Source organism: Vibrio jasicida CAIM 1864 = LMG 25398, assembly GCF_000400365.1.
GTDB classification, from domain to species: domain Bacteria; phylum Pseudomonadota; class Gammaproteobacteria; order Enterobacterales; family Vibrionaceae; genus Vibrio; species Vibrio jasicida.
This window is the reverse complement of record NZ_BAOG01000035.1, coordinates 1-57,671: the sequence shown is the minus strand read 5'-3', so window position 1 is coordinate 57,671 and position 57,671 is coordinate 1. Positions and strand designations below refer to the sequence as shown.

Genomic DNA, 57,671 nt, shown 5'->3' with positions numbered 1-57,671 from the left:
TGCCTGAGCATCAGCCTGCTGTTAAGCGTCAGTTTAACAACGCAAAAGCACACATTATCGCCAATACCGGACACTGGTTACATGCAGAGAAACCCGCTGAAGTAATGCGTGTGATCAGGAAATATATTTCGAGTTAACAAATTCGAAAAACAACGCCAGATTATTGAAATAACCCTTCTTGTTGTGCATTAACTTTACTGTTTAACAGTGGTATAGTGCGCCCAAGAATTTTTGGCATGAAGGACGACAATGCTATACGACTATATGGACATGCTCGAGTCGATTGGGCTCGATCTGCTTTTTGCTGCTATCTTCTTTTTCATCGGGATGGCAATAAAAGATGTGCTAAAACAAGGTAACGTACCTGTTTATGGTCGTCGTATTGTGTGGTTAGTCCTTTTCCTTGGCTGCGCTGGTTTCATCGCGAAAGGCCTGATTCAGCTCAGTTGGGAAGGCACAGGGCTTGGTTAAGCTCTTCTCCCCATCGCCAGTAACAAACAATGTAAAGGTATAGACTCTATGGCAAGTGTAGGTATCTTCTTCGGTAGCGACACAGGTAATACTGAAGCCGTTGCAAAGATGATTCAAAAGCAACTAGGTAAACAACTAGTTCACGTTCAAGACATCGCAAAAAGCAGCAAAGAAGACATTGATAACTTTGATCTTCTTCTTCTAGGTATCCCTACGTGGTACTACGGTGAAGCGCAATGTGATTGGGATGATTTCTTCCCTGAGCTTGAGCAAGTAGACTTCTCAACAAAGCTAGTCGCTATCTTTGGTTGTGGTGACCAAGAAGATTACGCAGAGTACTTCTGTGATGCGATGGGAACAGTTCGTGACATCGTTGAAGCAAAAGGCGGTACTATCCTTGGCCACACTTCAACTGAAAGTTACGAGTTTGAAGCGTCTAAAGCACTTGCAGAAGGCGACGATAGCCAGTTTGTTGGCCTATGTATCGACGAAGATCGTCAACCAGAATTGACTGATGAACGTGTCGAAAACTGGGTTAAGCAAATCTATGAAGAGATGTGCCTAGCTGAGCTTGAAGGCTAATACAGCACCTATTGAAAAAGACCTCCACCTTGGAGGTCTTTTTGTATCTCTCTATCAAGAAGCTTCCGTTGCGACCTCTTCTTCTCGATATTGAGGTTTCTTCCTCACATACAACTTCCGTTGCACTTCCGATACAACGTTACCTTCTTTGTCTTTCACATAGGTAATAAACTCTGGAAAGCACTTTTCACCGTTACGAGTCATTTGGTAAATGTCAGCTAGCATTCCTTCTGTTACTTCAAACTCGGCAAATAAATCACTCTGTCCCGGTTTGATGAAGTTGATACTCGCCTCTTTATCCCACACAAAATACTCTTCCCGTAAAATGCCCATCAACATCAGAGAATAAATTGGGTCCGTAAGCGAGAAGATACTACCGCCATACTGGGTACGATTTGCGTTTTTATTCCACCAACGGAGCTTCAAACGAACGTTAACCGTTCGAAAGTCTTCAGAAATATGTAAGATTTTGATACCTGAGCCCCAAAATGGCGGCCAAATATTAAGCGCAAACTTAACAATCCCTGGTTTATAAATCTTGGCAAGTCGCTTATTCATACCTATCCATAGCCTTTGCGATGCAATGTTACAAAAATGTAACTGGTCTGATCTGTAATATAATCGACCTGTTTCTAATTTACAAAAAGAATCTATTAACCCTTTGAAGTTCGTGGTTTAATGTTCAGTACGCTTCGCCTATAATGGTAGGAATATTGAATTCTGTTAAATCGCTGCAGATGATCCAACGGGAAAGTATATGTCAGATAATAATCAGGCGCTGAAGGATGCGGGTTTAAAAGTAACCCTTCCAAGGCTAAAAATTCTAGAAGTACTTCAGCAGCCAGACTGCCAGCACATCAGTGCTGAAGATTTGTACAAAAAGCTAATCGATCTAGGTGAAGAGATTGGTCTAGCAACCGTTTATCGTGTATTAAACCAATTTGATGATGCTGGTATTGTTACCCGCCACCATTTCGAAGGCGGTAAATCAGTATTTGAACTGTCAACTCAACATCACCACGATCACTTAGTATGTTTAGACTGTGGTGAAGTAATTGAGTTTTCAGATGACGTGATTGAAGAACGTCAAAAAGAAATCGCAGCTAAGTACAATGTTACGCTTACTAACCACAGCTTGTACCTATACGGTAAATGTAGCGATGGTTCTTGTAAGACGAATCCTGACGCGCACAAGCCTGCAAAATAAAAAGTAACGCTTTTTATTAATAAAGACTCTAAACGTCAGCTTCGGCTGGCGTTTTTTTATGGAGACAAGCGATGAAGAAAAGGAATTCTTGTGGCTTTACCTTACTCGAACTGATTATTGCAATTGTTATTCTTGGGATACTGGCTGTTGTAGTCGCACCGCGATTCTTAAACCTTCAAGACGATGCCTACCAAGCCAAGATGGAAGCCATCGCAGACCAATTTGAAACGGCAGTTAAGTTCACCCAAAGCCAGTGGTTAGTTAACGGGGGGACACCAGCAGCACAGCAAAATATAGATGGCTATGGTGGCGGAGAACTTGATGTCAATGAATTTGGCTACCCTTTAGGAACAAACAAAGGCAACGCCAGTGGGAATATTGGTAACCCATACAATATTGGCCAAGGGAACGCAGGATGTATTGCCGTATGGCAAGCTCTATTAGGTGATGAATACTCGCTATCGAATAATCGGAATGCAAACGATAGGTTTGATTTTATAACGCGCCGTATCAGAGACAATGACTCCCACCAATCCGTTTGCTATTACACGTATACAAAAAAAGGTTACGAACGAACTCCCGAGAACTCAAGCTTTGTCATATGGTACGACTCAAAAGCGGGTACAGTGACGACATCAAAGCCCTCTCGTCTACCATAGGACATAAAAAATGCCAGCAATTTGCTGGCATTTTTGTTAGCGAGGTATTGAGATTATTGGTTCTCGATTTTCGCCCAAGTATCACGTAGACCAACCGTACGGTTGAATACTAGGTTATCTGCTGAAGAATCTTTTGAATCTGCACAGAAGTAACCCATACGCTCAAACTGATAACCTGTTTCCGCTTCTGCCGTTGTTAGGCTTGGCTCAACAAAACCGTTTAGAACCACTAGTGATTCTGGGTTGATTGTCGCAGCAAAGTCATCCGCAGCCGCTGGATTTGGTACTGTGAACAAACGATCGTACATGCGGATTTCTGCAGGCAATGCTTTGTCTGCTGATACCCAGTGGATTACGCCTTTCACTTTACGGCCATCTGCCGGGTTCTTACCTAGCGTTTCAGCATCGTAAGTACAGAAGATTGTTGTGATGTTGCCTTCCGCGTCTTTCTCGATGCGTTCAGCCTTGATCACGTATGCGCCACGTAGACGTACTTCTTTACCTAGAACAAGGCGCTTGTACTTCTTGTTTGCTTCTTCACGGAAATCTTCGCGCTCAATCCAAACTTCACGAGTGAATGGCACTTCACGCTCGCCCATTTCAGGTTTGTTTGGATGGTTAGCAACCGTCAGAGTTTCTACCGCACCTTCTTCAAAGTTCTCGATAACGATCTTAACTGGATCTAGAACGGCCATCGCACGTGGTGCGTTTTCGTTTAGATCATCACGAATACAAGATTCTAGTGAACCGAACTCAATCATGTTCTCTTGTTTCGTTACACCGATACGCTTACAGAACTCACGAATAGATGCAGAAGTGAAGCCACGGCGACGCAGACCAGATACGGTTGGCATGCGTGGGTCATCCCAACCATCAACCAATTTCTCAGTCACTAGTTGGTTTAGCTTACGCTTAGACATCACTGTATATTCAAGGTTTAGGCGACTGAATTCGTACTGGTGTGGACGGCAATCAATCGTGATGTTGTCTAGAACCCAGTCGTACAGACGGCGGTTATCCATAAACTCAAGAGTACAGATAGAGTGCGTAATGCCTTCTAATGCATCAGAGATACAGTGTGTGAAGTCGTACATTGGGTAAATGCACCACTTATCACCAGTCTGGTGGTGAGTCGCAAAACGTACACGGTAGATAACTGGATCACGCATTACCATGAATGAAGAACCCATGTCGATCTTAGCGCGAAGACACGCTTTGCCTTCTTCGAACTCACCTGCACGCATTTTTTCAAATAGCGCTAGGTTTTCTTCGATTGGGCGATCACGGTATGGGCTTGGTTTACCCGGAGCCGTTAGCGTACCGCGGTATTCACGAATCTGCTCAGGACTTAGCTCATCAACATACGCTAAGCCTTTATTAATCAATTCAATTGCATATTCGTAAAGCTTGTCGAAGTAGTTTGATGAGTAACATACTTCACCATCCCACTCGAAGCCCAACCAGTTTACATCTTTCTTGATAGACTCAACGTATTCGATGTCTTCTTTTTCAGGGTTTGTATCGTCAAAACGCAAGTTACATTGACCCTGGTAGTCCTGAGCAATACCGAAGTTCAAACAGATAGACTTAGCATGACCGATATGCAGGTAACCGTTCGGCTCCGGCGGGAATCGAGTATGCACGCTAGTGTGTTTACCATCCGCTAGATCTTTATCAATAATCTGGCGAATAAAGTTTGATGGACGAGCATCAGCTTCACTCATCTATAGCACCTCAAAAATATTAGTATTGTCAGAGAAAACAGAACTCCACAACCAAGGTTGGATTTGCAGAGTGCATTGTTCCTAATGATCCACAATTCTTAGCGATTAGACAACAAGAACCGTCGTTAAAAAGGCAATATTTCTCTACTTAGGTGGAAACCAAAGCATATTGAAACGCTTGAAACAAAAAAAAGACCTCCCGAAGGAGGTCTTTTATAGAGAGTCTTTAAGATGTTACTAAGGAAGTTTTACATCTGATAGGTCTTCACCTGCACCGATTGCTTTCATTTCACCAGCAACGATTTCTGCAAGAGGACCAAGGATAACTTGTAGGTTGTTTTCACCTAGCTTAACCACACCCTTCGCACCAAGTTTCTTAAGAACAGCTTCGTCAGCGACTGAGCGGTCTTTAAGAGTAAGACGTAGACGAGTGATACATGCGTCAATTGAAGTTAGGTTGTCGTGACCACCTAGTGCTTTCAGGTATTGACGAGCTAGGTCACCTTTTGGTGCATCACCAGCTGGAGCAGCAGATGCATCTTCATCGTCATCTTCACGACCTGGCGATTTCAGGTTGAATGCGCGGATTGCGAAGCTGAATGTGAAGAAGTATAGAGCACCGAAGCTTAGACCTAGAGCAAGAAGCACTAGAGGCTTAGTAGCTAGACCGTAGTTCAGTACGAAGTCGATTAGACCCGCAGAGAAACCAAAGCCATGTAGCGTGCCAAGCATGTTTGCAAGTACTAGAGATAGACCAGTAAACACGGCGTGCATTGCGTATAGAGCAGGAGCAAGGAACACAAACATGAACTCTAGAGGCTCTGTAATACCTGTTAGGAATGAACAGAACGCTACTGAGAATAGTGCGCCACCAACTTGGCTGCGTTTCTCAACTGGTGCTGCTAGGTACATAGCTAGTGCCGCACCTGGTAGACCGAACATCATTACAGGGAAGAAGCCGTTCATGAATACACCAGCGCTCTTATCGCCGCCGAAGAAGCGGTGTAGGTCACCAGATTTAAGCGTTTCAGTTACTTCTTTAACTGTTGCTGTGATTTCTGGAGTTACAGAGTTAGCGAATTCGAATGTGTGAGTTTGACCAGCAACAAGAGTCTTAGCTAGAGCTGGGTCAACACAAAGCTGTTGTAGAGCAGGAAGTGCTTGACCAGCAGCAGTTGCGCCAGATACTAGAACTTCTTGACACGTACCCATACCGAACCAGAAGTACGAGTTTAGTACGTGGTGTAGACCTACAGGGATAAGTGCGCGGTTAAGCGTGCCGTAAACGAACTGACCGATAGCACCAGAAGTAGAAACTGCGTGCGCTAGCGCGTCAAGACCGCCTTGAATTGTTGGCCATACAACACCAGCAAGAGCACCAGCTACAAGCGAGAATAGACCCGCCATGATTGGTACTAGACGTTTGCCAGAGAAGAATGCCAACCACTCAGGAAGACGAGTAGCATGGAAAGCGTTGTAAGAGTGACCAGCGATGATACCTGCAATGATACCGCCGAAGAATGACATGTTAACACTTGCATCAATTGTCGCTGCAGTAGCAGTTAGCACGAAGTAAGCAACTGCACCTGCTAGACCAGCAGCACCTTGACCGTCTTTAGAAAGACCGATCGCGATACCTAGACCGAATAGTAGTGGTAGTTGACTAAAGATTGCGTTACCAGCTGATGCCATAAACGCAATGTCTAAAAGGTCAGGTTGACCCAAACGTAGTAAAAGCGCTGCAACTGGAAGCGTTGCGATAGGAAGCATAAGAGCTTTACCTAACTTCTGCGCGTATCCAAGAATATTCACCTTAAGTTCCCCCTATAGGATTTTATGTTTTGTCGAATGACTTATTTCAGTCGTTCAATTTAGTCGCTACCAGTTTATGATATTAATTTTGCTCCGCAAATTAAAAGCTCATTGTTTGTGATCATAATCACCAGAAACAGCCCTTTGGGAAGGTTTTTGCTAGCGAGATCATAAAACTTATTTTATTATACGAAAAAATGGCGTTTTAGAGATAAGATCCTCGCACTTTATGCAAGACAGAATCAGTGTTATTTTGGTATCTCTACAGATGATTCGCAGTAACTTCGCTCTGGAAAACAATCATAAAAACTAATTCATTTATTATTTTTCAGTTAGTTACTCTGATAATGACATCGATAAAACGCGACTTGCTGTATGTGACTCGTTATCTAATTCAGTGATACAAACTAAGTACCAGCATGACTCATGCAGTCACCAGTTAGATAACGGGACAGAAAATGAATTCTCATCTATAAGGACTAGCTGACTATGTACGCGCTAAGTAACTGTAAAATCTATACCGGTAGTGATGTTCTTACCGATCATGCGGTCATCATCGACAATGACCAGATTCAATCAGTTGTGCCAGTAACTCAATTACCAGAAGGTATTGAGATCAAAGATCTGGACGGTGCAAATCTAAGCCCTGGTTTTATTGACCTTCAGCTAAACGGCTGTGGCGGTGTGATGCTAAACGACGAAATCACACCTGAAACCATGCAAATCATGCACGAAGCCAACCTAAAGTCGGGTTGTACTAGCTTCCTACCAACTCTTATCACGTCTTCAGACGAAGACATGCGTGCTTCGATTGCTGCGGCTCGTGAATACCACAACAAATACCAAAACCAATCGTTAGGTCTTCACCTTGAAGGTCCTTACCTTAACGTTGCGAAGAAAGGCATCCACAGCGTGGACTTCATCCGCCCTTCTGACGACGGCATGATTGACCTTATTTGTGCGAATGCAGATCTCGTAGCAAAAGTAACACTAGCACCAGAGCAAAATGATCCTGAGCACATAGCACGTCTCAAAGCGGCAGGTATCGTCGTATCAATCGGCCATACAAATGCTACTTACGCAGAAGCGCGTGAAGGTTTTGAAGCAGGTATCACCTTTGCTACTCACCTATTCAACGCAATGACGCCAATGGTTGGCCGTGAACCTGGTGTTGTTGGTGCGATTTATGACACTCCGGAAGTTTACGCCGGCATCATTGCTGACGGTTTTCACGTAGACTACGCAAACATCCGAATTGCTCATAAAATCAAGGGTGAAAAGCTTGTTTTGGTGACGGATGCCACAGCTCCAGCAGGTGCTAACATGGATCACTTTATTTTTGTTGGTAAGAAAGTATATTACCGAGATGGTAAATGTGTTGATGAAAATGGCACATTAGGCGGCTCAGCTCTGACTATGATAGAAGCAGTTCAGAATACAGTTGAGCACGCAGGCATCGCTTTAGACGAAGCTTTACGAATGGCTACACTGTACCCAGCAACCGCAATCGGTGTTGAGGAACGTCTTGGCCGAGTTCGAAAAGGAATGGTGGCAAACCTGACTATTTTCGATCGTGACTTCAATGTAAAAGCGACGGTTGTTAACGGACAATACGAGCAAAATTAAGCATGAATGGCGGACAGATTGGTAATGTAGATTTAGTAAAACAGCTTAACAGCGCTGCGGTATACAGGCTGATTGACCAACAAGGTCCAATTTCCCGTATTCAAGTCGCGGATGTTAGTCAGCTCGCCCCTGCGAGTGTTACCAAAATAACCCGCCAACTCTTAGAGCGCGGCTTAATTAAAGAGGTCGCGCAACAAGCATCTACCGGTGGTCGCCGAGCGATATCGCTGACCACTGAGGTAAAACCCTTCCACTCTATCGCTGTGCGATTAGGCCGAGACTACGTGCAATTTAGTTTGTACGATCTAGGTGGCACGGCGTTGGCAGAAGACCAGCACGAACTTCACTACACCAATCAGGCTGACTTGATCGCTGGTTTGATTGATCTGTTGAAAGACTTCGTAAATCGCTGCCAAGACAAAATCGACCAACTTATTGCTATCGGCATCACCCTACCTGGCTTGGTAAACCCAACTACAGGTGTTGTTGAATACATGCCAAACACAGATATCGATAACTTAGCGCTTGGCGAAATCATCCGTGAGAAGTTCAATACTGCGTGTTTCGTTGGTAACGATGTACGTGGTATGGCTCTGGCTGAACACTACTTTGGTGCAAGCCAAGATTGCCAAGACTCAATTCTGGTCAGTGTTCACCGCGGTACTGGTGCGGGCATCATCGTAAATGGTCAAGTTTTCTTGGGCTTTAACCGCAACGTAGGCGAAATCGGACACATCCAAATTGACCCACTCGGTGAGCAATGCCAATGCGGTAACTTTGGTTGTTTAGAGACCGTAGCGGCAAATCCAGCAATCATTCAACGTGTGAAAAAACTGATTGCACAAGGTTACGAATCTAGTTTAACTCAGCTTGAACACATCACGATTGAAGATGTTTGTAACCACGCAATGAATGGTGATGAACTGGCGAAACAAAGTCTGGTTCGTGTGGGTAATCAACTTGGTAAAGCGATTGCAATTACCATCAACTTATTCAACCCACAAAAAATTGTCATTGCTGGTGACATTACTGCCGCTGAAGAAATTGTCTTCCCAGCGATTCAACGAAACGTAGAAAACCAATCTTTGAAGACCTTCCATAACGAACTTCCAATTGTTGCTTCTCATATTGATAAGCACCCAACAATGGGCGCATTTGCGATGATTAAACGCGCCATGTTGAACGGAGTTTTGTTACAAAAGTTACTAGAAGACTAAGTTTATACAACCAATTGAGTTACAATCTCGGGCTGTGATTTCACAGCCCGTTTTTGTATATCAGGAATATAGCTCAACAGTATGGAAATTATTCTAATTACAACGGCCTTCATCGCCGGTTTTATTGCGCTCAAATGCCACCTTCCTCCATTGGTTGGCTTTCTACTTGCCGGCTTTGGCTTGCACGCGTTTGGTTACCAAAGTAATGACGTCATTGTTACCCTTGCAGATCTTGGTGTTACGCTTCTCCTCTTTACAATTGGCTTAAAGCTAGATGTCAAAACCCTACTCTCTAAAGAAATTTGGGGAGGAGCCACGGCGCACAACGTTCTTTCAACTCTTTTCTTTGCGCTTGTTCTTATTGGACTAAAACTGCTCGGCTTATCCTCATTGACAAGCATGGATAGCACGCAAATTCTACTTCTCGCTTTTGCTTTATCATTTTCCAGTACTGTATTTGCCGTTAAGACACTACAAGAAAAAGGTGAGATGAACGCGACCTACGGGACCCTCGCTATTGGTATTCTGGTTATGCAGGATATTTTTGCCGTGGTTTTCCTTACCGCTTCAACGGGTAAAATTCCGGAGTGGTATGCGATAGGTTTGTTTGCATTGCCTCTTCTTCGTCCATTGTTCTATAAACTCTTAGACAAGGTAGGCCATGGCGAGATGCTGGTTCTCTTCGGTATCTTCTTTGCGTTAGTCGTTGGCGCAGGCCTATTTGAGCTTGTTGGTATGAAGCCTGACCTCGGTGCTCTTATCCTCGGTATGCTCTTGGCAGGACACCGTAAAGCATCTGAATTATCCAAATCTCTATTCAATATGAAAGAACTATTCTTAGTCTGCTTCTTCTTGAATATTGGTTTGTCGGCATCTCTGAGCTTCACAGGCATTGGTTTGGCGTTGCTGTTTATTTTACTACTGCCAATTAAAGGTCTGCTTTACTTCCTAACCATCAACTATTTCAAATTCCGCGTACGTACCTCACTTCTGACATCACTATCATTATTCAACTACAGTGAATTTGGTTTGATCGTCGGTGGATTGGCCTACAAAATGGGTTGGATGCCAAGTGATATGCTTGCTGCGATTGCAGTTGCCGTCTCCATTTCTTTCATTATCTCTGCACCATTGAACCGCTTGGGTCACCAGATCTACCAGCATTCTGGGAAATGGCTACAAGAAACAGCAGCCGAAAAGCTCAATCAACGCGACCAACTTATCAACCCGGGCCATGCTCAAGTCCTGATTTTAGGTATGGGCCGAATTGGCACTGGTGCCTACGATGAGTTGCGTTCTCGCTATGGCAAGATTTCTCTTGGTGTAGAAGTCCGTGAAGAAGCAGCGCATAAACACCGTTCTGAAGGACGCAATGTAATTTCTGGCGACGCGACCGACCCCGATTTCTGGGAACGAATTTTAGATACAGCCAATGTAAAGTTGGTCTTACTGGCGATGCCACATCACCAAGGAAACCAAACCGCATTAGAGCAACTACAAAGCCGAAAATATAAAGGCCAAATTGCAGCGATTGCTGAATATCCCGATCAGCTAGAAGGATTACTAGAAAGTGGTGTTGATGCGGCGCTGAACATTTATAGTGAAGCCGGTAGCGGTTTTGCGCGTCATGTTTGCGAGCAACTTCAACCTCAGTTCACCCCGATGAAATAAGCATCAAAAACAATATTTTTATTGAGCCCTCTAACAATAAGAGGGCTTTTTTGTGTGTTTTTTATACCAAACCTTAATCTCATTCATCAAAACAAGACTTATTTTAAACACCATCTAATAGACAAGCCTTTTTATCATTTTTTTAATCATAAAACGTTGCTTTTTTTACTCACAATGGCAAATTGAAGCCATACCGATTAAAAATTGTTTAGTTTAAAAAGGATGTTGTATGTGTTCAGTATTTGGCATTTTAGACATTAAGAGTGATGCAGCAGCATTGCGCCCTATCGCACTTGAGATGTCGAAAAAGCTTCGTCATCGCGGTCCAGACTGGTCTGGAATCTACTCATCAGAACGCGCAATTCTTGCGCATGAGCGTCTAGCGATCGTTGGTCTAAATAGTGGTGCGCAACCACTATACAGCCCTGATAAAAAACTCATCCTTGCTGTAAACGGTGAAATCTACAACCACAAAGAGATTCGTGCTCGCTACGAAGGCAAATACGAATTCCAAACCGATTCAGATTGTGAAGTTATCCTAGCGCTATACCAAGACATGGGCGCAGACCTTCTTGAAGAACTAAACGGTATTTTCGCATTCGTACTTTACGATGAAGAAAAAGACGAATACTTAGTGGGCCGTGACCACATCGGTATCATCCCGCTTTACCAAGGTTACGATGAGCACGGCAACTACTATGTTGCTTCAGAAATGAAAGCACTAGTACCAGTATGTAAGACCGTGAGCGAGTTCCCTCCAGGTTGTCACTACGGCAGTGCAGATGCAGAGCCTCAACGCTACTACACTCGTGACTGGAATGAATACGCAGCCGTACAAGGTAACAGCACTAGCAAAGAAGAATTGACTGAAGCTCTAGAAGCAGCGGTCAAGCGCCAACTAATGACTGACGTGCCTTACGGTGTACTTCTTTCAGGTGGTCTAGATTCTTCTATTACGTCTGCGGTAGCGAAACGCTTTGCAGCGATGCGTATTGAAGATGATGAGAAGTCTGAAGCTTGGTGGCCACAACTGCACTCTTTCGCTGTCGGCCTAGAAGGTGCGCCCGATCTGAAAGCTGCTCGTGAAGTTGCTGACCAAATTGGTACGGTTCACCATGAAATGACATACACCATCCAAGAAGGTTTGGATGCCATTCGTGACGTGATTTACCACATTGAGACGTATGACGTAACAACGATTCGAGCTTCTACTCCGATGTTCCTTATGGGTCGTAAGATCAAAGCAATGGGCATCAAGATGGTACTGTCTGGCGAAGGTGCGGATGAGATTTTCGGTGGTTACTTATACTTCCACAAAGCACCAAACGCTCAAGAGTTCCACGAAGAGACGGTACGTAAGCTTCTCGCTCTAAACATGTTTGACTGCGCACGTGCTAACAAATCACTAGCGGCGTGGGGTGTAGAAGGCCGTGTTCCATTCCTAGATAAAGAATTTATTGACGTTGCAATGCGCCTGAACCCAGCAGACAAGATGTGTGGCAACGGTAAAATGGAAAAACACATTCTACGTGAGTGTTTCGAGCACTACTTACCAGAGTCAATTGCATGGCGTCAAAAAGAACAGTTTTCTGATGGTGTAGGCTATAGCTGGATCGATACTCTAAAAGAAGTGGCTGAGCAGAAAGTGACTGACCAGCAAATGGAAACAGCGCAGTTCCGTTTCCCTTACAACACACCAACCACAAAAGAAGGTTATGTGTACCGCGAGATCTTTGAAGAGCTGTTCCCGCTACCTTCTGCAGCTGAATGTGTTCCTGGAGGCCCTTCAGTAGCGTGTTCTTCAGCGAAAGCGATTGAATGGGATGAGTCTTTCCAAAACTGTGTAGATCCATCAGGACGTGCTGTGCAAGCCGTTCATAACGACGCATATTGATTCTAAGGTAGGGCTGGCTCCACCAGCTGCCTTTCAGTCTTTAGGCACAAAGATCAAAAAGAGGTGCAAAAGCACCTCTTTTTTTATACCAGAATGACTGTTGGTTATTTTAAATCGAGGTCATTATTGTCTATGCTTACCGGCACTCGCTTAGTGATCATCTGCACTAACATGATTGAGCGCTTCTCACCATCTTGCTCTTGGAAGATGGCATCTATACCCGCAAACTGCCCGCTTTTAACTCGAACCTCATCACCAGGCTGTGGCATACATTCAGAATCAGAATGATCGTCTGTGCAGGTTTCCAGCTGTTTAAGCTCAAAAACCAGATCACCTTGGATTTCTTTAGGCTGCGCACCAAAACGCACAAAATCCACAACACCACGTGTAGAACGTACTGAGGTGAAATTAGGGCCTTTTTCATAATCAAATCGAGCAAATACATAACACGGGAACAACGGCTCTTCGACTTTCTGTCGCTTACCCCGTAAGATCTTTTCGACCTCAACAGTTGGGTAAAAACATTCTACACCCTGGTTTTCTAGGTGCTGTTTTGCCCTAACTTGTTCTCCACGTTTACAATAAAGTAAATACCAACGTTTCATTTTTTACTAGCCAATTATATTTTTCTCTCATCCTAGCATTAAGCCCAAGGTGAGTCATGGACATTCAAGTAACCTATCAATAAGCCACTTTATATTGCACATACAACTTACACCTTTTCATCAGCTTAAGAAAATAAGTCTATAGGTAAAAATGAAAAGTAAGTTTGTAACACGACCAAATCACCGACAAAAACCCCGCCATTTCAACGCTAAGCAGTCGTTTCATAAGGTAAATGAATCGTCACATAAAATTTTATTGTTTGTCAGACATAAAATTGCCATGTATACGTAGATTTCGTTAAAAAATGTAATAACTACTATTAGAAGAGCTTATGTCAAACCAACATCAATACTTTGGTCACCCACGTGGCTTGTTCTTATTGTTCGGTACAGAACTATGGGAACGCTTTTCTTACTACGCAATGCGCGCCATTCTAGTACTTTATCTTACTGACACAACCATGAACGGTGGCCTTGGCTGGTCGACTAAAGATGCCCTAGACCTTTACGGCATCTATACTGGACTTGTCTACATCACCCCGCTTATTGGTGGCTACCTTGCGGATAACTATCTAGGTCAACGCCGTTCGATCCTCATTGGTGGTGCATTAATGGCTATCGGCCAATTTACGCTAGCAATGCCAGCTGATGCGCTCGGTCTTGGCTCTCTACACACTTTCTACCTGGGTCTTGCTCTGCTTATTTGTGGTAACGGTCTATTTAAGCCAAACATCTCAACAATGGTTGGTGACCTTTACAACGAAGGTGATAACCGTCGTGACGGCGCATTCACTATCTTCTACATGGGTATTAACCTAGGTGCACTACTTGCAGGCGTGGTATCTGGCTCAGTAACCAATGAATTTGGTTGGAAAGCCGGTTTCGTTGCCGCTGGTGTTGGTATGATTGTCAGCCTTGTGATGCAAATGACCATGGCTCAATCTTGGTTAGGTGATATTGGCCGTGTACCAGCAGCAAAACGTGACCTAGCGATTAAAAAATCTGCGAAGAAAGAGCCTCTAACTAAAGAAGAAGTCGACCGAATCAAAGTTATCCTTGTGATGAGCTTGTTCACTATCGTTTTCTGGGCGGGCTTCGAACAAGCCGGCGGTCTAATGAACATCTACACACAACAATACACAGATCGTATGATCGGTGGTTTTGAAGTGCCTGCTGCGTGGTTCCAATCACTAAACCCATTCTTCATTATTACTCTTGCACCTGTATTAGCCGTTCTATGGGTGAAGCTGGGTAAACGTGAACCTAACTCGCCAATGAAGTTTGCCTTCGCAATGTTCTTCCTAGCACTAGGCTTCCTATGTATGGTTGGTGCCGTTATGGAGCAAGGTGGTGATACTGCGGTTAAAACATCAATGCTATGGCTAGTAGGTGCATTCTTCTTCCATACGTTGGGTGAACTGTGCCTATCTCCTATTGGTCTATCTCTAGTAACTAAGCTAGCTCCGCTACGTCTTGCATCACTTATGATGGGTGCATGGTTTGGCTGTAACGCGATCGCAAACTACGTTGCAGGTTATGTTGGTTCTCACGTTGGTGAGCTAGGTGCACTAGCAATCTTCAGTGGTATTGCAGTAACAGCGACTATCTCTGGTGTAATTCTACTGTTGTTCTCTAACACGCTAGTTCGTTGGATGCACGGTGCAGAAAATACACACAGCACAGCAGAACAAATTGAAGAGCAACAAACTCAAGTTGCTTAATATAACGTACAAATAAAACAAAGGGTCGCAATCGCGACCCTTTTTGTTCCCTGTAAACAAAACAGAAGCTCGAAGGCTTGAAAGATTAAAGCTTAGAACGCACCAAATCGACCATCATATCAATGTGCATATCATTGTCGTTTAAACAAGGGATGTAGCTAAAGCTCTCCCCGCCTGCTTCAAGGTAAATCTCACGGCACTCTTCTGAAATCTCTTCCAACGTTTCCAAACAATCTGACGAGAATGCAGGCGTTAGAATACTTAACTTCTTCTTACCTTGGCTTGGTAATACTTCTAACGTTTTATCGGTGTAAGGTTGTAACCACTCTTCACGGCCAAATCGAGACTGGTACGTCATACCGAACTGGTCATCAGTTAACCCTAATGCTTCACCTAGCAATCGCGTCGTTTCTTCACAATGTTTAGGGTAGATATCACCATTGTCGGCATAGCGCTTTGGAATACCATGGTAAGAACACAGCAGGTACTCCCCTTTCCCATGCTCTTCCCAATGTTCACGTACTGATTGCGCTAATGCTGCGATGTACTTGGGGTGGTTGTGATAATCACAAATAAAACTAAATTCTGGCATCACTGGCATTTTTTTGAACGCTTTCGTCATGCCATCAGAGACTGCAGCTGTCGTCGTCCCCGAATACTGCGGATATAGCGGCAACACGACCACTTCTTCGACACCTTGCGCTTGCAGGGCTTCAAAACCACTTAGAAGACTTGGGGTACCATAAGTCATTCCTAATTCCACAGGCATGTCTAACGCGACTGCGAGCTTCTCTGCTTGTCGCTTAGAGTGCACCATCAAAGGCGAGCCTTCTTCCATCCATACAGATTGGTAGAGTTTTGCAACTTTCGGCGCGCGTACTGGCAAAATAATACCGTGAAGGATTGGGCACCACAGCCAACGAGTCATATCGACAACACGGTGATCATGAAGGAACTGACTGAGAAAACGCTTTACTGCCGGTGCGGTCGGCTCATCGGGAGTGCCAAGGTTAACCAGTAACACCCCTTGCTTATTATTGTTTTTCATAACATCCTATTCATGGTAAACGGCGTTGATTGTACGATGAGTATAAGAAATTGGTTCACCGTTCAAACAAGCTGAATAAAAAAAGCGACCCTAAGGTCGCTTTTAAATATATCAAAATATTAAATTTTGCCGCTAGCAAATTATGCTAGTGCTTTCTCAATATCTGCACTTACTTCTGCAACTTGCTTAGTACCGTCAAACTTAAGGTACTTAGTGTTACCTGCTTCTGCTTCTTTACCGTAGTACTCGATAAGTGGTGCAGTTTGCTCATGGTAAACACCCAGACGTGCGCGTACTGTTTCTTCTTTGTCGTCATCACGTACAACAAGATCTTCGCCAGTTACGTCATCTTTACCTTCCACTTTTGGTGGGTTGTAAACAACGTGGTAAGTACGACCTGATGGTAGGTGTGCACGACGACCAGCCATACGCTCAACGATTACGCTGTCAGCAACGTCGAATTCGATTACGTAATCGACATCAACACCCATTGCTTTTAGACCATCAGCTTGAGGGATAGTACGAGGGAAACCATCTAGTAGGAAACCTTTCGCGCAATCGTCTTGAGCAATACGCTCTTTGATAAGGCCAAGGATGATTTCATCAGAAACTAGCTGACCAGCGTCGATAACAGCTTTAGCTTGTTTGCCAAGCTCTGTACCTGCTTTGATAGCAGCACGAAGCATATCACCAGTAGAGATTTGTGGAATACCGTATTTATCCATGATGAAGTTTGCTTGTGTGCCTTTACCAGCACCTGGAGCACCTAGAAGAATGATGCGCATGATTTATCCTCTTTAATATTTAAGATTTATACCGAAGCTCACAATAGCTGGCTTCTTGGGCCGCAACCCGTCGAGGCAGTCGCAACGATAAGTTTCGGTATAATGTTTAGGCGAGCCAAAATACACGCCTTATTACTCACATTCAAGTTCGAGATTCTAACACAGGTTCACTAAGCAATGAGCAGATTAAGACTAAAGAATGTTAGCGATGCCTGCTTTCGAGTTTTATTGATTACTAACTCAACACTCAAAGTGTGAATCTATGCGTTTACAAACAAAAAGCTCGCATTTCGCGAGCTTTTCATTGATGTTTGGTTATTAAACCTTAGTCAAAAGCTTGTTGATGGCACCGACAAATTGCGTCGGGTCTTCCATCGAACCTCGTTCAGCCAGCATCGCTTGGCCCAACAACACTTCCACCCAGCGACCAAATGCTTCTTCATCGGCTTCATCTGCCATACGCTTAACAAGTGCGTGCTCTGGGTTGATTTCGAAGATGTACTTCACGTCTGGTACTGCTTGACCTGCCGCTTCAAGAAGCTTCGCCATCTGTGTACCCATTTCGAAATCGTCAGTCACGACAACTGCAGGCGTAGTAGCAAGCTTGAAAGTCGTACGAACTTCTTTTACGCGGTCACCAAGGTATGACTGAGTTCGCTCAACTACAGACTTAAACTCTTCTTCCGTTTCTTTCTGCTTTTCTTTTTCTGCTTCGTCTTCAAACTTACTCAGATCAAGACCCGCTTTGGTAATCGATTGGAATTGCTTACCATCAAATTCGGTTAGATAGTTCATCAGCCACTCATCGATGCGGTCAAACATCAAGATAACTTCGATGCCTTTCGCTTTGAACTGCTCTAGGTGCGGGCTGTTCTTCGCGGCTGCGTAGCTGTCTGCCGTTAGGTAGTAAATCTTATCTTGGCCTTCTTTCATGCGTTCAATGTAAGAAGCCAAACCAACGGTTTGTTCAGCAGAGTCCACTTCGGTAGACGCAAAGCGCAATAGACCAGCAACCTTCTCTTTATTTGCCATGTCTTCTGCAACGCCTTCCTTCATGACAAGGCCGAACTCTTTCCAGAATGATTGGTATTTTTCATCATCATTCTTCGCCATACGCTCAAGCATAGTAAGTACACGCTTGGTACATGCGTTGCGAAGTGACTGAGTGACCTTGTTATCTTGAAGAATTTCACGAGACACGTTCAATGGCAGATCATTCGAGTCAATCAAACCACGGATGAAACGCAAGTAAGATGGCATAAACTGCTCAGCGTCATCCATAATGAATACACGCTGCACGTACAACTTTAGACCCGACTTATGGTCGCGGTTCATCATATCCCATGGCGCTTTCGCTGGGATGTAAAGCAGGCTGGTATAATCGTTCTTACCTTCTACACGGTTATGACTCCACGTAAGCGGATCGGCGAAATCATTAGAAACGTGTTTGTAAAACTCTTGATACTCCTCTTCAGAGATATCCGACTTGCTGCGGGTCCAAAGTGCCTGAGCTTTGTTGATTTGCTCCCACTTCTTCTCACCCGTTTCATTACCTTCGTCATCACGAACAGTGGTTTGAATTGCAACTGGAATACCAATATGATCAGAATATTTACTGATGACATCACGCAGACGCCATTCATTTAGAAATTCTTTACCTTCTTCACGCATATGAAGAACAATGTCGGTACCACGAGAGTCTTTCGTAATGGTTTCAATGGTGTACTCACCTTCACCCGCAGATTGCCATTGAACCGCTTCGTCAGCAGCAGTACCCGCAGCACGAGTGCGCACAGTCACCGAGTCAGCAACGATGAACGCTGAATAAAAGCCAACACCAAACTGACCAATCAGCTGCGAGTCTTTACTTTGATCATCAGACAGCTTCGAAAAGAATTCTGCCGTGCCAGATTTCGCGATAGTACCTAAGTGCTCAATCACGTCGTCACGCGTCATGCCGATGCCGTTATCAGAGATCGTAAGTGTGTTAGCCTTTTCATCAAACGCAAGCTTTACACCAAGGTCGGCATTCCCTTCATATAAATCTGGGTTAGATAGCGCTTGGAAGCGTAATTTATCAGATGCATCAGATGCATTTGAGATCAACTCGCGTAGGAAAATCTCTTTGTTTGAATAAAGAGAATGGATCATCAGGTGAAGTAACTGCTTTACTTCTGATTGAAAGCCACGAGTTTCTTTGTTTGGGGATACGGTGTCGCTCATGTTTGCTCCATAACTTCTAAATTAAAAAGACTTTAAATGACAAAGTCCTAACCGCTGCCTTATAAAAACAGCTTTACCACGATGTCATTTAACATGTGGCTGACAAATGTAAATTCAAGGTCAATATTGCTAAAAACGGTGTTTTTTTAGAAAATTTTAATTATCCTATTTGTCTAAAAGCATCTAAAACGAGCACATGTCCTTTTGCGCACGCCATTTTTTGTGACGCAAATCACTATAATTTCAGAATCATCCATCTAAGAAGAACTAAATGACTAACATCGGCACCAAATTTCTGCTTGCTCAAAGATTTGTCTTTGACCCAAATAGTAATTCGCTCGCTGACCAACAAAGTGGCAACGAAGTTGTACGATTAGGAAGCAACGAAAGCCGTATACTCCTGTTGTTGGCAGAGAGACCTAACGAAGTATTAACACGTAACGAGTTGCATGAGTTTGTTTGGCGCGAACAAGGCTTCGAGGTGGATGACTCAAGCCTAACTCAAGCAATTTCTACCCTGCGAAAAATGTTGAAGGATTCAACTAAATCGCCAGAATTCGTAAAAACAGTCCCTAAACGCGGTTACCAATTGATTTGTTCTGTTGAACGTTTAAGCCCGTTGTCTTCTGATTCTCTCCCTGAACTTGATGATCCAGAGAATGAAAATGAAGCGCCTGTCGTAGATTTAGAGCAATTCACAGAATCTTCGACGGAAACAATTGCTGAAGCACCTGTTGAACTTGAAGCGTCATTAGAAACACCAAAAACAACGCCAGCACCAAAAACAAACCATTGGATCGCGCGCGTGCTTGTTATTGTCGCTCTGCTATTGCCAGTGTGCGTATTGTTACTAACTAATCCTGCAGAGTCTCAATTCCGTCAAGTTGGTGAGTACCATAACGTCCCCGTTATGACACCCATTAATCACCCACAATTGAACGATTGGCTGCCATCCATTGAGCAGTGCATCAAACGTTATGTGGAGCATCATGCGGAAGAGTCTTCGCCAGTCGAAGTTATCGCCACTGGCGGCCAGAACAATCAACTGATACTTAACTATATTCATGATAGCGACCATTCATACGAGAATGTGACGCTGCGAATCTTTGCTGGTCGTAATGACCCAACAGACATCTGCAACTAAAGGAGGCTGAAATGAAGATTAAAATAGCATCTGCGGTTTTAGCCGTATCTATCCTTTTTAGTGGCTGGTTATATTGGGGCAGTGACCTAAAAGTAGAACAAGTACTGACAGCAAACGAGTGGCAATCTACCATGGTCACACTGATCACTGATAACTTGCCAGACGATACTGTAGGACCACTACGCAAAGTCAATGTTGAATCGAACGTGAAGTATTTACCAAACGGTGACTACATCCGTGTAGCAAATATTCGATTGTTTGCGCAAGACTCAACGGCGGAGTCAACCATCAACATTTCGGAAAAAGGTCGATGGGAAGTGAGCGACAATTATTTGTTGGTATCGCCTGCTGAGTTCAAAGATATTTCGGCCTCTCAGTCCAAAGACTTCTCTGAATCGCAACTTCGTCTCATTACTCAAATCTTTAAGTTAGATGCCGAGCAGAGCCGTCGCATTGATGTCGTGAACGAAAAAACGTTACTACTGACTAGCCTGAACCACGGTTCTACGGTACTGTTTAGAAACTGATTTTGATTCGATGATAAGGGGGCAAGATGCCCCCTTTTATTTTGGACATGGACTGGCTAGATACCCTTACCCTCTTCTTTGGTTCTCTTATCGCAAATACGCTCGCTTCCTTCTCTGGTGGTGGCGCTGGGTTACTGCAATTTCCGTTATTGATCTTCCTTGGCTTGCCTTTCTCCGTCGCACTAGGAACGCATAAAGTCGCTTCCGTTGCCCTTGGACTTGGTGCTGCGAGTACGCATCTAAAAGCCGGGACTATAAAACCTAAAGTCGCGCTTTATCTGATTCTGGTGGGCAGCATTGGAGTCGTGATTGGCGCAAACCTGATTGTCCAAATTCCTGATAACATCGCCGAGAAAATGCTCGGGGCGATGATCCTTGCTCTTGGAATTTACTCTCGCTTCAAGAAACAGTTGGGGCAGACAGAGATACCAACTCATCGCGATACCTTTGGCTGGATAGTCGGCGGGTTAGGTTTGATGTTCATTGGTATAGTGAATGGCTCGTTGACTGCCGGCTCTGGCTTGCTTGTTACCCTTTTCCTTGTGCGTTGGTTTGGTTACGACTACAAGCAAGCGGTGGCCTATACAATGATTTGTGTCGGTCTGTTTTGGAATGGTATCGGTGGCGTCGCAGTGGTACAAGCCGGAGCACCAATTCATTGGGCCTGGTTACCGGTTTTATTAGTGAGTTCATTTTTAGGCGGCAGCTTAGGTGCATGGGCGGCGACAAAGTACAGCAATCGAGTTATCAAAATCGCGTTTGAGATCCTCACCTTTGCGGTGGGAATAAAGCTACTGCTTTAGTATTTAAAGAAAGGAAATAAGAAATGGATAAAGCCATCATAGACATTCACTACTGTCGTCAGTGCAATTGGATGTTGCGTTCAACTTGGCTATCACAAGAATTGCTTCACACGTTCAGTGAAGAGATTGAAACCGTCAGCTTACATCCTGATACGGGTGGCCGTTTTGAGATTTTTTGCAATGGCGTCCAGATTTGGGAACGTAAAAAAGACGGGGGTTTCCCTGAAGCCAAAATCCTAAAACAACGCGTAAGAGACATCATCGATCCAGAGCGCGATTTAGGTCATTCAGATACAAAATAGGGAGCCAATTGGCTCCCTTACTTCTTTATCCAATTCACGATTTATTCGATAACTCGATCACTAAATCGTAGTCTGAGCCAGCACTTCACCTTCTGGTGTTTGCACAGTCAGCGTATTGCCTTCCATCAAACCATAGCTACGTGACAAGCCATTTCTTGGGAAGGTCATTGATCCCGGATTAAAGATGATCGCACCTTCTTGCATCTCTGCCACTGGAACATGAGTATGACCATGAGCAATGATGTCGCCTTCACGCAATGGCGGGCGTTTTGTACTGTTGTATAAATGACCATGAGTGAGGAACATACGCTTACCCGACTCCAATAGCAGCCATGCGTATTCCGTCATCATTGGGAAGTTCAACAGCATTTGGTCAACTTCACTGTCACAATTACCACGAACAGAGATGATCTGCTCACTATATTGATTAAGTAACTCTGCGACTTGTGGCGGGTTGTAACCTTCTGGGATTGGATTTCTTGGCCCGTGGTTTAACGTATCACCCAATAAGATGAGATGGTCAGCACCAGAGGCCAAATAAAGCTGGATAGTTTCTTCGGTTGCCGGCAAAGAGCCATGCAAGTCTGAGGCAAAAAATAGTTTCACGACATCGTCTCCTCAAAATGTATGAGGGTATTCTACGGCATTCTTATAGAAGCTCAACCAAAGTACAAAACTAGTGATTACGAAGCATTTCAACCAACATTGGCACCAAGTAGAACCAAGCAAAATAACCGGCCCCCACAAGGATTACAGCCCAAAATATCATCGATAAAAACTTAGACTTGGCTAGGTGGTTTAGTGGGTCTGGCTCTCCACATCCTGGACAGGTGTGAGCTCGTTTTGATATTTGCTTCTCGCACACAGGGCAAGCAACTAGCGGCATGACATGACATCCTCAATTATTTCTTTAATTCTCAAAGAATAAGCCTCAGTTTACGGATATGCAATGGCACAAATAAGTAATTATTACTCGGTTTGCTATTTGTCGCTGTGATGAGAATGTTTCCGTTCTTACCCTCTATTGAGCCATTAACGAAAAGAGCCGCCTATACCTCTTCTCTCGCCATACCATTAATCACAATGTTGTTGTAACTCACCATGCCAATGACCTCACCATTTTCAATCACTGGTGCGCGACTAATACCAAATCGTTCAAATAAGCGTGCGCAATATTTCACATTCATGTTGGGATCGACGGACAGTGCTGGTTTAGTCATGATTTCATAAAGATTGGTTCGTTGCGGAGAACGATTTTTTGCCAGAACTTTTTTAGCGATATCGTTCATCAGAACAATGCCATATTCATCATCGCTATCACGCTTATTAATCACCAGCGCTTTAACTTCACTCCTTTTCGCTAACGTAATACCTTCATGAACCGTGATTAACCCATCTACAATGATATACGTTGCAGCCATCACGTCTCTGACTCGAATTAACTCGTGATTACTCATAATTCGTCCTCTACCACTTTGGTCAGTTTTTCTACTTGGTGCGCGACGCCAACCGCATCCTCGACATCAATTTGTACGGCAATGCCTTGGCCTGACTCTTGGTCGAACTCTCCGACCTCGCTGATTGTCTCTAGTATGTGCCTGGATAAATGCTCTTCAACAACAAACAACAACACGTCTTTTTGCACTTCTAAAGTCAATCCAAAGAAGGTGCGTTTTTGGTTTAAACCTTGCCCTCGTGCGTTGTTAATCACCGTGGCACCCGTTGCCCCTGCATCACGAGCCGCATCCAGCACTTTATCGGTCTTGCTATCCTCTACAAAGGCCAGTATTAGTTTAAAGCGCATTCTCTTTTTCCTCCGCAGTCTCTTTGTTTAACCACTGGGTGATTTGGGCATAGCCCATGACAGAAATTATTGGGAATAAACTGGCAAAGGCGATCAAACCAAAGCCATCTATCATGGGGTTTCGTCCCGGAACCGTCGATGCCAACCCCAAGCCAAGCGCCGTAACCAAAGGCACTGTGACCGTGGACGTCGTCACGCCACCCGAATCGTAAGCCAAAGGAACGATTAGCTTTGGCGCGTAAAAGGTTTGAATCACCACCACGATGTAACCTGCAATGATGTAATAATGAATCGGATCGCCCACTACGATTCGGTAACTGCCCAACGCAATGCCAACCGCGACACCTAAAGCAACAGCAACACGTAACCCGTTCACACTGATGCTGCCACCAGACACTTGATTAGCTTTAATGGCGACCGCGATAAGAGAAGGCTCCGCTATGGTGGTACTAAAACCGATAAAGAAAGCGAAGATGTACACCCAGTAATAATCAACCCAACTCAAGGCTTGGCCGATTGAGACTTTAAATTCCAGCAAGAAGGCTGGTGCAGTCAATTGAGTCGCCATGGTTTCACCAAGTGGAAACAGCGCCATTTCCAAACCAAGCAAAAATAACGATAACCCTAAAATAACGTACCCAAAGCCAAGTATTACTTTGGGTAAGTTTGAAACTGGACGGCGCAGCACTGCCAACTGAAAACCGAAGATAATGGTCGCGATAGGAACCACATCAGTGATGGTTGAGATAAAAGTATCGATGAAATGCGCAAAGGAAATCATGCCACCACCATCCCATAAACCATCACAAACATCATCGGTAACAAGGAGGCAAAAGCGATCAAACCAAAGCCATCTATCATGGGGTTACGTCCTTTGATCGCCGACGCGAGCCCAACCCCAAGAGCAGTAACCAGAGGCACCGTGATGGTAGAAGTCGTCACACCGCCAGAATCGTAAGCCACACCGATGATAGATTCCGGCGCAAATCCCGTCAGTATCACAACGCCGATGTAGCCTCCGATGATCATGTACTGAATCGGCCAACCTTTTAGAATCCGAAGTACGCCTAATACAATCGCCACGCCCACCGACAAAGCAACCGTTAAGCGCAAGCCATCTGCGTATTCCTCCATTGATTGCTCAGTATTGGCAATCATCCCTCCCTCAGCCGCCACCTCCGAAGCTTCTTCCGCTACAGCAGTCAATGCTGGTTCAGCAATGGTTGTACCGAAGCCTAAGCAGAATGCGAAAATCAACAGCCAAAACACGCTGCCTTTACTGGCAAAAGCTTGCGCCATGTTTTCGCCAATCGGGAATAACCCAAGCTCCAAACCAAAGATAAAGAAGGTCAAGCCGAGAATAACCAAAAGAAGGCCAAATAGAATGGAGACAAGATTAGGGAGTGGCTCTTGCAAAACAACGAGCTGAAAAAAGGTAATAACAAGAACGATAGGTAGTAGGTCGCGAGCACTGCTGAGTAAGGCTCGAAACAGAGCAAAAAATGCTTCCATATACGCCTCCTACCCTAATGTCATCTTCCTTTAAAGTCAGCATGACACAGTTTCCTGCAACTAAGTGTGAGCCGCACTCGATGATTAATAACATCTTGTTACATTTATTCAAATTGTGAGCTTCATATCGCTTCACAACAAAACGCTTCTAACTGCTTAGGAACTAATAATAAAATCGACAACGCAAGTCATTGAAATGATCATGCTAGGCCGTTAACGACTATAATGTTTGAATAGTTTTACAATCAAAGGGATAACATGAAGATATTACTGACCGGTGGTACAGGCTTTATTGGCTCTGAGTTACTTAAACTGCTTACCACGCATCAAGTCATGCTGCTTACTCGCACCCCAGAGCAGGCGAAGCAACGCCTACAGCATGCTGATGTCGGTAATATAGAATACCTCGACTCCCTTGATTCGATTGAAGATCTCAATGACGTCGATGCGGTGATTAACCTTGCCGGCGAACCGATTGCAGATAAACGCTGGAGCAAGGAACAGAAAGAGGTCATTTGTAACAGTCGGTGGAAAGTGACCGAGCGGATCGTTGAATTGATTCACGCCAGTACCGAGCCACCAATGGTATTTATTAGCGGCTCTGCGGTTGGCTATTACGGTGACCAGCAAGACCACCCGTTTGATGAGTGCTTACACGTGAATAGCGATGCTTTCGCTCATTCTGTGTGTGCTCGTTGGGAGCAAATTGCCAAGCGTGCAGAATCTGAACAAACACGAGTGTGTTTAATTCGTACTGGTGTTGTCCTCGGTCAAAATGGAGGTGCGTTGGCAAAAATGCTGATGCCCTACAAACTAGGTGTAGGTGGGCCGATGGGAAGCGGTAAACAGTACATGCCTTGGATTCATATTCTGGATATGGTTCGCGCTATCATGTACCTACTTGAGACCCCACATGCTCATGGTGAGTTCAACTTGTGCGCCCCCCACCCTGTCAGCAACCGAATCTTTAGCGGTACACTGGCGAAAACCCTCAAGCGACCGCATATCCTGTTTACTCCTAAATGGGTGATGAACATGGCGATGGGAGAGTCATCGTGCTTACTGTTTGATAGCATTCGCGCTAAGCCTAAGAAACTGACCGAGCTCGGTTTCAAGTTCAGCTACTCAAGAGTTGAACCCGCACTCAAGAACTTGCTTCAAGACAGAAGTTGTTGAATCATAAGGCTCACTACCTCCCAGTGAGCCCCTTACTATGAAAAAGTCAGTTTTAATCACCGGATGCTCTACAGGCATCGGTTACGTGTGTGCCCACGCTTTACAAAAAGAGGGCTTTCACGTTATTGCCTCGTGTCGCAACGAGCAAGACGTTCAACGCTTAACCAGTGAAGGCTTAATCTGCATTCAGTTAGATCTTAATGATCCTCAAAGTATTTCTGCTGGAGTTTCAACAGCTCTGGAACTGGCCGAGGGGACACTCTATGCCGTGTTTAACAATGGCGCTTACGGACAACCTGGCGCATTAGAAGATCTACCGACAGAAGCACTTCAAGCACAATTTCAGACCAACTTTTTTGGCTGGCACCAACTCGTAAGAGAAGTGTTGCCACACATGCGCAAACAGGGTGAAGGAAGAATCATCCAAAACAGCTCTGTGCTAGGGTTTGCGGCGATGAAATATCGTGGTGCCTATAACGCCTCTAAGTTCGCTCTTGAAGGCTGGACAGACACGCTACGTTTGGAATTGATGGACACCAACATCAAAGTTGCACTGATCGAACCCGGCCCAATAGAAACCCAGTTTAGACAAAATGCCTTAAAAGCTTTTGAGCAGTGGATTGATGTGGAAAACAGTGCCCACAGAGCGGCTTACGAAGGACAAAAGCAGCGTTTGGATAACGACAAGTCGAACAACAAATTTGTCCTTCCAGCTGAGTCTTGTATTCAGCCGGTACTTCACGCACTCACCAGTGATAAACCCAAAATCCGTTACCGAATCACCACACCGACCAAAGTTTTTGCGGTATTGAAGCGCCTGTTACCAACTCGTATTCTTGATAAGATTTTGCGACAAGCAGCATAAAAAATTTTTATCACGATGTAATTTTACCGTAACAATGTGATGTCATTATGAGCATGTAGGTTAAGAAAGCCTCAATGTTCGAATCAATTTCTAGGTTAGTATCTTCATCCATCGTGCCTGAACGCGATGTGGATACTCACTTTAGATTTGGTATCGCCACCCTTTCTGTTTTGTATTTTCGCGAGACAATAATGACATTAAATCAGCTTAACTGGCTTAGTGTGGGTGTAGTGTTGACCATGTTCATCCTATTTTGATACCACACCCAGCACACCACTATAACGTCTAACAAGACTTTCTAAAGCGTGCTGGACTAGCCAAATTTAATAGCACTTTCGCTTGCTATCAGGAATACGCTGCTTCGGCAGCGTTTTTCCTTTCTATCGCTTGAATTTCCCAAATATCAACTCCATATCTACAATCAACGACAAGAAACAAAAAGCAAGGATACTCTGATGCAATCCCCATTTATCGTTGAGTTAACAGAACAAAACTTCCGTGAAACGCTTGAAGGGTCAATGAACACGCCTGTATTGATCCACTTTTGGGCGAGCGCTCAACCAGAAAGCGCACAAGTGATTCCTGATCTACAAATGCTGACTCAGCAATACAACGGCGCATTTACCCTTGCTCTATTGAACTGTGAACAGCAACCTGCTCTTGCTTCTCAATTTGGCGTGCAAGTGCTACCAACCATCGCATTATTCATGAACGGCCAAGCCGTCGATGGTATGGGTGGTCCTCAGCCTATTGATGCGATTACAGCAATGCTGCAAAAGCATCTACCAAGCCAAGATGAGATGCAGTTGAAGCAAGCAAGTGAATTGCTTCAACAAGGTGAGCACGCTCAAGCATTAGCGATTCTACAAACGCTATCGGAAGAGCTTCAAAACCGTGGCGACGTGAAACTGGCGATGGCAGATTGCTTGCTAGAAACCAAACAGTTTGAATTGGCACAAACGCTGTTAAGCGCGATTCCGCTGGAATATCAAGACAACTACTACAAAGGTTTGATCGCGAAGTTAGACCTGCATCTTCAAGCAGCAGAAAGCCCAGAGCTTCAACGTCTTGAACAAGAACTAGCAGCAAACCCTGATAACATTGAATTGGCGTGTGAACTTGCGGTTCAGTACAACCAAGTAGGTCGCGATGAAGAAGCGTTAGAGCTGCTTTGGAACATTCTTAAGACCAACCTAGGCGCACAAGATGGTGAAGTGAAGAAAGTCTTTATGGATATCTTGAGCGCACTTGGCCAAGGCAATGCGCTGGCAAGTAAGTACCGCCGTCAACTTTACTCGATTTTGTACTAAGCGAATCGATTTAAAGCAGGACAGCTCAAATAGAAAAGGCCGGAAAACTCCGGCCTTTGTTGTTTCTACCATTCCTAAAACACCCGTCACGAGAGAGTTTGGTACTAAAAATCACTGTACAGCGTAGGTACCGCAGGTGGGTATTCAATCGGCTGCCAGCGGTCATTGAAGGTGTATTTTCCGTACAGCATGAAATGGTTTGGCGTATAAAACTCTGAACGCTGTAGATCCACCAGCGCACCGATATACCAACGTTTACTCACTCGCTTCTCAACGGCGGCTTGCAGCGAAGCACCAAAACCGCCACCGCGCTCAGAACTATCACTAGAAGATAAATAAGGCGCATCTTCTTCTGTCCATGAGTTAGAAATGGAAGCACTCAATTGATACGACCATGTGCTGTCGTAGCGACCGTAATAGTTGACTGGCAATGACACAGAGAAATAACTTTGCGGGCTGTAGTAGCCACCATGACCAAGTGTGTATTCACCCAAGTTCTTGTCATAGTCGAGGTACATCAAGTTAGTGCCAATGCTCAGGCGCTGATCATCCGTTGCGATCAATTTGTAGTAAGCCCCACCAAGCACGCCGAGGCGAGTGTTGTCTTCAACGTTTTCACCCGTCAGTGCATGGTATTGCAGGCTGCTCCAAAAACCGTAAGGGCCACCTATATCCCAGCTCGAATTGAGCTTAACGCCTGTTCGAACTACACCACCCCATTTTTTGCCTTGAGGATCACTGGTTCCACTCGGCACTGTCATTCCAGCGTAAGAAAGTGTGCTGCTGGTTTCAGGTCGGCGAGACGCTTCTGCTGTCCATCCGAAATCCCCGAGATCACCATCCACACTGATCCCGCCTACCCAAGTGGTATGGTCAAAACCAATCGGTGTAGTGCCGATATCCACTTGCCAATCTTTGGCTTGCCAACCCACACCAAGTGCCATACCCGATGCATCATTTTGAACCGTTGTTGTGGTTGGGAAGTTTTTAGGATCCTTCTCGTAGTAATCTAACTCACCCGAATCGATAGATACGTAATCCGCTCTCAACAGCAGATGCCCATCGAGTGATTCAATCGGAATACGCGCTTCGATTGGCACTTGGTTGGATGAGTTACGCCCATCACGCGCACTGTAATCCCAACCAATAAGTACATGACCATCACTGCGATCATGGAGCGTATCGATGTCCGACTTAACATTGCGCGTTAGCCAGTAGTCATCCGCTGTGTCATACAACTCACGCAAAGTAAGCGTCTCTAGACTTGCTTCATCTGGTTTTGCACTTTTTTCAATTCGATCACTATTCAGAGCCTGACGTCCGCGCTCTTCCGCTAACGTCCATTGCTGATTGTCCATCGCAATAGACATGCTGTTTCGATACGCCAGAGCATCAGCGTCTTGTGTATCATCGAGCAAGCGGTTCAGGATGTTCGCATCATTGCGGTAACCAAGTTGGTTGAATACCGAAGCAACCGTCATCAGCTGAGCAGCATTCAGCGTGTCACGCTTCTTATTCAAGATCAGATGCAAGTCGTGATAGGTTGCCTCATCCCCACTCTGTGCGCTGGCTTGCAACAACCCTACCTGAGCTTCTGTCTTGAATGGTTCAGGTTTTGAGGAGATACGTTCATACAAAGCCATTGCTCGCTCTGGTTGTTGATTCGCGAGTAACAAATCCGCTTGCGCTAAAGTACGACGTGTTTTGAGTTCATCAAATTGCAGCGCTTCAGAGGCACTGACTGCTTGCTGGTCTTTACTCAACGCCAAGCCTTCGTACCATTGGTCGAAATCGTCAAACTGATTCAAGCTCACCATCATACTGCCGTAAGCGAGTTTTTCGTCGGTATTCCATTTGCTTGAGGGGCGAATGCTTTGATAAATGCGCTGCGCTTCATCGACCTTTTCAATCTCTACCCAAGCACTTACAAGCCTTGCTAGAGGTTGAACTTGCCCAGCATATTGCGACTCAAGCGAGGTCAACATGGTAGTGACAGCCTTTGGTGAGGCCTGATAACGCGCGGGTAGATCTTGTAAATCAGCATTGAGCTTTAAGCGTGTGAGGTTACGCTCCATGGCCGGGGTAACGTCGCGTTTCGGCACACTTTCTAACTCAGAAATCGCCGCATCGACTTTAAATTCTTGAGCGAGATACAAGGCATACGCAAACTTCATTTCCGGATCAGTGCTGTTCGTCGCCCATTCAGACATCAGCCTGTCGGCACGACGTTTATCACCCATAGAGTGAACCACATCGGCGATGTCCAGTCTCAACCAAGGCGATGTTGGTTTTAGCTCAATCAATTCTTCCACTGCAGATTGCATACCTGCTTGGTCATCTTTCGCTATCGCAATGCGCAATCTCGCCAGAATGATCTCAGATTGAATGCCATTGATTTTCTCAGACACCACCTGTTTTTGTGCTGGAGAAAAACGCTGTGCAAGCGAAGCCGCGCCCGTCCAGTCCTGCTGCTCAATACGAACATCGAGTCGTCCACGTAAGGCAGATCCGTTCAGCGCTTCCAGTTTTAGTGCTTGGATATAAGATCTATCTGCTGCAGCATAATTCTTTTGTGCTAAGTAAAGCGCCCCTAAAGAGGTAAAGGCATAAGGCTGTGTGTTATCAGACTGAATGGCTTTACGGTAAAGGCTTTCAGCTTGTTTAAACTGCCCTTTCTCAGCCAGTGCATCACCTTGATCCAAATAAGCCCAATATTGCGAGGTTTCAATCAGAGTGGCCCATTTCGAGGCACTATCCGGGTCTTTATCTAACTGCTGTGCACGTTCAAAATACTCAAGCGCCTTTTGTTGCTGACCTTTACGCAGATAGACCTTGCCCATACCACCCAATATTTCTGGGTCGTTCGGACGCGTCGTCATCGCATAACGCAACTGCTTCTCAGCTTGCAAGGTTTTGTCTTCATCCAGCAGTTTGAGACCTTTCAATTTGGCAAGATAGGTTGGGTCCTTACGCAGATCTTGCTCGGTTTCCCAGCGCTTCTTCGCGCCTTGGTTAGCTCGTTGTATCTCAAGATCTGATGGATAGTAACTCGCTAAAATCGCGTATTGTTGAACCACTTGTTCTGAGATAGGCAGTTGATCGAGAGCACGCAACCAAGATGTCGCCGCACTGCTGCCAATGACTGGCGCTAAAGCGAGCTTTTTGTAGGTATCCAAAATCCATGGGTCAGCAGGATTCTCTTTGCGGATATGATTCGCCAATGCGAGTTGAAACTGAGGCACACTTGGGTAATCTGCATTTAAGCGCTCTAAACCTTGTTTTACTGCCTGCCAACTTCCATCTAGATTGCTTTGCAGCTGAAGAAACTCTAACTGCAATGCAGCAGAAGGCATGCCGTTTGGAAAAATGACTTTGTACGCTTGGATGGCTTCTTCGTAACGGCCAGATTTAGCCAGCAGCTTAGCTCGTTGGTAATCGCCTTTGTTATTTCCTTGAAGAGACATGATGGCAGCCAAGTCTTTGGCTTGTGGAGAATTTGGCGATTGTGTAGTTAAACGTTGAAACGTCTGCTTCGCCAGCTCAGGTTGCTTACGCTTTAAGTACATATTGGCTTGATAATACAAGCCAATCGGGTTGCCTTCCTCAATGGCAAACAAACGCTCTAACGTACTTTCAACAATGTCGTCGCGTCCTATTGCATCCGCCAGTTTCAGTTGTTCAACTAGCCACTCCACCGAATTTACCCGAGCAAGAGACGTCGAGAACTGAACCGTTTCAACTGGTTGGTACACTGCGGCCAACTGCGCTTTGCTAAGCGGCTTTGAGTTAAAACTTTGTGCATAAACAGGAGCAATCCCGCTCGCCATCATAGCCAGCGAGATCAACCACGAAGCACGTCTTGCTATTGGCATTGCTCGCTCCATGCAGGCAACAGTTCACCTTGTTTGCCAAAGCGGTAGCGCGCCTGATGCCAGCCTAGGCCAAACAAGCTCAAAACATTGTCGTAGTAGTGGTCATTTCTGTCCGAGATAAGCTCTTGCTGCGCTCGGCTTGCTTGTGCTTTGAGCAGCTCAGACTCACCAGATGCCGCCAACAAAGGCAAAGCAGCGGCAGAAAATCCTGCACTGCCAACTTGAGTGTACTCACCCGTTTCTGTATTCACTTCTCGTGGTGGTGCACCGAGCGCTTTAGTCGCTGCGACAAAGGGCTGCATTTGCTGAATCAGCTGAGCTTTTTCTGCGACTTGGTCATCAAGCATACCCGACCATAAGTACGTACGAATGGCGTTGTAACTGCCAATTGGCCCAGTCACCGAATCGGCACTGTACTGGCCTTGGCTGAGCGTTGCCCAATCAGGGCTGAAACCTTTTGGCATGGTTTGCGTTAGCATTTGCGCGCTTGCTTTATACATGCCATCCCATGAATACTGCGGATACAGAGCTTCCATTCGGGCAATCAGCTGTAACGGCACATAGCTCGGGTTCACACGGTAGCGATCACCAAACTCAAATCCTGTTGGTGCAGGCAGTAACACGGTGCCCACACCGTCAATGGTTACAGCCTCTTCTCGTAGAATACGACTAGCAAGCAGATGACCAAGCGATTGGTAGTAATAGTTATCCCACAGTCGACCCGCTTCAACTAAAGCGTAAGCAATCCAAAGGTCGGAATCCGATGCTGCATTGGTATCTAACACACCAAAACTGCCGTTCGCTTTTCGGCCCCATAACCAAGCTGGCAATCTTGCCGTAAGGTCACCACCAGCTAAATGCACTTGAGTCCAGTTTAATACTTCGGCAAACGCTTTTTGATCATTGGCAACCAAAGCAAAAAACAACGCATAGGACTGGCCTTCCGATGTGGTGATCATGCGTTCATCGCTGCCATCCACGACTCGACCTTGTTCGATATAAACCGACTTGAATGTGTCCCATTGTGGCCAGTCACACGTGTTTGCCCACAGTTGAGGAGAAGTCAGTAGCATGATAAGTGCAATCAACTTTTTCATTCCTCTTCCTCCTCAGTCTTCTCTAGACGTTTTGCAGCAACCTGACGCAGAACACGCCAAAGCACAATAGTCACTATCACCATCAATAACGCAGCGAAGCATGCCACGATGATTGGATGATTTGAGAAGTGGAACCACACTAATTGCCACACTGGCAGCTCACCCACAAAGTAATGAGAACCAACGTTATAGCTCGCGACTTCATCGTTTCTTAGCGTCACTACAGAGCCAAACATATGCTCCACTTTGCCCGAATCCGCGAGAGCTTCATCAACCATAGAAAAATCGGTAGGATGAGCAGCCATGATAGACACTAAACTGCGATTATTTGTGTAAGGTGATTCCATACCATAAATCGTAGCAAAGGAGCCGCCTGCTTCCACTGAAACATAATCAGCTGGCACTTGGTTCGCATCGCTTGGGTCCATCCAGTTCATACCAAGCTGTTGTTCATTCTTGCTCGGTAGACGAATTTGGCGCTCGCCTGCTTCAACCACCAGATTCACTTGGTCTGGGTCGTTCGCCGCTTCTTCTAATGAACGCACCACACCAATGCTCAAGATATCTTTGTCTTTTAGCGCTTGTGCATCCCACTTATCGGTCAACAACACTTGGATGCCTGGGTAACCAGAATCGCCCCCCAAAGAGCCCATCACATTCAAGAAGGTTTGCAGGGCTTCCTTTGGTGCGTTTTTTGGCACCACAACAGCGGTTTCAGACAGATCCGCCATACGAGTGTACGGGAAGCCAGATGTTGCAAACGCTCGCATGTTCGGCATTTCGATGTAGTGCGGGAAACCGCTAAAGTCGATCGTCGAGTCGCCATCAACCACGGCATATTGTTTGCTTGGTTGAGTGACCTGACACTGACCATCTGTGACAGAGGCAAAGCCAAATTCAAAATCGATCTGGTTTTTGCTGCCCACTTTGAATGCCGGAATACGAACACGGTCGTCGCTGCTCAGAATGCTGTCATCCAACAATGGCACACGAACGCGGTTGGAGTCGCCACCTTGACCAGCAGTGGTCAGGTTAAAAGCTTCGATAAACTGGTCGTTAATGCTCAGCGTCAGGCGGGAACCAGAATGGTCTTCCGTCGGTGGTGAGTAACGGTAGTTCAGATCCATTGGAATACCACGACTCTGCCAAGTAAACAAATCTGGCGGCAAACGTAAGCTCACGCTGATAGGTGGTGGCGTGCGACCTTCCACCTGCAGCATGCTCTTTTGCTCAACCAATTCAGACAACGCAACCGGTCGATCTGTGCTCACCCAGTTTGGCGCATCGTAAGGCACGCGAGGTTTGATTTGCTTCACCTCGTTGATCTTGGCAATGGGGCCGGTAAGAATCTGGTTACCCAATGCCAAGCCACGTACTGCGGTGTTTAGGTCAGCACTATCACGACCAATCACCAGCAATAACTTCACGTATGGGTCGGTTGGGTGGGTAATCACCTGTACACGCGGGCCATCCGTATCTGGGAAGTCTTTTAGGAATTCAGGTTTGTTGTCGTTAGTGATAAACACCACGGCGTTGCGCTCTGGCAAAGTGTCGAAACTCAGAGGAAACTGCGCACCGCGCCAAGCCGCTAAAGAGCCAAAGTAGGAACTCAAAACACCAGCGGCTTTCACTTCGTCTAAGTCATATTTATCGCCCATTACGACAGGCAGATTGAGTTGGCTAAAGTCACGAACATCAAAGAAAGGCGCTGGCAATAAGCTCAAATCGCTTTCTAGCTGCGTTTTTTGCACAAACATTTCAATGCGGCTGCTTTGGCTGATCTCGGCCCAAATACTGGAATCATTCGGGTTGGCACAGTCTTTTTGAGTATTGCCAATCAGCTCAAAACGAATTTGGTTGTAGTTACTGAAATAACGCGTATCCAATGGCATAGAAAGACTGAGCTTTTTACCCTGCTGTCCATCAACGATAGACGCCACGCCCATCAACTCGTTGTTCAAGTACACTTTGACATGTGAAACCAAGGCAAGTAATGCTGGCGAAGGCGTAATATCAAAGTACAACGTGGCTTTTGAAACCACCTCATCAAGGCGAGAGCCAAAGCCAACATAAGCGTTCGCTTCACTGCCCTGAATTGCAATTGAGCCGCTGTAGCCCAATTGACTAAATGGAACGACTCGCTTAAAGACGGTGGCATTTTCCGTGTCTTGTTGCTGAGCTTGAGGTTCCGACAATTGCTGTTTTACTTCTTGTGCCGCGAGACTGCCCGACATACACATCAGAGTGATTGCCGTCGTCAACGCTGTTAGTTTTTTATTATTTAGCATGACTTGTGGTCCTGATTGGGACATAGCGAGGTCGAAGTGACCAAATAAATTCGATACAAAATAAAAGTGCATCCACACTGACCACGACAAATTTCGGGCAGTGTTGTAGCAAGCGCTTGTATCCGTTAAAGCCGACTTGTAGAACGGCTTGCATACTCGATAGTGGCTTATCTGCTTGATAGCCTTGTTGCCATTTCGCCCATGTATCTGCTCGTGCAAATGTACATTGGACGTATTGGATTTGTTGTTGATGCGACAATTCATTGAGTTGCATACCGAACATGCCTTTATGAGCATAGGCAACCGTCATCGGGAACACGAATTCTTGTCCACCACGATTCAGAATCACTTCGAGTGACTGACCGAGTAAGTACTGGCAAGTTTGTTCGTCAACGCCATCGATTTCTATGCGGACGCCCCCCAATGAAAAGTCTTTCATCTGAGCTTGAATCAAATGCCCAGAATGCAATCTCACCGCAACAGGAATTGCCACCTCTACGCGGTGATCTTTTCGTACCTGTTTCGCTTCTACCGCAACCGCGACCGCTGCACCTAAGATCAGTAAGTTGTACATCGTCCATACTAAGTTCACGATGACAGTGCCGACCTCATCCTGGGGCCCCCACCCCATTCGATACAGGCCCACGGCAAAACCAAGAATATTCAGTGCCACGAGCACCAAATACGGTCGAGAGATCACCCAGTCGTAATGCGATTTTTCAACTAAGCCCCCTTTCGCCGTTACATTGAATGTCCCTTTATGAGGCGCAAACAAAGCGACGGTGGTTGGTCTTGCGATGTACCAAGCAAGCACGGTTTCATACACTTCTCCCCAGAAGGAGTAACGATAGTCACCCTGCATGCGTGAGTTGGTCATACTGGCGTGGATCATATGCGGCAAAACGTACAGGATGATCGCCAATGCTGGTGCGTAAATGACGTAAGAGTGCAGCAACAAAAACGCCAGAGGTGCAATCAAAAACACAATACGCGGTATACCGGATAAGAAATGCAGCATGGCATTGACGTAACAAAGCCGCTGCGACAACTTCAGCCCTTTACCGGTGAGCGGGTTGTCGACCCTGAAGATCTGCGCCATGCCCCTCGCCCAGCGAATACGTTGCCCTACGTGTGCCGATAAGGTTTCTGTCGCTAAACCCGCTGATATCGGCTGCTTAAGGTAAGCAGAGCGATAGCCCAATCGGTGCATGCGCAGTGACGTATGTGCGTCTTCCGTTACGGTTTCAACTGCAATACCACCTACTTCTTCAAGCGGCTCACGGCGTAAAATGGCGCACGATCCACAGAAGAAAGTCGCGTCCCATAAATCGTTACCATCTTGAATCAAGCCATAAAACAAGTTGCCTTCATTAGGCACATTGCGGAAGTTCGATAAGTTACGTTCAAACGGATCCGGAGAGAAAAAGTGGTGCGGAGTTTGAATCAGCGCCAGCTTCGGATCTTTGAGGAACATGCCCATGGTGAGCTGGAAGAATGCTCGAGTTGGAATGTGGTCACAGTCGAAGATCGCCACAAACTCACCATCCGTCTGCTTTAACGCATAGTTGATGTTGCCGGCTTTGGCGTGCTCGTTAGTTGGCCTGCGAATGTAGTTGACCCCCACACTCTTTGCGAAGTCACGGAAGCTGTCTCGTTTACCATCATCGAGAATGTGAATTTTCAGCTTTTCTTTTGGCCAGTCTACCCCCATCGCTGCGTACACCGTCGCTTTAACCACATCGAGATCTTCGTTGTAAGTCGGAATCATCAAGTCGATAGTTGGCCAAGTCGATTGATCTTGTGGCATCGAAACTGGCTTACGGTTAAGCGGCCATATATTCTGGAAGTAACCCAGCATCAACACGATCCAAGAATAGGTTTCTGCTAAAAGCAATATACCCCCTAAGATCAGTGCAATAGGATCGTCCCAGTTTAAGGTTGATGAGTAACGCCACCAGAGATAACGACACGATGCTGTCACCGAAAGAATGATGAGCAACATGGTCGGAAAGCGCCCCGGCATACGTCGCACCATCATGGCAAGCGCCCACAACAGCAGCACAAATACAGTCTGCGCTTGGTAACCGAATGGCACTGTAAAACAGAGCAACGCGATCAACACAACGAGGAACAACAATGCGTAGTTCAAGGCCATCGCAGACTTGCTGGCTTTCATGCGTTCACGAACTTCAGGATCTTTAACTTGGTTTGCGGCCTTTTCTAACCAACGAACACTTTTCGCCACCAGCTCAAACGGCAAGTAGAAAGCATTGCGGATTTTCTCAGCAAGATGCATCACGACACTACTGGCTTGATGAGACCAAGCGGACGCCACACTTTGCTTAAAACACAGTAACCAAACGCTCTGGACAACAAATCGAATCGGGTCAAACAAGCGAGGAGCGGCATAGTTAACTTGTGGGAAATAGACCAGAGGCAGCTTCCAAGAGGGAACACCAGAAATCACAGGTTTTAGGAAAACAAAGCTCAATGAAAACCAAACAGAAAGCACAATGTTGCCCAACCAATTGGTTTTGCACTCCCAAGCTTGCTCATACGCCTGCTTGTGCGACTGAAATTGATCGACTATCCAGCTTTGGAAGATAAGGTTGAGGCTACGCATGCATTAGCCCTGAGAAGTTGCAGCAGCAAGCGTAGAAACGCACCAAAATGCCAAAGACTGGTAATCTTTCGCTGCTTGGCTCGTCGGAGAGTAATGCTGAACGGTCGTCAAATTGGCGGCGCATTCAGCCAATGCCGTATCACGGTGCATGAGAACAGGCACTAACGACGCTTGAAGTTCCTTCTTAAACACCAGCATGAAATCTCGACCAATCTCAGTCTCAGGCTGATATTGATTAAGAATGTAACGCAGCTTACCAGACTCGACTAGGTTGCTGATTTGAGACGAGTGTCTAAGCGCCGTTTGTAACGCTGCGTAGTTCATTGCATCAGCGTTAATAACCACAAACACCATGTCCACCGACTCAAGAAACGCGTTCATTTCTGGAGTCATGAGGTAAGACATATCACCGTGGAACAACTGCCATTGCTCTGCATCTGTGACTTGCAACGTTGAGCGACCAAGCGCTTGAAGGTATTGATAAGATTGAGCGAACTGACCCTTTTGATCGGCATCCAATTCGCCAAATGGTAGCAACAGAGCGCCTTGCGGGCTTTGATACCCGGCCTCTACCCAAGCATCGCCAGACAACACACGTGCTGCCCAACCGTCTTGCTCTTCATAAGGAAGGCCAAGATGAAGGCGTAACAGATTCTCAGGCACTGCGTCGATCGCAAGAACCTGCTTGTTAATTTTGACTAAAGCTTGAGCCAAGTTTGCGGTTACCGTGGTTGATCCACATCCGCCTCTCAGGCTAACAAAAAGAAGGCGCTTCATATCGCTTCCGTTTCAATACCTGCTTGTTTGTTTTTGCTCCCAACGCCACTGTCTTTGGTCGATTGAGATTGAAAAACCAACCATTTACTTTTCACATTGAGATACGACTCGTTTTCTGTCGTCTCAACATATTGATGCTGAGTTAAGTCATATGAAGAGTAGATCGAATTAATGTCTTTTGCTGGCTCTGTCACGACATCTTTCCACGTTATCCACGGATCTGATAAAGCGCTAAGACATTCCTATCTTGCTTAAATTTTTATCAAATACGATGCTGAAAATTTGACGCACCTAACCCGTGCATCACATATTTATAGAATGAGAAAAAATGTGAACAACCTAAGTCATTGATCACATGATTATTAAATTCCTATACGATGTTAGGCTTCAGAAACTGAGGTTATGAAGATGAGTTGTAATTATCCGTTTACGACATATAAGATAAAACTATAGGCGAACTTTAAATATATTGATTTGCAAATGCCTAATTTTAAACTTATAAACATCAATGCAGATAATGCTATATCTAATTTTATTTTTGATCAATTTCGTTTAATATCTTCGCGTCATTTTATTGTCACACTGGCATTTTTTTCTGTAACGTTTTACATACAGCACAACGATAAAGACAACCAAGATTGAACATAACCATCTGATTAAAAGGCTATTTTGATGTCATTAATAAACGGTCTGTCCGCAATTACCAGTGATCGAGCAAGTAAATCGGTATACGTCAATTTATTTTCTCACAAACACATGACAATTGAATTCTTAACTAGTGCATCAGACCAAAGTCACAACACTTCGCTTACAAGTTTCACCAATAAAGAAACCTTCCTATCCGGCCTAAATCGCAAAGCATCACAAAAATTCAATGACTTATCTGATAGTTATCTTGATAAGGTCTACTTTGTAAGTAATAAAAACCATAAAAAGAAGTTAAACCCAATTATTCTCGCCAAAGACATTCACAAAATAAATATCATTAAGAACTCTAACTATATTTTGTTTATTCCCGACTCGATTTTATCTCACTGCAGCGACAAAGATGCAGGCATATTCCTAAAAACAATTGATGAATTCGCTCATAAAAAATCGCTCATGATCAATATATGTATCTATGGTCATTTGGCGACATCGATACTTAAGCCTAAGTTGTTGACGAATAATCAATACCTCGCCGGTCTCGCGACGATGAGCGCATTAGATGAAACACGATACAGTTACTTTGTCGACTTTTGGTCCAACAAGCATGGGGTGAAATCAGAAGAAGAATACATCCTATCTTTTGATGATGACGGCCACTTGCTCGCGACACCTTATGAGAAGTTGCAAACGAACGACGTTACAGAAGACAAAGCCGATAGCGAACGACTTTACATTACGAAAGAAGCCTTAGGTGACAGCACAAAAGTTCCGAAAGGAATGCACCTAGCAGAAAATAACCAACAGTTATTAGAGATGTTAGACAGCCCAAGAGCATCAACCATTGTTTTCAACTGCTCAAGCCAAAGCGAAGTACAACAGTTGGCATTGGATTGCTACCGACTGCGCACGAAAGCGGGCAGACAACTCAAGCTCGTGATCAGAGAAACACAACAATGTTTACGATATGCGGATGAAAAGTTTCTGCTTCGTGCTGGCGTAAACCTGATTTCACCGGTGCAGGTGCCTCAGATGCGCTTTATGACTCAGGTAGAGGCCATACAAGGACAAATGCTGACGCGTGCGTTACCTCAAAGCTTAGAGGCCTTACTAAAGTACGACGTTAAATTTGGCAGCAAAGGTTACCTGCATAACAGAGACTTCAGTCAATACTGTACGGATGTGATCGCCAGTTCGAGCCGTTCTAACGTCAACTTTGCTCTGATTAAGTTGAATTTGCTGCCGGGAATGAGCCCTGAAGAATGTCTTCGTTTGTGCCACATCCGACGAGATGGTGATGTCGTCACCGCGTGTAACAAAGCACTTTATGTTTTGTTCAGTGCTATTCGTCATAACGACATCGATGTTGCTCTTAATAATATTTTCGAGTTTCCACCTCGAGATCTGTTTCACTCAACGCGCACCTTCGATACCCATTATGACATCGAAGCTGAACTAAAATACATCCTAGAGGATGAAGTCAGCATCTCTGAGGAGGTATCAAGCTTGACCACTGAGAAGCAGATTTTCGCGGTAACTAAAAAGCCGATGAGCGAGGTACCTGCTTTATTCGCAGTAAAGAAAGCCATCAACATTAAGGAGCAGGAATGAACATTGATGACTTTATGCTCACCGTAGGCATTAGCCTTTGCATCGGATTAATCCTAGGCTACTTTCTGCGTGATGCAGTAAGCGCGATAAAGCGACTCTACGATAGATACTTAAAACGCGCTCAGTACTTTGAGCAAGATCTTTCTGTAAACAAAAACAAGAAGCTTAAGTGATGACTTCACACTCTAAACAGCCTGCTCAGTTCACAATTGGATTGGGTTGGTGGAACACTTATTTTATTGCCAAAGTAGCCCTTTTCCTCCAAGGGACCATCGATTTCCATCCGCTAGAAAACTTTGCGCTCTTGCTCTTTATTCTGTTACCAGTGCCAATCAAAGCATTGAATGTCCTGCGACATGTTATCGCAGTGATCATCGCTGCATGGCTACTGCATTATGACTCTTTCTTACCTCCGCTAGAGCGATTATGGGCTCAGGCAGGTCAGTTGATGCAGTTTGAGTTTAGCTATCTTGTCGAACTCATGGGACGCTTCATCTCTGTTCAAGCATTGCTTGGGTTGTTTGCTTTGTGCGCAGCGTATTTCATTCTGAGTAAGTTTTTACGTGTTTCTGTATTCGTTGTCATCGCGATGATTTACATCAGCATTCCAAAAACGCCACAGAATTCAGTCACCGTTGAGGCAACTCAACCTGCGCCACCAGCAACTACGGAAGTGGCGGAAACGGCACAACCTCAAGTCACAGAAATCAACGATGAGTCGCTCAACAGTATGACAGCAGATTTTTTTGCGAAAGAAGCGTCACGACGTGTCTCGTTCAGCCCTGATAGTGCACAAGATGCTCCGTTTGATTTGCTGTTCTTGAGTATCTGTTCCGTCGCTTGGGATGACATCGAGATTGCTGGTTTGGCCGATCACCCGTTGTTCAAAGAATTTGATGTCATGTTTGATAACTTCAGCGCGGCAACATCCTACAGCGGACCAGCCGTTGTAAGGCTGCTGAGAGCAAGTTGTGGCCAGCAAGAACACAGTAAACTGTTCGAGCCTGCTCCAAAGCAATGTTACTTGTTCGATAACCTGAAAGATCTCGGCTTCAAAGAAAATCTGTTGATGAACCACAACGGTGTGTTCGATAGCTTCTTAGAACTGATCAAAAAAGATGGCGATCTAAAAACGAACCTGATGTCTCAAGAAGGGTTCAAGCCTTATCAAAAGTCGTTCGATGGCTCCTCTATCTTCCGTGATAAACAGGTGCTTGATGATTGGTGGCAACAACGAATCAAAAGCGATGATGAGAAAGTGGTTGCGTTGTATAACACCATTTCATTGCATGATGGTAACCGCATCATCAATGCCAATTCGACAACGTCTATGGTGAGTTACAAGAAACGCTTAAAGAATCTTCTTGATGATCTTTACTCGTTCTTCCAAGAGCTAAAAGCCTCCAAACGTAATATTGTTGTTGCATTAGTGCCAGAACATGGCGCCGGTATGCGAGGTGATAGAATGCAGATCTCTGGTATGCGTGAAATTCCAGCGCCGACCATCGTTCACACACCGGTTGGGATTAAAGTCTTCGGTGAAGGAATTCAACGCCAAGGCAATACGAAGCACGTTAAAGCGCCTTCAAGCTACTTAGCTCTATCACAATTGGTATCGAATATTCTTGAACAAAACATTTATGACAAGGAATCATTCAACCCGAGCGAATTGGCTGGCAACTTACCAGAAACCCGTGTGGTCGCTCAAAACTCTGGCTCAACCGTAATTGAGGTAAATGGTAAGTACTACGTCTCATTAGATGGTACCAGTTGGATTGAATACCCAACTAAATAGCATTCACATGTTAACGGCATGAATTTTTAGCAACAATAAAGGCTGGTGTATTCCGGCCTTTATTCTGCCTGTTATCTATCCAACCTCTCATTTCTACGATTGTTTAATACGCATAAATAAGTAAGAATGGATTAAACATTATGCACTTAAGGGAATAGCACATGCCAATTGACTCATTGATCACCATCGGTATTTTCGTTGCTCTAGCCGTTATTATTCTTGCCTCTGCGATTAAGACTGTACCTCAAGGGAACAACTGGACGGTTGAACGCTTTGGACGTTATACCCACACACTTAAACCGGGCCTGAACTTAATTATTCCGTTTATTGATAGAATTGGTCAGAAGATCAATATGATGGAACGCGTCCTCGACATTCCAGCTCAAGAGGTTATTTCTAAAGATAATGCGAATGTCGTCATCGACGCAGTCGGCTTTGTTCAAGTTATCGACGCAGCCAAAGCGGCTTATGAAGTTAACGATCTAGAACATGCTATTCGTAACCTCACATTAACCAACATCCGTACCGTACTTGGTTCAATGGAGCTGGACGAAATGCTCAGCCAGCGTGACATGATCAACACCAAGCTTCTCTCTATTGTTGACCAAGCAACAAACCCATGGGGAGTGAAAGTCACTCGTATAGAAATCAAAGACGTTCAGCCACCAGCAGACCTGACTGCTGCAATGAATGCTCAGATGAAAGCAGAACGTAATAAACGTGCAGAGATCTTAGAAGCTGAAGGTGTGCGCCAAGCAGAAATCTTACGAGCAGAAGGTCAAAAACAATCAGAGATCTTAAAAGCGGAAGGTGAAAAGCAGTCTGCGATCTTACACGCAGAAGCCCGCGAACGTGCGGCGCAAGCGGAAGCAAAAGCAACTTACATGGTGTCAGAAGCCATCGCTAAAGGTGACGTTAAAGCGGTGAACTACTTTATTGCTCAAGGCTATACCGACGCATTGAAGAGTATTGGCCAAGCAGAAAATGGGAAAATCATCATGCTACCAATCGAAGCAACTGGTTTAATGGGCTCTGTTGCTGGTATTGCTGAAATGTTCCAACAAAGCAAAGACAAAGGCTAGCCTATGGACTTATTTAGTTTATTAGAAGGCATCACTTTCTGGCATTGGATTGCTTTCGGCCTCGCATTGTTAGCTGTTGAGTTACTCGGCACAGCAGGCTACTTCCTATGGCTTGGCATCTCTGCATTGATCGTAGGTGCGATTTTATCTGTGCTACCAATCGGCTGGCAAATGCAGTGGTTAGCCTTTGCGGCATTCAGCTTGGTGACAACTTGGCTATGGTGGCGAAAACAATGGTCGAAAGATCGCAAGAGCGACAGTGCGCGCGATCTTAACCAAAAACAGAAGCAATTAGTCGGCAGTATCGTGACGTTAGATGAAGACTTCACGGTGGGGATGAACCGCTTACGAGTGGCAGATACTACTTGGTCTGCTGAGTCAGAACACGATTTACCAGCAGGAACTCGAGTCGAAATTATTGCTGTTGATGGCATAATTCTTAAGATAAAACCTATTTCTCGATGATGTTTGTCAAAATAATAGGGTGCTATGCGCCCTATTCTATTCCTAATCCCACTACCTCTTTTATTTCATCCACTTATTTAAATTAATTATGTGAATTAAGTGATAGAAATATTATCAATATCCTCTCTTTTCTACCTATTGTTAAATTTTCAATTTTAATAATTCAAACACATAGCGAAATATAATTACTTTTTCAAAATCTAAATTTATTTTAAAAAATAAAACCTTGTTGAATTTAATTTTGATCTTTCTAGGTCTCTATACATACTTAACGCATAAGCATGTCTATTAAGTGCTTATATTTTTTTAAGGTAAGTAAGAGGAAGTACTATGAAGAAGTGTTTTTTATTTTTAGCGTGCAGCATATTTGCGTTTTCTTCATTCGCCTATAACAACGGGAATGGAGGCACCACCAACCTGGGACCTATTGTCGAGTGTACTCTACCAAGTGGAGATATTTCCCATATTCCTAGCGAGATGTGCCGCTTTCAAGGTGGATCATGGGACAACTAAAATCAGGGTATGAAAACGAGTAAAACTCTCTGCTCTAATTACTTTTAGTTTGTAGACCTGTTCCAAGTAATTAAATTGAATTTAAAAAGCAAAATACGTTCTAGATTACAAGGTAAATAATATGAAACTGGTAACTGGATTGTTAATCGCGATTGCAGCATTAATGCCTTTGACTTCGTTAGCAAATGGAGCTTCAGGTGGTAGAACATTAGCACCAGAAATAAAATGTGAACTGCCTAATGGCAACGTACACATGCTGCCGCCACTCTATTGCAAAATGTATGACGGAAAAAAAGTGAAATAAAAAAGGAGCCGAATGGCTCCTTTTTCTTAGCTTCTGAATATTAGTGGAAGCTGTATGGGATAAGAACTTGTAGACGTAGATCTGTCTCGTCCGCGTCTGCTGCACCAGCAAACTCGTCACGCTCTAGGATAGTACCGTGTAGACGAACGGTTGTACCTTTAAGAGAACCACTTTGTAGAGAGTAAGAAACCGTTGCGTTAACTGCGTACTCGCTCTCGTAATCCCAGTCACCTGATGCGCCACTTGCTGCAGAATCTGCACCAGAACCGTAGCCCAAGCCTAGGTAGTAGTTCCAACCGTTACCTTGGTTGTAAGAAAGACGGTTGTACCAAGCTAGCTCACCAGCTTTGTTCCAGTCAGATAGTGCATCCCACCATTGTGACCAAGTACCGTTGTTCATACCGTAAGTATGGATAGTACGTGGAACGAAATCTGAACGGTTGTCTGTATCTGTGTAGCGTAGCTCAGACATCCAAGATAGCTTGCCGAAAGATTGGTTTAGAGATAGACCAGTATGGAAACCTAGACCATCGTATTTCACATCATCATCAACACCGTAGAAGTCGAATGCAAGAGTAGTGCGGTCACTTACTGTGTACTTCAAGTAAGCTTTGTATGATGTGTTATCAGTGTCGTCATGGTAGCTAGTTACTTGACCTGCACCCCAATCGATACCGTTCGCGTATTTAACGCCTGTCGCTTGACCAAGACCAACTTGGAAGAATAGAGCGTCAGTGATGTTACCGTTCAAGCCTAGAGAGTGTAGGTAGCTCCATGAAGTGTCTGACCATAGTGCTGGCGCGTAATCATCTTCATGTAGTAACCAAGGTGCTGTGAATTGGTCTGCACCGAAGTAGCTTAGGTTGAAATCACCAAGTTTCGCGTTTAGCTCGAAACCACGGTACGTACCAGGTACAAAACTCCAAACGTTACCGATTGTACCGTTGCCACCAGCTTGTAGCATACCGACGCGAGCGTTAAAGTTTTCGCCAGTCTTAAATTTCAGAGCCGCTTTGTAAACTTTAAGCTGATCACCGTCACCTGCACCCCAGTCTAGGTTAGTACACGTAGAGATTTCGTTACATAGGTAGCCGTCTGCGCCTTTCAAGCTATCATTGTATAGGTCACCAGAGTAGTAAGCAGCGACGTCAGCACCTAACCAACCGTCATGGTAGCCAGAAGTGAAGTCAATAATTGCATTGTAAGATGAGTAGTTTAGACGACTCCAACGATCGCCATTTTCACCACCAGGCTTACCGCTAGTACGTGTACGAGAACGAGTATCAACAACGAACATTGCGTTCAATGATGAGTCGCTCATAAACTCGTTAACTTTCTCTACATACTCACCACCAGCAGCACTTTCAGTAGAAGCCGTAGCTGGAGCTACCGCTACTGCACCAAACATTGCTGCGGTTAGTGCTGAAACCTTGAAAAATTTGTCCATGGAAAAAACTCCTAAAAATGGATATAGCTGTATTTTTCTATCTCACCTTAAGTTGGCCGCCGAAGGAGAGAAGTAAATTCCTGAGTGAACCTCAATATTTCTAAATTGGTTCTTTTTAGTTCCTGCATACACACCGTGTATCCACGCTTCTAAGACTAACTTCGCATCTAAAAACATCCAAACGGAACTTATTTTTTTTCTAAAAAAATATGACCAACGCCAAAGTTCCATATAACTTGTTGATCCAGATCTTATTTTTAACACCCAAACTACAGATCGACACAAAGATGCTATTTATCAATAACTTATGGCTAATACGGAAACGTCAATTTGAAGTTGATCGCAGAGTTACTGCTAGATACGAGGAAAAATTAAAGGAGAGATCTTGATCACTGAAATGATTTCAATAGGAAAATAGCGCTAATTTTGTCACTTTTTAATTGGCAAGAAAAAGCCCCAAATGACTGTCATTTAGGGCTTTTAGTTATTTTTTATCTTTTTTGATGGAAGTTATTTCATCAAATTGAGCAAGTCTTGTTCGGTTTTAACCTCAACACCCAACTCTTGAGCTTTCGCTAGCTTAGAGCCAGCATTCTCTCCAGCAAAAAGAATATCGGTTTTCTTTGAAACGCTACCCGTCACTTTTGCACCTAGATTCTGCAGCGCTTCTTTCGCTTCGGAACGTCCCAGCTGAGAAAGCGTGCCCGTCAATACAACAACTTTGCCTTCTAACGGTAACTCAACACCTTGTTGCGGAGCGGCAATCTCAGGCCAATTAATACCTTGATTCAACAAATCCTGTACAACAACCTGGTTTTTCTCTTCACCAAAGAAGGTCGTGATGTGTTTGGCAACAATAACGCCAATATCTTGAACTTCAATTAACTGTTCTTCTGTCGCTGCCTGAATCAAATCCAATGACCTGAAGTGTTGCGCTAGGTTGGCAGCCGTCGCCTCCCCTACCTCACGAATACCTAGCGAGTACAAGAAACGCGGTAATGTTGTCAATTTTGATTTCTCAAGAGCATTAACTACGTTGGTTGCCGATTTAGGGCCCATGCGCTCTAGGACTGTCAACACTCCGGCCGACAACTTAAACAGATCTGCTGGTGTCTCAACCATTTCTCGGTCAACGAGCTGTTCAATCACTTTGTCGCCAAGACCATCAACATCAAGGGCTTTACGAGAAACAAAATGTTTTAGTGCTTCTTTACGTTGTGCTTGGCACACTAATCCACCAGTACAACGTGTTACCGCTTCCCCTTCAATACGTTCAACATGAGAGCCACATACAGGACACGCTTCAGGGAAAATAATTTCTCGCGCAGTTTCAGGACGACGCTCTTTGATCACCGAAACAACTTGTGGGATAACATCACCAGCACGACGAATCACAACTTCATCGCCAACCATTACCTCTAAACGTTCAATTTCGTCTGCATTGTGTAGGGTTGCATTACTGACGGTTACACCGCCAACGAAGACAGGCTCAAGCTTCGCTACTGGAGTAATCGCACCGGTACGACCCACTTGGAACTCGACTTCGTTTAACGTTGTAATTTCTTCCTGAGCCGGAAATTTGTATGCGATAGCCCAACGAGGTGCTCGAGCAACAAAGCCCAATCGCTCTTGAATAGCAATGTCATCAGCTTTTATTACGACACCGTCGATTTCATAAGCTAATGCTTCACGACGAGTCAGAATATCTTGATAGTAGGCTTTCACTTCTTCCAAGCTATCGACTCGCTTGGTTTCAGGGCACATTGGCAAACCCCAAGATTTGATTTGAAGGAATCGCTCGTAATGGCTTGATGCTAACGTTGCACCTTCCACAACACCAACACTGTACGCGTAGAAGCTCAATGGGCGTGAAGCAGTAATGCGCGAATCTAATTGACGCAGGCTTCCCGCAGCTGCATTGCGTGGGTTCACAAACACTTTCTCGCCTTTTTTGCGAGCAGTCTCGTTAAGTTTGTCAAAACCGGCTTTCGGCATGAATACTTCGCCACGAACTTCAAGACGAGCAGGCCAGCCTTTGCCTTGCAACTTAAGTGGAATTGCGCTGATAGTACGTACGTTTTCAGTAATATTTTCACCTGTCGCACCATCACCACGCGTTGCTGCTTGTACAAGTACACCGTTCTCGTACAGCAAGCTTACAGCTAATCCATCTAACTTAGGTTCACAGCAATACTGCTTGATAGTTTGGTCAGGAACACGATCTTGAGCGCGCTTATGAAAACTATCCAGTTCACCATCGTCGAAAGCATTGTCTAAAGACAGCATTGGAACTTCGTGCGTCACTTGGCTGAACTCAGATAACGGCTGACCACCGACACGCTGGCTTGGAGAATCCACTGTAACAAGATCTGGGTGTTCGGCTTCAATATCCATAAGCTCGCGCATCATACGATCGTATTCTGCATCTGGAATCTCAGGGTTATCTTCCACGTAGTAACGAACAGCGTGGTAATGCAACGATTCTTTGAGTTCTTCTAGTCGCTGAGGTACTGGTTCAGACATATTAAAGCCCCGTGTGTATTCAATAAATGAGGTTGAGAATTCTATGAAAAAGGGCTCCTAACGGAGCCCTCTCTTTATTTGGTGTTAAGATTATGCGCTAGCGGCAGTAAACTCAACTATTTGACGACGATAAGATGCCAATCGGTCCGGCGTCATTAGGTTTCGTTGATCATCAAGGACATTACCACCCATATCGTCTGCAATTTGTTGTGCAATACGCAGCATTAGGTTGAAGTTTTGATCTGCTTCACCGTAGCAAGGTAATGTCATAAAGAACGAGATACCTTTGGTTGAGAATTCAGCAGGGTCATCATGTTCTAATGTGCCCGGTTGCATCATGTTGGCGACACTAAAGAGCACTTTACCGTTACCAGACAAATCAACATGACGATGGAAGATATTCATCTCACCGTAAATCAATCCATTTTGCTGCATGCTATCGAACAACTTAGTACCGATGAACGGCTCATCGCCAGCGCAGTGAACGTTCAACACAATGACTTGCATTTCAGGTTCTGGTTTTGGCTCTTCAGGTTGCTCTACAACAACTGGTGCAACATCGATTTCTGGTTCGACAGCTTCAGGTGCTTCGAACACTGGCTCGATAATCTCTTCTTCGAACGTCGCTTGAACAGGCTCAACAATTTCTGGCTCAGGCTCTTGTTCCGCTTTAGTTGCAACAAAAGCAGGGATCTCAGGTTCTTCTTTATGCTCTTTCTCTTTTACATCAAGAACATCATCAATCAGAGGGTCTGAGGCGAACTTGTTGTCAAACGAGCTTTCCATCCCAAAGTCTGGCTCTTTGCGATCTTTACGGATAATCTCGAAATCATCTTCTGGAGCAGGAGCAAAATCTCGCTCTTGTTCTTGAGGTTCTTTTTCTTCTTGGTCAACATCCAACTTACCAAGTGGTTTGTTACCAAACTTCGCTTTGCCTTCTTTTTTGCTTGTCCATAGGCCATGAAAAAGCAATGCGGCGATGGCTAATGCGCCAACAACAATGAGTACGAATCGCAATTCCTGCATTATTTACTCTCAATCTACCTGTTCTTACTACTCGCACATCCTTGAGCAGTAACCCAAGTGCAATAAATCTGAATGATGCGTTTACTTTACCAAAACTATATGCAGGTTTAGAACAACTTAATGCAAGAAGTTCCGTTTTTTGTTGTGATTCTTGCCACGATTCCACTTTACAAGACCTCATTTGTTAGGGCATTGAAAGAAAAGTATCGACAGGTACAATGAGTTTTCACTCACAAGAAATAAAATAGATATGAAGTCGAACATTCAACAAAGAACCGGTTTTGGTTATTTCCTATACGGAATTCAATTGGCGCTCTCTCCAGAGATCAGACGTTTTGTCGTTCTCCCTCTGCTGGCGAATATATTGCTAGTTGGTGGTGCTATCTTCTATCTTTTCTCTCACTTAGACGCTTGGATTGAAGGCTGGATTGGGCAACTCCCTGAGTTTCTGTCTTGGTTGACTTACCTCTTGTGGCCAATTCTCGTCCTAACGATTCTCGCCACCTTTTCATATTTTTTCAGCACCTTAGCGAACTTTATCGCCGCACCATTCAACGGATTGCTTTCTGAAAAAGTAGAAGAGTCGCTGACTGGTCAGAAAGTCAATGACGATGGGTTTGCAGCATTGGTCAAAGATGTACCTCGTGTTATGGCTCGTGAATGGCGAAAACTGCTGTATGTATTGCCAAAAGCGATTGGTTTATTCCTGTTGTTGTTGATTCCTGCTCTGGGTCAAACGGTTGGACCTTTCTTATGGTTCTTCTTCACAGCCTGGATGTTGGCGATCCAATACTGCGACTATCCATTTGATAACCATAAAGTGCCGTTCAATGACATGCGTTACAAATTGAAACAAAAGCAAGGTAAAGCTTATGGGTTTGGTGTTTTGGTTTCCGTATTTACCACCATTCCAATTCTCAACCTCATTGTTATGCCTGTTGCTGTATGTGGTGCAACTGCAATGTGGGTAGCTGAGTTTAAACACCAGCAATAGCGCAGTTTTGAATCAATCAGAGGAGGCCGAATAAGCCTCCTCTGTTATTTTGTTCAATTCTCGACCAACCTCATAAGATATAACTTTTTAATCCTTTTCCCTTTTTTTCATACCGCATATTCTTCTAATCATATTCACAAATCGTGTAATGAAGGAACATCACTATGAGCAAGATCTACGAAGACAACTCTCTTACTATTGGTAATACGCCTCTTGTTCGCTTGAATAAAGTGAGCAAAGGTAAAGTTTTGGCGAAAATCGAAGCACGTAACCCAAGCTTCAGCGTTAAGTGCCGTATTGGTGCCAACATGATTTGGGAAGCGGAAAAAGCAGGCACGCTTAAACCTGGTGTTGAGCTAGTAGAGCCGACCAGTGGTAACACAGGTGTTGCGCTTGCATTCGTAGCGGCCGCTCGCGGTTACAAGCTAACGCTAACGATGCCAGAGTCAATGAGTCTTGAGCGTCGTAAACTGCTAAAAGCACTCGGTGCAAATCTGGAGCTAACTGAAGCAGCAAAAGGCATGAAAGGTGCGATTGCGAAAGCCGAAGAAATCGTAGCAAGCAACCCAGACAAATACCTGCTTCTGCAACAGTTCAACAACCCTGCAAACCCAGAGATTCATGAGAAGACAACGGGCCCTGAAATTTGGGAAGCAACAGACGGTGAAATCGACGTATTCGTAGCAGGTGTTGGTACGGGCGGTACTATCACTGGTACAAGCCGTTACATCAAAGGTGAAAAAGGCAAAGCAATCACTTCTGTCGCTGTTGAGCCAGCAGAATCACCGGTTATCGCACAAGCACTAGCAGGTGAAAAAATCCAACCAGCACCACACAAAATCCAAGGTATTGGCGCTGGTTTCATCCCAGGCAACCTAGATTTAGAGCTTTTGGACCGTGTTGAGCAAGTGACTTCTGAAGAGGCAATTGAGATGGCTCAGCGCCTTATGGAAGAGGAAGGCATTCTGGCTGGCATCTCATCGGGTGCAGCAGTAGTGGCAGCAAACCGCCTTGCAGAACTTCCTGAATTTGAAGGAAAAACAATTGTAACTGTACTTCCAAGCTCAGGTGAACGCTACCTAAGTACAGCACTATTTGCCGGTATCTTTACTGAGAAAGAGAACCAACAGTAATATGTGGTCAAATCAATTTTTCGTTTAAAAAAGCCCCGGTCAGGGGCTTTTTTGTTGATCCCTGCCCCACCTTTGGTAATATCAGGGTGTTTTATTTTTAGGTTCAAAATAAAGAATCTAAACCAAAAAGTTTTCTAAGTAATTGTGCACGCAAACAGTTGCGTAATTACCAAACTTTTGACTAGTATCAGTTCTGACACGCTTTGAACTCTCCCGTGCTAGCGCACAAGAAGTAAAGCAGTTAAGCTAAAACTCAGTCACAAACTAACAAAAAAATACATTTATTGGGGTATATCACATGTACGAGAAGCAAGTAGAAATCACAGCAGAAAACGGTCTTCACACTCGTCCAGCTGCACAGTTCGTTAAAGAAGCTAAAGCATTCGACGCGGACATCACTGTGACTTCTAACGGTAAAAGCGCTAGCGCTAAGAGCCTATTCAAGCTGCAAACACTAGGCCTAGTAAAAGGTACTCTAGTAACTATCTCTGCTGAAGGCCCACAAGCTCAGCAAGCAGTAGACCACCTAGTTGCTCTAATGGACCAACTACACTAATTCGGTCTCCTATTTCAGAAGCCATTTTGTGAAAGCAAAATGGCTTCGTTGGAAATAGGCTCAAAACTAAGCTAATACTATTCGTTAGCGCACCCATTATTCTCCCGTTTTATAAAGTTGACCAACTTAAGGTAAGGCTATGATTTCAGGCATCCTAGCATCTCCTGGTATTGCAATCGGTAAAGCACTACTACTTCAAGAAGATGAAATTGTCCTAAACACAAACACTATTTCTGATGATCAAGTAGAAGCAGAAGTTGCACGTTTCTTTGACGCTCGTAACAAATCTTCTGCTCAACTAGAAACTATCAAGCAAAAAGCGCTTGAAACGTTTGGCGAAGAAAAAGAAGCGATCTTTGAAGGTCACATCATGCTTCTTGAAGACGAAGAGCTAGAAGAAGAAATCCTAGCACTTATCAAAAACGACAAAATGTCTGCGGACCACGCTATTCATTCAGTTATCGAAGAGCAAGCATGTGCTCTTGAGTCACTAGACGACGAATACCTGAAAGAACGTGCAACTGATATCCGTGACATCGGTTCTCGTTTCGTTAAGAACGCTCTAGGCATCAACATTGTTTCGCTAAGCGACATCAATGAAGAAGTTATCCTAGTGGCTTACGACCTAACGCCATCTGAAACGGCACAAATCAACCTAGACTACGTTCTTGGTTTTGCTTGTGACATCGGCGGTCGTACTTCTCACACTTCAATCATGGCTCGTTCACTAGAACTTCCAGCGATCGTTGGTACTAACGACATCACTAAGCAAGTTAAGAACGGCGACATGCTGATTCTTGATGCGATGAACAACAAGGTTGTTATCAACCCATCTGAAGCTGAACTAGAAGACGCGAAAGCAGTTAAAGCGGCATTCATCGCTGAGAAAGAAGAACTAGCGAAGCTAAAAGACCTACACGCAGAAACGACTGACGGTCACCGCGTAGAAGTTTGCGGTAACATCGGTACAGTTAAAGACTGTGACGGTATCATCCGTAACGGTGGTGAAGGCGTTGGTCTGTACCGTACTGAATTCCTGTTCATGGACCGTGATGCACTTCCTACTGAAGAAGAGCAATACCAAGCTTACAAAGAAGTTGCGGAAGCAATGAACGGTGAGTCTGTGATCATCCGTACAATGGACATCGGCGGCGACAAAGATCTTCCATACATGGATCTTCCAAAAGAGATGAACCCGTTCCTAGGCTGGCGTGCAGTACGTATCAGCTTGGATCGTCGTGAAATCCTACGTGACCAGCTACGCGGTATCCTACGTGCATCTGCACACGGCAAGCTGCGTATCATGTTCCCAATGATCATCTCTGTTGAAGAAATCCGTGAGCTTAAGAAAGCAATCGAAGAGTACAAAGCGGAACTTCGTGCGGAAGGTCATGCATTCGACGAAAGCATCGAAATCGGTGTAATGGTTGAGACTCCAGCTGCAGCAGCTATCGCGCACCACCTAGCGAAGGAAGTTGCTTTCTTCTCTATCGGTACAAACGACCTAACTCAGTACACACTAGCGGTTGACCGTGGTAACGAGATGATTTCTCATCTTTACAACCCACTATCACCAGCGGTACTTACTGTGATTAAGCAAGTTATCGACGCTTCTCACGCTGAAGGTAAATGGACTGGTATGTGTGGTGAGCTTGCAGGTGATGAGCGTGCAACACTTCTACTTCTAGGTATGGGTCTAGACGAGTTCTCTATGAGTGGCATCTCTATCCCTAAAGTGAAGAAAGTTATCCGTAACTCTAACTTCGCAGAAGTGAAAGCAATGGCTGAAGAAGCACTTTCTCTACCAACAGCAGCAGAAATCGAAGCTGTTGTAGAAAAGTTCATTGCAGAGAAAACTCAATAATCAACTAATTCCAATGGGATAGGCGGTTAAAAAAAGTCGTCTATCTCGTAAGATTGGTATACTATAATTCGACAGAATTAAATAAAACGTTAGGAGCATGACACAATGGGTCTGTTTGACAAACTTAAGAAGCTAGTATCTGACGACAGCGCTGACGCAGGTGCAATCGAAATCATCGCACCACTTTCTGGTGAGATCGTGAACATCGAAGATGTGCCAGATGTTGTTTTCGCTGAGAAAATCGTTGGTGACGGTATTGCTATCAAGCCTGCTGGTAACAAAATGGTAGCTCCTGTAAACGGTACTATCGGTAAGATCTTCGAAACAAACCACGCATTCTCTATCGAGTCTGACGACGGTGTTGAGCTTTTCGTTCACTTCGGTATCGATACTGTTGAACTAAAAGGCGAAGGCTTCAAGCGCATCGCTGAAGAAGGTCAAACTGTTAAAGCTGGCGACACTGTAATTGAATTCGATCTTGCTCTTCTAGAAGAGAAAGCGAAATCAACGCTAACTCCAGTTGTTATCTCTAACATGGACGAAATCAAAGAGCTGAACAAGCTTTCTGGTTCTGTAACTGTTGGTGAAACTCCAGTTCTACGTGTAACTAAGTAATTTTTACTTAGCCTAACACGGAAAAACGCTGCCATTGGCAGCGTTTTTTATTACCTGAAGCTTTTGTTTCCAAACAACTTTCATCGCTAAAACTGGTTTAACTGAGCAACCCAAGTGCCGAGCTTGGTTTCTGCTTCGCCTGAGCCAACAATGCAGTTGTTGCATCTTGCAGTACTTTCGAACGCACCATCTCCGTCGACTCACGAGCAAAGTCCGTATCTCGTATCCGTCCTTTGGATTCCGTCACACTTCGGTTCACCGTATTCAGGTTATCCATGGTGCCACTGACACGGTTTTGAAAGCCACCGATTTCACTTCTGTGTGAATCAACATACTTAATAGCGGCATCAATCACCCCAATCGAAAGCTGTGCCCCACCAACTGTCGACATATCGATATCATCCATAGTAACGAGCTCACCGGAACTTACATCAAGCCCATTCGCTAAACGCCCCTTCAGCTCTACACCTTCTGGTGCATTCAAGGTTGAAGCAAAGAATTGCAGTTCATTGTTTTCAGTCACCGAGGCACTCACTATCGATTGCTGCGCATTGATATAAGTAGCAACTTGCTCGATGCGATCTCCTAGCTTGAGCCCAATAGATTCTGTTTGGGTTTGCCCTTTACTGTCTTGGTATTCAAATTTAAGGGTTTGATTATCTTTAGTGACTCGCCAATCTTTATCGACTGCATCACCAACATAATGCTGCCCTCCCATCTCCGGGATGTGACTACGCATATTTCGCAGTATCAGAGAGATAGAGTTGGCATTCGCACCAATATGGAAGCTTTGCGAGCCGTAAGAGCCATCAAATAGGTTTTTATCTGCAAATGTCGTCGTGATCGCGACACGATCAAGCTCATCTTGCAGCGCTACGACCTCGTATTGAATACTTTGCCGATCACTTGAGTCATTACTGCCGTTTGCCGCTTGAAGCCCCAGAGAGCGCAAGCGTTGCAATATATCACTGCTCTCATGCAAAGCGCCTTCTGCAGTTTGTGCCACCGAATACGCATCGTGCGCATTTCTCAAGGCGACATCAAGCCCTCTTGTTTGAACATTAAGAGTATTGGAGATTTGCAGACCTGCAGCGTCATCACTGGCGGAGTTAATCCGATAGCCTGAAGTGAGATTTCGCTGTGACTCTATGTTTTGCTCAGCCGCATGACTGAGGTGTCGCTGCGTCATCATCGCAGTGACATTGGTATTTAAAGAGACCATCTAATCGATACGAACTCCTTGTCACCTGTCCTATTCGGTGTCCCTAATGCGAGATTTGAATAAGCAAAAAGCCAGGGGTGAGCCTGGCTTTTGTATCGCGTCGTATTAGGTTGATTAACCTAGTAGGCTTAGCGCTGAGTTTGGTGCTTGTTTTGCTTGCGCAAGGATTGAGCTTGACGCTTGCGATAGAATTTGTGACTTGGTCATTTGAGTCGTTTCTTTTGCGAAGTCGGTATCTTTGATACGGCTCTTCGACGCGTTCACGTTCTCGTTAATGTTATCCAAGTTGCTGATTGCGTGGTTGAAACGGTTTTGGAAAGCACCTAGCTCTGCACGGTGGCTGTCTACGTATTTCAATGCGGCATCAATGATAGCTACAGACTCTTGTGCACCACCTACTGATGTTACGTCGATAGTATCAACCGTTACTTTCTTACCGTCGTTTAGACCTAGCTCACCAGATAGGCCGCCAGAGAATTCAACGTCGCCTTCCACTTTGTTGTTGCCCGCAAACACTTGCAGCTTACCGTC

General features: G+C 44.9%; 52 protein-coding genes (1 of these 52 running past the window's edge). 28 read left to right on the top strand and 24 right to left on the bottom strand.

Annotated elements, in window-relative coordinates; translation table 11 throughout:
* The 3 genes from VJL_RS09900 to fldA form a co-directional block, all read left to right on the top strand.
* Positions 1–137, top strand: the final stretch of a protein-coding gene (locus tag VJL_RS09900) for an alpha/beta fold hydrolase (RefSeq protein WP_038877575.1). It extends 631 nt beyond the left edge of the window; the window shows 137 of its 768 coding nt (coding positions 632–768); its start codon lies beyond the left edge, outside the window; its stop codon occupies positions 135–137.
* 112 nt (positions 138–249) lie between these two features.
* Positions 250–471, top strand: a complete 222-nt coding sequence (locus tag VJL_RS09895) for a DUF2788 domain-containing protein (protein WP_038877574.1) — start codon at positions 250–252, stop codon at positions 469–471.
* 48 nt (positions 472–519) lie between these two features.
* Positions 520–1,053 carry a flavodoxin FldA gene (gene fldA, locus VJL_RS09890; RefSeq protein WP_038877571.1) on the top strand — a complete coding sequence of 178 codons (534 nt, stop codon included), beginning with the start codon at positions 520–522 and terminating at the stop codon, positions 1,051–1,053.
* Positions 1,054–1,107: 54 nt separating this feature from the next.
* Here the strand turns inward: fldA and VJL_RS09885 are convergent, their stop codons facing one another.
* Complete coding sequence (locus VJL_RS09885) at positions 1,108–1,611, bottom strand: DUF4442 domain-containing protein (RefSeq protein ID WP_038877569.1); 504 nt, start codon at positions 1,609–1,611, stop codon at positions 1,108–1,110.
* A 199-nt stretch (positions 1,612–1,810) separates the two neighbouring features.
* On the opposite strand from VJL_RS09885, the gene fcrX reads away from it, so the two are divergent.
* Positions 1,811–2,260, top strand: a complete 450-nt coding sequence (gene fcrX, locus VJL_RS09880; protein WP_010643296.1) for a ferric iron uptake transcriptional regulator FcrX — start codon at positions 1,811–1,813, stop codon at positions 2,258–2,260.
* 71 nt (positions 2,261–2,331) lie between these two features.
* Positions 2,332–2,919 carry a type II secretion system protein gene (locus VJL_RS09875; RefSeq protein ID WP_038877566.1) on the top strand — a complete coding sequence of 196 codons (588 nt, stop codon included), beginning with the start codon at positions 2,332–2,334 and terminating at the stop codon, positions 2,917–2,919.
* Between the two features lie 53 nt (positions 2,920–2,972).
* Here the strand turns inward: VJL_RS09875 and glnS are convergent, their stop codons facing one another.
* Positions 2,973–4,643, bottom strand: coding sequence for a glutamine--tRNA ligase (gene glnS, locus VJL_RS09870; RefSeq protein WP_038877564.1), 1,671 nt, complete (start codon positions 4,641–4,643; stop codon positions 2,973–2,975).
* A 237-nt stretch (positions 4,644–4,880) separates the two neighbouring features.
* Positions 4,881–6,455: an N-acetylglucosamine-specific PTS transporter subunit IIBC gene (gene nagE / locus VJL_RS09865; RefSeq protein ID WP_038865705.1), complete on the bottom strand. Its 1,575-nt coding sequence runs from the start codon at positions 6,453–6,455 to the stop codon at positions 4,881–4,883.
* Positions 6,456–6,944: 489 nt separating this feature from the next.
* Between nagE and nagA the strand changes: the two genes are divergently transcribed.
* The 4 genes from nagA (at position 6,945) to asnB (ending at position 12,863) form a co-directional block, all read left to right on the top strand.
* The gene (gene nagA, locus VJL_RS09860) at positions 6,945–8,081 is read left to right on the top strand and encodes an N-acetylglucosamine-6-phosphate deacetylase (protein ID WP_038865707.1); all 1,137 of its coding nucleotides are present in this window, start codon (positions 6,945–6,947) and stop codon (positions 8,079–8,081) included.
* Positions 8,082–8,083: 2 nt separating this feature from the next.
* On the top strand, positions 8,084–9,298 hold the full coding sequence (gene nagC / locus VJL_RS09855) for a DNA-binding transcriptional regulator NagC (RefSeq protein WP_038865709.1): 1,215 nt from the start codon (positions 8,084–8,086) through the stop codon (positions 9,296–9,298).
* Between the two features lie 81 nt (positions 9,299–9,379).
* On the top strand, positions 9,380–10,969 hold the full coding sequence (locus VJL_RS09850) for a cation:proton antiporter domain-containing protein (RefSeq protein ID WP_038877561.1): 1,590 nt from the start codon (positions 9,380–9,382) through the stop codon (positions 10,967–10,969).
* 229 nt (positions 10,970–11,198) lie between these two features.
* A complete protein-coding gene (gene asnB / locus VJL_RS09845; RefSeq protein WP_038865711.1) occupies positions 11,199–12,863 on the top strand; it encodes an asparagine synthase B in 1,665 nt (554 codons plus the stop codon).
* Between the two features lie 104 nt (positions 12,864–12,967).
* Here asnB and rfaH read toward each other — a convergent pair whose 3' ends face one another.
* A complete protein-coding gene (gene rfaH / locus VJL_RS09840; RefSeq protein WP_038865712.1) occupies positions 12,968–13,468 on the bottom strand; it encodes a transcription/translation regulatory transformer protein RfaH in 501 nt (166 codons plus the stop codon).
* A 332-nt stretch (positions 13,469–13,800) separates the two neighbouring features.
* On the opposite strand from rfaH, the gene VJL_RS09835 reads away from it, so the two are divergent.
* Positions 13,801–15,189, top strand: a complete 1,389-nt coding sequence (locus tag VJL_RS09835; RefSeq protein WP_038865713.1) for a peptide MFS transporter — start codon at positions 13,801–13,803, stop codon at positions 15,187–15,189.
* A gap of 85 nt (positions 15,190–15,274) precedes the next feature.
* Here the strand turns inward: VJL_RS09835 and hemH are convergent, their stop codons facing one another.
* The 3 genes from hemH to htpG form a co-directional block, all read right to left on the bottom strand.
* Positions 15,275–16,237 (bottom strand): ferrochelatase, encoded by a 963-nt coding sequence (gene hemH / locus VJL_RS09830; protein WP_038877559.1) that lies wholly within the window; start codon positions 16,235–16,237, stop codon positions 15,275–15,277.
* A gap of 140 nt (positions 16,238–16,377) precedes the next feature.
* Positions 16,378–17,022 carry an adenylate kinase gene (gene adk / locus VJL_RS09825; RefSeq protein WP_038865715.1) on the bottom strand — a complete coding sequence of 215 codons (645 nt, stop codon included), beginning with the start codon at positions 17,020–17,022 and terminating at the stop codon, positions 16,378–16,380.
* Between the two features lie 318 nt (positions 17,023–17,340).
* On the bottom strand, positions 17,341–19,245 hold the full coding sequence (gene htpG, locus VJL_RS09820) for a molecular chaperone HtpG (RefSeq protein ID WP_038865716.1): 1,905 nt from the start codon (positions 19,243–19,245) through the stop codon (positions 17,341–17,343).
* 271 nt (positions 19,246–19,516) lie between these two features.
* Here htpG and VJL_RS09815 point away from each other — a divergent pair, with 271 nt between their 5' ends.
* Genes VJL_RS09815 through VJL_RS09800 form a run of 4 tightly spaced genes read left to right on the top strand, consistent with a single transcriptional unit; the run spans position 19,517 to position 22,021 of the window.
* Positions 19,517–20,389: a winged helix-turn-helix domain-containing protein gene (locus tag VJL_RS09815; protein WP_038865717.1), complete on the top strand. Its 873-nt coding sequence runs from the start codon at positions 19,517–19,519 to the stop codon at positions 20,387–20,389.
* Positions 20,390–20,400: 11 nt separating this feature from the next.
* Complete coding sequence (toxS, locus tag VJL_RS09810) at positions 20,401–20,916, top strand: transmembrane regulator ToxS (RefSeq protein ID WP_038865718.1); 516 nt, start codon at positions 20,401–20,403, stop codon at positions 20,914–20,916.
* A 47-nt stretch (positions 20,917–20,963) separates the two neighbouring features.
* The gene (locus tag VJL_RS09805) at positions 20,964–21,719 is read left to right on the top strand and encodes a sulfite exporter TauE/SafE family protein (protein WP_038877590.1); all 756 of its coding nucleotides are present in this window, start codon (positions 20,964–20,966) and stop codon (positions 21,717–21,719) included.
* 23 nt (positions 21,720–21,742) lie between these two features.
* Positions 21,743–22,021, top strand: coding sequence for an Rdx family protein (locus tag VJL_RS09800; RefSeq protein ID WP_005436938.1), 279 nt, complete (start codon positions 21,743–21,745; stop codon positions 22,019–22,021).
* A gap of 60 nt (positions 22,022–22,081) precedes the next feature.
* Here VJL_RS09800 and yfcE read toward each other — a convergent pair whose 3' ends face one another.
* The 6 genes from yfcE to VJL_RS09775 form a co-directional block, all read right to left on the bottom strand.
* Positions 22,082–22,627 (bottom strand): phosphodiesterase, encoded by a 546-nt coding sequence (gene yfcE, locus VJL_RS09795; protein ID WP_038877557.1) that lies wholly within the window; start codon positions 22,625–22,627, stop codon positions 22,082–22,084.
* Between the two features lie 70 nt (positions 22,628–22,697).
* On the bottom strand, positions 22,698–22,907 hold the full coding sequence (locus tag VJL_RS29985; protein WP_080774343.1) for a hypothetical protein: 210 nt from the start codon (positions 22,905–22,907) through the stop codon (positions 22,698–22,700).
* Between the two features lie 163 nt (positions 22,908–23,070).
* Entirely contained in the window at positions 23,071–23,478 is a 408-nt protein-coding gene (locus tag VJL_RS09790; RefSeq protein ID WP_038865724.1) for a CBS domain-containing protein, read from the bottom strand.
* The gene (locus tag VJL_RS09785; RefSeq protein WP_005436932.1) at positions 23,475–23,825 is read right to left on the bottom strand and encodes a P-II family nitrogen regulator; all 351 of its coding nucleotides are present in this window, start codon (positions 23,823–23,825) and stop codon (positions 23,475–23,477) included. Before VJL_RS09785 ends, VJL_RS09790 begins: the two co-directional genes overlap by 4 nt.
* Entirely contained in the window at positions 23,815–24,606 is a 792-nt protein-coding gene (locus VJL_RS09780) for a DUF1538 domain-containing protein (RefSeq protein ID WP_038865726.1), read from the bottom strand. The genes VJL_RS09785 and VJL_RS09780 overlap by 11 nt, the downstream gene beginning before the upstream one ends.
* Positions 24,603–25,337: a DUF1538 domain-containing protein gene (locus tag VJL_RS09775; RefSeq protein WP_038865727.1), complete on the bottom strand. Its 735-nt coding sequence runs from the start codon at positions 25,335–25,337 to the stop codon at positions 24,603–24,605. The genes VJL_RS09780 and VJL_RS09775 overlap by 4 nt, the downstream gene beginning before the upstream one ends.
* 258 nt (positions 25,338–25,595) lie before the next feature.
* Between VJL_RS09775 and VJL_RS09770 the strand changes: the two genes are divergently transcribed.
* The 3 genes from VJL_RS09770 (at position 25,596) to VJL_RS09760 (ending at position 28,688) form a co-directional block, all read left to right on the top strand.
* On the top strand, positions 25,596–26,513 hold the full coding sequence (locus tag VJL_RS09770) for a TIGR01777 family oxidoreductase (protein WP_038877555.1): 918 nt from the start codon (positions 25,596–25,598) through the stop codon (positions 26,511–26,513).
* Positions 26,514–26,550: 37 nt separating this feature from the next.
* Entirely contained in the window at positions 26,551–27,378 is an 828-nt protein-coding gene (locus VJL_RS09765) for an SDR family oxidoreductase (RefSeq protein WP_038865729.1), read from the top strand.
* Between the two features lie 455 nt (positions 27,379–27,833).
* On the top strand, positions 27,834–28,688 hold the full coding sequence (locus tag VJL_RS09760; RefSeq protein WP_038877553.1) for a thioredoxin family protein: 855 nt from the start codon (positions 27,834–27,836) through the stop codon (positions 28,686–28,688).
* 104 nt (positions 28,689–28,792) lie between these two features.
* On the opposite strand, the gene VJL_RS09755 is transcribed toward VJL_RS09760, so the two are convergent.
* From VJL_RS09755 to VJL_RS09730, 6 genes are read right to left on the bottom strand one after another with little or no spacing between them, the layout of a single operon-like run.
* A complete protein-coding gene (locus VJL_RS09755) occupies positions 28,793–32,560 on the bottom strand; it encodes a cellulose synthase subunit BcsC-related outer membrane protein (RefSeq protein WP_038877551.1) in 3,768 nt (1,255 codons plus the stop codon).
* Positions 32,551–33,657 (bottom strand): cellulose synthase complex periplasmic endoglucanase BcsZ, encoded by a 1,107-nt coding sequence (gene bcsZ / locus VJL_RS09750; RefSeq protein WP_038877550.1) that lies wholly within the window; start codon positions 33,655–33,657, stop codon positions 32,551–32,553. The genes VJL_RS09755 and bcsZ overlap by 10 nt, the downstream gene beginning before the upstream one ends.
* Complete coding sequence (gene bcsB, locus VJL_RS09745; protein ID WP_038877548.1) at positions 33,654–35,945, bottom strand: cellulose biosynthesis cyclic di-GMP-binding regulatory protein BcsB; 2,292 nt, start codon at positions 35,943–35,945, stop codon at positions 33,654–33,656. Before bcsB ends, bcsZ begins: the two co-directional genes overlap by 4 nt.
* Positions 35,935–38,568 (bottom strand): UDP-forming cellulose synthase catalytic subunit, encoded by a 2,634-nt coding sequence (gene bcsA, locus VJL_RS09740; protein WP_038877547.1) that lies wholly within the window; start codon positions 38,566–38,568, stop codon positions 35,935–35,937. The genes bcsB and bcsA overlap by 11 nt, the downstream gene beginning before the upstream one ends.
* Positions 38,569–38,571: 3 nt before the next feature.
* Positions 38,572–39,345 carry a cellulose biosynthesis protein BcsQ gene (bcsQ, locus tag VJL_RS09735; protein WP_050568833.1) on the bottom strand — a complete coding sequence of 258 codons (774 nt, stop codon included), beginning with the start codon at positions 39,343–39,345 and terminating at the stop codon, positions 38,572–38,574.
* Entirely contained in the window at positions 39,342–39,539 is a 198-nt protein-coding gene (locus tag VJL_RS09730) for a hypothetical protein (protein ID WP_038877545.1), read from the bottom strand. Before VJL_RS09730 ends, bcsQ begins: the two co-directional genes overlap by 4 nt.
* A 478-nt stretch (positions 39,540–40,017) precedes the next feature.
* On the opposite strand from VJL_RS09730, the gene bcsE reads away from it, so the two are divergent.
* From bcsE to VJL_RS09705, 6 genes are all read left to right on the top strand, one after another.
* Positions 40,018–41,601, top strand: a complete 1,584-nt coding sequence (gene bcsE, locus VJL_RS09725) for a cellulose biosynthesis protein BcsE (protein WP_038877543.1) — start codon at positions 40,018–40,020, stop codon at positions 41,599–41,601.
* Positions 41,598–41,774: a hypothetical protein gene (locus VJL_RS29655; RefSeq protein WP_164492031.1), complete on the top strand. Its 177-nt coding sequence runs from the start codon at positions 41,598–41,600 to the stop codon at positions 41,772–41,774. The genes bcsE and VJL_RS29655 overlap by 4 nt, the downstream gene beginning before the upstream one ends.
* Complete coding sequence (gene bcsG, locus VJL_RS09720) at positions 41,774–43,396, top strand: cellulose biosynthesis protein BcsG (protein WP_038877541.1); 1,623 nt, start codon at positions 41,774–41,776, stop codon at positions 43,394–43,396. Before VJL_RS29655 ends, bcsG begins: the two co-directional genes overlap by 1 nt.
* 161 nt (positions 43,397–43,557) lie before the next feature.
* Positions 43,558–44,478, top strand: a complete 921-nt coding sequence (locus VJL_RS09715) for an SPFH domain-containing protein (protein WP_038877539.1) — start codon at positions 43,558–43,560, stop codon at positions 44,476–44,478.
* 3 nt (positions 44,479–44,481) lie between these two features.
* The gene (locus VJL_RS09710; protein ID WP_038865743.1) at positions 44,482–44,943 is read left to right on the top strand and encodes an NfeD family protein; all 462 of its coding nucleotides are present in this window, start codon (positions 44,482–44,484) and stop codon (positions 44,941–44,943) included.
* 634 nt (positions 44,944–45,577) lie between these two features.
* On the top strand, positions 45,578–45,760 hold the full coding sequence (locus VJL_RS09705; RefSeq protein WP_038865745.1) for a hypothetical protein: 183 nt from the start codon (positions 45,578–45,580) through the stop codon (positions 45,758–45,760).
* A gap of 40 nt (positions 45,761–45,800) precedes the next feature.
* On the opposite strand, the gene VJL_RS09700 is transcribed toward VJL_RS09705, so the two are convergent.
* From VJL_RS09700 to zipA, 3 genes are all read right to left on the bottom strand, one after another.
* Positions 45,801–47,207 (bottom strand): OprD family porin, encoded by a 1,407-nt coding sequence (locus VJL_RS09700; protein WP_038865747.1) that lies wholly within the window; start codon positions 47,205–47,207, stop codon positions 45,801–45,803.
* A gap of 510 nt (positions 47,208–47,717) precedes the next feature.
* Positions 47,718–49,730: an NAD-dependent DNA ligase LigA gene (gene ligA, locus VJL_RS09690; protein WP_038877535.1), complete on the bottom strand. Its 2,013-nt coding sequence runs from the start codon at positions 49,728–49,730 to the stop codon at positions 47,718–47,720.
* A gap of 90 nt (positions 49,731–49,820) precedes the next feature.
* Complete coding sequence (gene zipA, locus VJL_RS09685) at positions 49,821–50,756, bottom strand: cell division protein ZipA (protein WP_038877533.1); 936 nt, start codon at positions 50,754–50,756, stop codon at positions 49,821–49,823.
* Between the two features lie 250 nt (positions 50,757–51,006).
* Here zipA and cysZ point away from each other — a divergent pair, with 250 nt between their 5' ends.
* The 5 genes from cysZ to crr all read left to right on the top strand — a co-directional run bounded on the left by cysZ (position 51,007) and on the right by crr (position 55,918).
* Positions 51,007–51,750, top strand: a complete 744-nt coding sequence (gene cysZ, locus VJL_RS09680; protein WP_038877531.1) for a sulfate transporter CysZ — start codon at positions 51,007–51,009, stop codon at positions 51,748–51,750.
* A 164-nt stretch (positions 51,751–51,914) separates the two neighbouring features.
* Positions 51,915–52,883: a cysteine synthase A gene (gene cysK / locus VJL_RS09675; protein ID WP_038877527.1), complete on the top strand. Its 969-nt coding sequence runs from the start codon at positions 51,915–51,917 to the stop codon at positions 52,881–52,883.
* A gap of 298 nt (positions 52,884–53,181) precedes the next feature.
* Positions 53,182–53,439 (top strand): HPr family phosphocarrier protein, encoded by a 258-nt coding sequence (locus VJL_RS09670; RefSeq protein ID WP_005436894.1) that lies wholly within the window; start codon positions 53,182–53,184, stop codon positions 53,437–53,439.
* A 139-nt stretch (positions 53,440–53,578) separates the two neighbouring features.
* Positions 53,579–55,303 carry a phosphoenolpyruvate-protein phosphotransferase PtsI gene (gene ptsI / locus VJL_RS09665; RefSeq protein WP_038877525.1) on the top strand — a complete coding sequence of 575 codons (1,725 nt, stop codon included), beginning with the start codon at positions 53,579–53,581 and terminating at the stop codon, positions 55,301–55,303.
* A 105-nt stretch (positions 55,304–55,408) separates the two neighbouring features.
* Positions 55,409–55,918, top strand: coding sequence for a PTS glucose transporter subunit IIA (gene crr / locus VJL_RS09660; RefSeq protein WP_005425608.1), 510 nt, complete (start codon positions 55,409–55,411; stop codon positions 55,916–55,918).
* 97 nt (positions 55,919–56,015) lie between these two features.
* Here the strand turns inward: crr and VJL_RS09655 are convergent, their stop codons facing one another.
* Entirely contained in the window at positions 56,016–57,140 is a 1,125-nt protein-coding gene (locus tag VJL_RS09655; RefSeq protein WP_038877522.1) for a flagellin, read from the bottom strand.
* 114 nt (positions 57,141–57,254) lie between these two features.
* Positions 57,255–57,671, bottom strand: a 417-nt coding sequence (locus tag VJL_RS09650; protein ID WP_038877520.1) for a flagellin, incomplete at its 5' end; no start/stop codon positions are given.

Coding starts and splice junctions, on each gene's coding strand:
- VJL_RS09780 (WP_038865726.1), bottom strand. CDS start 24,606: ATGATTTCCTTTGCGCATTTCATCGATACTTTTATCTCAACCATCACT.
- crr (WP_005425608.1), top strand. CDS start 55,409: ATGGGTCTGTTTGACAAACTTAAGAAGCTAGTATCTGACGACAGCGCT.
- bcsA (WP_038877547.1), bottom strand. CDS start 38,568: ATGCGTAGCCTCAACCTTATCTTCCAAAGCTGGATAGTCGATCAATTT.
- nagA (WP_038865707.1), top strand. CDS start 6,945: ATGTACGCGCTAAGTAACTGTAAAATCTATACCGGTAGTGATGTTCTT.
- VJL_RS09885 (WP_038877569.1), bottom strand. CDS start 1,611: ATGAATAAGCGACTTGCCAAGATTTATAAACCAGGGATTGTTAAGTTT.
- VJL_RS09815 (WP_038865717.1), top strand. CDS start 19,517: ATGACTAACATCGGCACCAAATTTCTGCTTGCTCAAAGATTTGTCTTT.
- bcsG (WP_038877541.1), top strand. CDS start 41,774: ATGACTTCACACTCTAAACAGCCTGCTCAGTTCACAATTGGATTGGGT.
- glnS (WP_038877564.1), bottom strand. CDS start 4,643: ATGAGTGAAGCTGATGCTCGTCCATCAAACTTTATTCGCCAGATTATT.
- ptsI (WP_038877525.1), top strand. CDS start 53,579: ATGATTTCAGGCATCCTAGCATCTCCTGGTATTGCAATCGGTAAAGCA.
- bcsB (WP_038877548.1), bottom strand. CDS start 35,945: ATGCTAAATAATAAAAAACTAACAGCGTTGACGACGGCAATCACTCTG.
- VJL_RS09770 (WP_038877555.1), top strand. CDS start 25,596: ATGAAGATATTACTGACCGGTGGTACAGGCTTTATTGGCTCTGAGTTA.
- nagC (WP_038865709.1), top strand. CDS start 8,084: ATGAATGGCGGACAGATTGGTAATGTAGATTTAGTAAAACAGCTTAAC.
- VJL_RS09895 (WP_038877574.1), top strand. CDS start 250: ATGCTATACGACTATATGGACATGCTCGAGTCGATTGGGCTCGATCTG.
- fcrX (WP_010643296.1), top strand. CDS start 1,811: ATGTCAGATAATAATCAGGCGCTGAAGGATGCGGGTTTAAAAGTAACC.
- cysZ (WP_038877531.1), top strand. CDS start 51,007: ATGAAGTCGAACATTCAACAAAGAACCGGTTTTGGTTATTTCCTATAC.
- bcsZ (WP_038877550.1), bottom strand. CDS start 33,657: ATGAAAAAGTTGATTGCACTTATCATGCTACTGACTTCTCCTCAACTG.
- asnB (WP_038865711.1), top strand. CDS start 11,199: ATGTGTTCAGTATTTGGCATTTTAGACATTAAGAGTGATGCAGCAGCA.
- zipA (WP_038877533.1), bottom strand. CDS start 50,756: ATGCAGGAATTGCGATTCGTACTCATTGTTGTTGGCGCATTAGCCATC.
- VJL_RS09850 (WP_038877561.1), top strand. CDS start 9,380: ATGGAAATTATTCTAATTACAACGGCCTTCATCGCCGGTTTTATTGCG.
- VJL_RS09875 (WP_038877566.1), top strand. CDS start 2,332: ATGAAGAAAAGGAATTCTTGTGGCTTTACCTTACTCGAACTGATTATT.
- VJL_RS09710 (WP_038865743.1), top strand. CDS start 44,482: ATGGACTTATTTAGTTTATTAGAAGGCATCACTTTCTGGCATTGGATT.
- VJL_RS09785 (WP_005436932.1), bottom strand. CDS start 23,825: ATGCGCTTTAAACTAATACTGGCCTTTGTAGAGGATAGCAAGACCGAT.
- VJL_RS09670 (WP_005436894.1), top strand. CDS start 53,182: ATGTACGAGAAGCAAGTAGAAATCACAGCAGAAAACGGTCTTCACACT.
- bcsQ (WP_050568833.1), bottom strand. CDS start 39,345: ATGAAGCGCCTTCTTTTTGTTAGCCTGAGAGGCGGATGTGGATCAACC.
- bcsE (WP_038877543.1), top strand. CDS start 40,018: ATGTCATTAATAAACGGTCTGTCCGCAATTACCAGTGATCGAGCAAGT.
- VJL_RS09760 (WP_038877553.1), top strand. CDS start 27,834: ATGCAATCCCCATTTATCGTTGAGTTAACAGAACAAAACTTCCGTGAA.
- VJL_RS29985 (WP_080774343.1), bottom strand. CDS start 22,907: ATGCCGCTAGTTGCTTGCCCTGTGTGCGAGAAGCAAATATCAAAACGA.
- VJL_RS09755 (WP_038877551.1), bottom strand. CDS start 32,560: ATGCCAATAGCAAGACGTGCTTCGTGGTTGATCTCGCTGGCTATGATG.
- rfaH (WP_038865712.1), bottom strand. CDS start 13,468: ATGAAACGTTGGTATTTACTTTATTGTAAACGTGGAGAACAAGTTAGG.
- VJL_RS09655 (WP_038877522.1), bottom strand. CDS start 57,140: ATGGTCTCTTTAAATACCAATGTCACTGCGATGATGACGCAGCGACAC.
- toxS (WP_038865718.1), top strand. CDS start 20,401: ATGAAGATTAAAATAGCATCTGCGGTTTTAGCCGTATCTATCCTTTTT.
- VJL_RS09800 (WP_005436938.1), top strand. CDS start 21,743: ATGGATAAAGCCATCATAGACATTCACTACTGTCGTCAGTGCAATTGG.
- VJL_RS09805 (WP_038877590.1), top strand. CDS start 20,964: ATGGACTGGCTAGATACCCTTACCCTCTTCTTTGGTTCTCTTATCGCA.
- htpG (WP_038865716.1), bottom strand. CDS start 19,245: ATGAGCGACACCGTATCCCCAAACAAAGAAACTCGTGGCTTTCAATCA.
- adk (WP_038865715.1), bottom strand. CDS start 17,022: ATGCGCATCATTCTTCTAGGTGCTCCAGGTGCTGGTAAAGGCACACAA.
- VJL_RS09715 (WP_038877539.1), top strand. CDS start 43,558: ATGCCAATTGACTCATTGATCACCATCGGTATTTTCGTTGCTCTAGCC.
- ligA (WP_038877535.1), bottom strand. CDS start 49,730: ATGTCTGAACCAGTACCTCAGCGACTAGAAGAACTCAAAGAATCGTTG.
- VJL_RS09705 (WP_038865745.1), top strand. CDS start 45,578: ATGAAACTGGTAACTGGATTGTTAATCGCGATTGCAGCATTAATGCCT.
- VJL_RS09775 (WP_038865727.1), bottom strand. CDS start 25,337: ATGGAAGCATTTTTTGCTCTGTTTCGAGCCTTACTCAGCAGTGCTCGC.
- VJL_RS09835 (WP_038865713.1), top strand. CDS start 13,801: ATGTCAAACCAACATCAATACTTTGGTCACCCACGTGGCTTGTTCTTA.
- VJL_RS09765 (WP_038865729.1), top strand. CDS start 26,551: ATGAAAAAGTCAGTTTTAATCACCGGATGCTCTACAGGCATCGGTTAC.
- hemH (WP_038877559.1), bottom strand. CDS start 16,237: ATGAAAAACAATAATAAGCAAGGGGTGTTACTGGTTAACCTTGGCACT.
- cysK (WP_038877527.1), top strand. CDS start 51,915: ATGAGCAAGATCTACGAAGACAACTCTCTTACTATTGGTAATACGCCT.
- fldA (WP_038877571.1), top strand. CDS start 520: ATGGCAAGTGTAGGTATCTTCTTCGGTAGCGACACAGGTAATACTGAA.
- VJL_RS29655 (WP_164492031.1), top strand. CDS start 41,598: ATGAACATTGATGACTTTATGCTCACCGTAGGCATTAGCCTTTGCATC.
- VJL_RS09700 (WP_038865747.1), bottom strand. CDS start 47,207: ATGGACAAATTTTTCAAGGTTTCAGCACTAACCGCAGCAATGTTTGGT.
- VJL_RS09790 (WP_038865724.1), bottom strand. CDS start 23,478: ATGAGTAATCACGAGTTAATTCGAGTCAGAGACGTGATGGCTGCAACG.